Annotated in this window: 58 protein-coding genes and 15 tRNA genes; 19 read left to right on the forward strand and 54 right to left on the reverse strand. The window is 40.5% G+C overall.

What is annotated here, in order from left to right:
• On the forward strand, positions 1 to 383 hold a 383-nt coding region (locus PE36_RS14765), incomplete at its 5' end, for a peptidylprolyl isomerase (RefSeq protein WP_006032845.1).
• Between the two features lie 129 nt (positions 384 to 512).
• A complete protein-coding gene (lpxH, locus tag PE36_RS14770; protein WP_006032846.1) occupies positions 513 to 1,250 on the forward strand; it encodes a UDP-2,3-diacylglucosamine diphosphatase in 738 nt (245 codons plus the stop codon).
• A gap of 96 nt (positions 1,251 to 1,346) precedes the next feature.
• On the opposite strand, the gene purF is transcribed toward lpxH, so the two are convergent.
• From purF to fabB, 10 genes are all read right to left on the reverse strand, one after another.
• Positions 1,347 to 2,861: an amidophosphoribosyltransferase gene (gene purF / locus PE36_RS14775; RefSeq protein WP_006032847.1), complete on the reverse strand. Its 1,515-nt coding sequence runs from the start codon at positions 2,859 to 2,861 to the stop codon at positions 1,347 to 1,349.
• A 59-nt stretch (positions 2,862 to 2,920) separates the two neighbouring features.
• Complete coding sequence (locus PE36_RS14780; RefSeq protein ID WP_006032848.1) at positions 2,921 to 3,430, reverse strand: CvpA family protein; 510 nt, start codon at positions 3,428 to 3,430, stop codon at positions 2,921 to 2,923.
• 102 nt (positions 3,431 to 3,532) lie between these two features.
• Positions 3,533 to 4,144, reverse strand: coding sequence for an SPOR domain-containing protein (locus PE36_RS14785; protein WP_006032849.1), 612 nt, complete (start codon positions 4,142 to 4,144; stop codon positions 3,533 to 3,535).
• A 6-nt stretch (positions 4,145 to 4,150) separates the two neighbouring features.
• On the reverse strand, positions 4,151 to 5,476 hold the full coding sequence (folC, locus tag PE36_RS14790; RefSeq protein WP_006032850.1) for a bifunctional tetrahydrofolate synthase/dihydrofolate synthase: 1,326 nt from the start codon (positions 5,474 to 5,476) through the stop codon (positions 4,151 to 4,153).
• 23 nt (positions 5,477 to 5,499) lie between these two features.
• A complete protein-coding gene (accD, locus tag PE36_RS14795; RefSeq protein WP_006032851.1) occupies positions 5,500 to 6,456 on the reverse strand; it encodes an acetyl-CoA carboxylase, carboxyltransferase subunit beta in 957 nt (318 codons plus the stop codon).
• Between the two features lie 346 nt (positions 6,457 to 6,802).
• Positions 6,803 to 7,594 (reverse strand): tRNA pseudouridine(38-40) synthase TruA, encoded by a 792-nt coding sequence (gene truA / locus PE36_RS14800; protein WP_006032852.1) that lies wholly within the window; start codon positions 7,592 to 7,594, stop codon positions 6,803 to 6,805.
• 152 nt (positions 7,595 to 7,746) lie between these two features.
• Complete coding sequence (locus PE36_RS14805; RefSeq protein ID WP_006032853.1) at positions 7,747 to 10,050, reverse strand: FimV/HubP family polar landmark protein; 2,304 nt, start codon at positions 10,048 to 10,050, stop codon at positions 7,747 to 7,749.
• A 296-nt stretch (positions 10,051 to 10,346) separates the two neighbouring features.
• Positions 10,347 to 11,363 carry an aspartate-semialdehyde dehydrogenase gene (locus PE36_RS14810; protein WP_006032854.1) on the reverse strand — a complete coding sequence of 339 codons (1,017 nt, stop codon included), beginning with the start codon at positions 11,361 to 11,363 and terminating at the stop codon, positions 10,347 to 10,349.
• A 17-nt stretch (positions 11,364 to 11,380) separates the two neighbouring features.
• Positions 11,381 to 12,499: a 4-phosphoerythronate dehydrogenase gene (locus PE36_RS14815; RefSeq protein ID WP_006032855.1), complete on the reverse strand. Its 1,119-nt coding sequence runs from the start codon at positions 12,497 to 12,499 to the stop codon at positions 11,381 to 11,383.
• Between the two features lie 161 nt (positions 12,500 to 12,660).
• Positions 12,661 to 13,878: a beta-ketoacyl-ACP synthase I gene (fabB, locus tag PE36_RS14820; protein ID WP_006032856.1), complete on the reverse strand. Its 1,218-nt coding sequence runs from the start codon at positions 13,876 to 13,878 to the stop codon at positions 12,661 to 12,663.
• 452 nt (positions 13,879 to 14,330) lie between these two features.
• On the opposite strand from fabB, the gene PE36_RS14825 reads away from it, so the two are divergent.
• Both PE36_RS14825 and PE36_RS14830 read left to right on the forward strand, forming a co-directional pair.
• Positions 14,331 to 15,230, forward strand: a complete 900-nt coding sequence (locus PE36_RS14825; protein WP_043994586.1) for a PhnD/SsuA/transferrin family substrate-binding protein — start codon at positions 14,331 to 14,333, stop codon at positions 15,228 to 15,230.
• Positions 15,227 to 17,059: a response regulator gene (locus tag PE36_RS14830; RefSeq protein WP_006032859.1), complete on the forward strand. Its 1,833-nt coding sequence runs from the start codon at positions 15,227 to 15,229 to the stop codon at positions 17,057 to 17,059. Before PE36_RS14825 ends, PE36_RS14830 begins: the two co-directional genes overlap by 4 nt.
• A 20-nt stretch (positions 17,060 to 17,079) precedes the next feature.
• Here PE36_RS14830 and nagZ read toward each other — a convergent pair whose 3' ends face one another.
• From nagZ to seqA, 10 genes are all read right to left on the reverse strand, one after another.
• A complete protein-coding gene (nagZ, locus tag PE36_RS14835) occupies positions 17,080 to 18,093 on the reverse strand; it encodes a beta-N-acetylhexosaminidase (protein WP_006032860.1) in 1,014 nt (337 codons plus the stop codon).
• Positions 18,081 to 18,968 carry a phosphotransferase gene (locus tag PE36_RS14840; RefSeq protein WP_006032861.1) on the reverse strand — a complete coding sequence of 296 codons (888 nt, stop codon included), beginning with the start codon at positions 18,966 to 18,968 and terminating at the stop codon, positions 18,081 to 18,083. Before PE36_RS14840 ends, nagZ begins: the two co-directional genes overlap by 13 nt.
• Before the next feature lie 10 nt (positions 18,969 to 18,978).
• Positions 18,979 to 19,485, reverse strand: coding sequence for a hypothetical protein (locus PE36_RS14845; RefSeq protein WP_043994588.1), 507 nt, complete (start codon positions 19,483 to 19,485; stop codon positions 18,979 to 18,981).
• Between the two features lie 130 nt (positions 19,486 to 19,615).
• Positions 19,616 to 19,969 (reverse strand): HIT domain-containing protein, encoded by a 354-nt coding sequence (locus tag PE36_RS14850; protein ID WP_006032863.1) that lies wholly within the window; start codon positions 19,967 to 19,969, stop codon positions 19,616 to 19,618.
• Between the two features lie 218 nt (positions 19,970 to 20,187).
• Positions 20,188 to 21,060: a 6-carboxytetrahydropterin synthase gene (locus PE36_RS14855; protein ID WP_006032864.1), complete on the reverse strand. Its 873-nt coding sequence runs from the start codon at positions 21,058 to 21,060 to the stop codon at positions 20,188 to 20,190.
• 66 nt (positions 21,061 to 21,126) lie between these two features.
• Complete coding sequence (locus PE36_RS14860) at positions 21,127 to 21,519, reverse strand: DUF2750 domain-containing protein (protein ID WP_006032865.1); 393 nt, start codon at positions 21,517 to 21,519, stop codon at positions 21,127 to 21,129.
• Between the two features lie 143 nt (positions 21,520 to 21,662).
• On the reverse strand, positions 21,663 to 22,604 hold the full coding sequence (locus tag PE36_RS14865) for a pyridoxal-phosphate dependent enzyme (RefSeq protein WP_006032866.1): 942 nt from the start codon (positions 22,602 to 22,604) through the stop codon (positions 21,663 to 21,665).
• A 40-nt stretch (positions 22,605 to 22,644) separates the two neighbouring features.
• Positions 22,645 to 23,439: an ABC transporter ATP-binding protein gene (locus PE36_RS14870; RefSeq protein ID WP_006032867.1), complete on the reverse strand. Its 795-nt coding sequence runs from the start codon at positions 23,437 to 23,439 to the stop codon at positions 22,645 to 22,647.
• A 27-nt stretch (positions 23,440 to 23,466) separates the two neighbouring features.
• Positions 23,467 to 24,486, reverse strand: a complete 1,020-nt coding sequence (btuC, locus tag PE36_RS14875) for a vitamin B12 ABC transporter permease BtuC (protein ID WP_006032868.1) — start codon at positions 24,484 to 24,486, stop codon at positions 23,467 to 23,469.
• 98 nt (positions 24,487 to 24,584) lie between these two features.
• The gene (seqA, locus tag PE36_RS14880; protein ID WP_006032869.1) at positions 24,585 to 25,205 is read right to left on the reverse strand and encodes a replication initiation negative regulator SeqA; all 621 of its coding nucleotides are present in this window, start codon (positions 25,203 to 25,205) and stop codon (positions 24,585 to 24,587) included.
• Between the two features lie 170 nt (positions 25,206 to 25,375).
• On the opposite strand from seqA, the gene PE36_RS14885 reads away from it, so the two are divergent.
• Genes PE36_RS14885 through fldA form a run of 4 tightly spaced genes read left to right on the forward strand, consistent with a single transcriptional unit; the run spans position 25,376 to position 27,274 of the window.
• Positions 25,376 to 26,143: an alpha/beta fold hydrolase gene (locus tag PE36_RS14885; protein ID WP_006032870.1), complete on the forward strand. Its 768-nt coding sequence runs from the start codon at positions 25,376 to 25,378 to the stop codon at positions 26,141 to 26,143.
• 47 nt (positions 26,144 to 26,190) lie between these two features.
• Positions 26,191 to 26,406 carry a DUF2788 domain-containing protein gene (locus PE36_RS14890; protein WP_043994589.1) on the forward strand — a complete coding sequence of 72 codons (216 nt, stop codon included), beginning with the start codon at positions 26,191 to 26,193 and terminating at the stop codon, positions 26,404 to 26,406.
• A 35-nt stretch (positions 26,407 to 26,441) separates the two neighbouring features.
• Positions 26,442 to 26,714 (forward strand): LexA regulated protein, encoded by a 273-nt coding sequence (ybfE, locus tag PE36_RS14895; protein ID WP_006032872.1) that lies wholly within the window; start codon positions 26,442 to 26,444, stop codon positions 26,712 to 26,714.
• 32 nt (positions 26,715 to 26,746) lie between these two features.
• On the forward strand, positions 26,747 to 27,274 hold the full coding sequence (fldA, locus tag PE36_RS14900; RefSeq protein WP_006032873.1) for a flavodoxin FldA: 528 nt from the start codon (positions 26,747 to 26,749) through the stop codon (positions 27,272 to 27,274).
• A 165-nt stretch (positions 27,275 to 27,439) separates the two neighbouring features.
• On the opposite strand, the gene PE36_RS14905 is transcribed toward fldA, so the two are convergent.
• A complete protein-coding gene (locus tag PE36_RS14905) occupies positions 27,440 to 27,928 on the reverse strand; it encodes a DUF4442 domain-containing protein (protein WP_006032874.1) in 489 nt (162 codons plus the stop codon).
• A gap of 180 nt (positions 27,929 to 28,108) precedes the next feature.
• Here PE36_RS14905 and fur point away from each other — a divergent pair, with 180 nt between their 5' ends.
• A complete protein-coding gene (gene fur / locus PE36_RS14910) occupies positions 28,109 to 28,534 on the forward strand; it encodes a ferric iron uptake transcriptional regulator (protein WP_006032875.1) in 426 nt (141 codons plus the stop codon).
• A gap of 129 nt (positions 28,535 to 28,663) precedes the next feature.
• On the opposite strand, the gene glnS is transcribed toward fur, so the two are convergent.
• Positions 28,664 to 30,310 (reverse strand): glutamine--tRNA ligase, encoded by a 1,647-nt coding sequence (gene glnS / locus PE36_RS14915; RefSeq protein ID WP_006032876.1) that lies wholly within the window; start codon positions 30,308 to 30,310, stop codon positions 28,664 to 28,666.
• Positions 30,311 to 30,530: 220 nt separating this feature from the next.
• On the opposite strand from glnS, the gene PE36_RS14920 reads away from it, so the two are divergent.
• Positions 30,531 to 30,911: a type IV pilin protein gene (locus PE36_RS14920; RefSeq protein WP_006032877.1), complete on the forward strand. Its 381-nt coding sequence runs from the start codon at positions 30,531 to 30,533 to the stop codon at positions 30,909 to 30,911.
• A 65-nt stretch (positions 30,912 to 30,976) separates the two neighbouring features.
• On the opposite strand, the gene rfaH is transcribed toward PE36_RS14920, so the two are convergent.
• A complete protein-coding gene (gene rfaH, locus PE36_RS14925; protein WP_006032878.1) occupies positions 30,977 to 31,501 on the reverse strand; it encodes a transcription/translation regulatory transformer protein RfaH in 525 nt (174 codons plus the stop codon).
• Positions 31,502 to 31,822: 321 nt separating this feature from the next.
• Between rfaH and PE36_RS14930 the strand changes: the two genes are divergently transcribed.
• The 3 genes from PE36_RS14930 to PE36_RS14940 all read left to right on the forward strand — a co-directional run bounded on the left by PE36_RS14930 (position 31,823) and on the right by PE36_RS14940 (position 34,605).
• Positions 31,823 to 33,271, forward strand: coding sequence for a peptide MFS transporter (locus PE36_RS14930; RefSeq protein WP_006032879.1), 1,449 nt, complete (start codon positions 31,823 to 31,825; stop codon positions 33,269 to 33,271).
• Positions 33,272 to 33,386: 115 nt separating this feature from the next.
• The gene (locus tag PE36_RS14935; protein WP_006032880.1) at positions 33,387 to 33,932 is read left to right on the forward strand and encodes a septation protein A; all 546 of its coding nucleotides are present in this window, start codon (positions 33,387 to 33,389) and stop codon (positions 33,930 to 33,932) included.
• Positions 33,933 to 34,215: 283 nt separating this feature from the next.
• Positions 34,216 to 34,605 carry a ComEA family DNA-binding protein gene (locus PE36_RS14940; RefSeq protein WP_006032881.1) on the forward strand — a complete coding sequence of 130 codons (390 nt, stop codon included), beginning with the start codon at positions 34,216 to 34,218 and terminating at the stop codon, positions 34,603 to 34,605.
• Between the two features lie 95 nt (positions 34,606 to 34,700).
• Here PE36_RS14940 and nadA read toward each other — a convergent pair whose 3' ends face one another.
• From nadA to ruvC, 26 genes are all read right to left on the reverse strand, one after another.
• Complete coding sequence (gene nadA, locus PE36_RS14945) at positions 34,701 to 35,708, reverse strand: quinolinate synthase NadA (protein WP_006032882.1); 1,008 nt, start codon at positions 35,706 to 35,708, stop codon at positions 34,701 to 34,703.
• Between the two features lie 184 nt (positions 35,709 to 35,892).
• A tRNA-Met gene (locus PE36_RS14950) sits at positions 35,893 to 35,969 on the reverse strand.
• Positions 35,970 to 36,021: 52 nt separating this feature from the next.
• Positions 36,022 to 36,097: transfer RNA gene (locus PE36_RS14955), tRNA-Lys, on the reverse strand.
• A 65-nt stretch (positions 36,098 to 36,162) separates the two neighbouring features.
• Positions 36,163 to 36,238 (reverse strand) — tRNA-Val (locus tag PE36_RS14960).
• 40 nt (positions 36,239 to 36,278) lie between these two features.
• Positions 36,279 to 36,355: transfer RNA gene (locus PE36_RS14965), tRNA-Met, on the reverse strand.
• A 36-nt stretch (positions 36,356 to 36,391) separates the two neighbouring features.
• Positions 36,392 to 36,467 (reverse strand) — tRNA-Lys (locus tag PE36_RS14970).
• 67 nt (positions 36,468 to 36,534) lie between these two features.
• Positions 36,535 to 36,610, reverse strand: a tRNA-Val gene (locus tag PE36_RS14975).
• A 40-nt stretch (positions 36,611 to 36,650) separates the two neighbouring features.
• Positions 36,651 to 36,727: transfer RNA gene (locus PE36_RS14980), tRNA-Met, on the reverse strand.
• Between the two features lie 51 nt (positions 36,728 to 36,778).
• Positions 36,779 to 36,854 (reverse strand) — tRNA-Lys (locus tag PE36_RS14985).
• Positions 36,855 to 36,920: 66 nt separating this feature from the next.
• Positions 36,921 to 36,996, reverse strand: a tRNA-Val gene (locus PE36_RS14990).
• Between the two features lie 40 nt (positions 36,997 to 37,036).
• Positions 37,037 to 37,113, reverse strand: a tRNA-Met gene (locus tag PE36_RS14995).
• A 36-nt stretch (positions 37,114 to 37,149) separates the two neighbouring features.
• Positions 37,150 to 37,225 (reverse strand) — tRNA-Lys (locus PE36_RS15000).
• A gap of 67 nt (positions 37,226 to 37,292) precedes the next feature.
• Positions 37,293 to 37,368, reverse strand: a tRNA-Val gene (locus tag PE36_RS15005).
• 32 nt (positions 37,369 to 37,400) lie between these two features.
• Positions 37,401 to 37,477 (reverse strand) — tRNA-Met (locus PE36_RS15010).
• Positions 37,478 to 37,522: 45 nt separating this feature from the next.
• A tRNA-Val gene (locus tag PE36_RS15015) sits at positions 37,523 to 37,598 on the reverse strand.
• A gap of 29 nt (positions 37,599 to 37,627) precedes the next feature.
• A tRNA-Met gene (locus PE36_RS15020) sits at positions 37,628 to 37,704 on the reverse strand.
• Between the two features lie 228 nt (positions 37,705 to 37,932).
• On the reverse strand, positions 37,933 to 38,718 hold the full coding sequence (ybgF, locus tag PE36_RS15025; protein ID WP_043994590.1) for a tol-pal system protein YbgF: 786 nt from the start codon (positions 38,716 to 38,718) through the stop codon (positions 37,933 to 37,935).
• 13 nt (positions 38,719 to 38,731) lie between these two features.
• Positions 38,732 to 39,316: a peptidoglycan-associated lipoprotein Pal gene (pal, locus tag PE36_RS15030; protein ID WP_043994591.1), complete on the reverse strand. Its 585-nt coding sequence runs from the start codon at positions 39,314 to 39,316 to the stop codon at positions 38,732 to 38,734.
• Positions 39,317 to 39,336: 20 nt separating this feature from the next.
• Positions 39,337 to 40,707, reverse strand: coding sequence for a Tol-Pal system beta propeller repeat protein TolB (gene tolB, locus PE36_RS15035; protein WP_052298092.1), 1,371 nt, complete (start codon positions 40,705 to 40,707; stop codon positions 39,337 to 39,339).
• Between the two features lies 1 nt (position 40,708).
• A complete protein-coding gene (tolA, locus tag PE36_RS15040; RefSeq protein WP_006032886.1) occupies positions 40,709 to 41,809 on the reverse strand; it encodes a cell envelope integrity protein TolA in 1,101 nt (366 codons plus the stop codon).
• A 70-nt stretch (positions 41,810 to 41,879) separates the two neighbouring features.
• The gene (gene tolR, locus PE36_RS15045) at positions 41,880 to 42,305 is read right to left on the reverse strand and encodes a protein TolR (protein WP_006032887.1); all 426 of its coding nucleotides are present in this window, start codon (positions 42,303 to 42,305) and stop codon (positions 41,880 to 41,882) included.
• Positions 42,306 to 42,308: 3 nt separating this feature from the next.
• Entirely contained in the window at positions 42,309 to 43,001 is a 693-nt protein-coding gene (gene tolQ / locus PE36_RS15050) for a protein TolQ (RefSeq protein WP_006032888.1), read from the reverse strand.
• Positions 42,988 to 43,407 (reverse strand): tol-pal system-associated acyl-CoA thioesterase, encoded by a 420-nt coding sequence (gene ybgC, locus PE36_RS15055; protein WP_006032889.1) that lies wholly within the window; start codon positions 43,405 to 43,407, stop codon positions 42,988 to 42,990. The genes tolQ and ybgC overlap by 14 nt, the downstream gene beginning before the upstream one ends.
• A gap of 143 nt (positions 43,408 to 43,550) precedes the next feature.
• Positions 43,551 to 44,558, reverse strand: a complete 1,008-nt coding sequence (ruvB, locus tag PE36_RS15060; protein WP_006032890.1) for a Holliday junction branch migration DNA helicase RuvB — start codon at positions 44,556 to 44,558, stop codon at positions 43,551 to 43,553.
• Positions 44,559 to 44,575: 17 nt separating this feature from the next.
• Positions 44,576 to 45,196, reverse strand: coding sequence for a Holliday junction branch migration protein RuvA (ruvA, locus tag PE36_RS15065; protein ID WP_006032891.1), 621 nt, complete (start codon positions 45,194 to 45,196; stop codon positions 44,576 to 44,578).
• Between the two features lie 90 nt (positions 45,197 to 45,286).
• Positions 45,287 to 45,808: a crossover junction endodeoxyribonuclease RuvC gene (gene ruvC, locus PE36_RS15070; protein ID WP_006032892.1), complete on the reverse strand. Its 522-nt coding sequence runs from the start codon at positions 45,806 to 45,808 to the stop codon at positions 45,287 to 45,289.
• A 257-nt stretch (positions 45,809 to 46,065) separates the two neighbouring features.
• Here ruvC and PE36_RS15075 point away from each other — a divergent pair, with 257 nt between their 5' ends.
• The 5 genes from PE36_RS15075 (at position 46,066) to PE36_RS15095 (ending at position 49,339) form a co-directional block, all read left to right on the forward strand.
• Positions 46,066 to 46,293 (forward strand): glutaredoxin family protein, encoded by a 228-nt coding sequence (locus PE36_RS15075; RefSeq protein WP_006032893.1) that lies wholly within the window; start codon positions 46,066 to 46,068, stop codon positions 46,291 to 46,293.
• Between the two features lie 92 nt (positions 46,294 to 46,385).
• Positions 46,386 to 46,793 (forward strand): cytochrome b562, encoded by a 408-nt coding sequence (locus PE36_RS15080; RefSeq protein ID WP_006032894.1) that lies wholly within the window; start codon positions 46,386 to 46,388, stop codon positions 46,791 to 46,793.
• An 83-nt stretch (positions 46,794 to 46,876) separates the two neighbouring features.
• Complete coding sequence (locus PE36_RS15085; RefSeq protein ID WP_006032895.1) at positions 46,877 to 47,269, forward strand: DUF2750 domain-containing protein; 393 nt, start codon at positions 46,877 to 46,879, stop codon at positions 47,267 to 47,269.
• Positions 47,270 to 47,479: 210 nt separating this feature from the next.
• Positions 47,480 to 48,418, forward strand: a complete 939-nt coding sequence (locus PE36_RS15090) for an alpha/beta fold hydrolase (RefSeq protein ID WP_006032896.1) — start codon at positions 47,480 to 47,482, stop codon at positions 48,416 to 48,418.
• Between the two features lie 126 nt (positions 48,419 to 48,544).
• Complete coding sequence (locus PE36_RS15095) at positions 48,545 to 49,339, forward strand: ribonuclease H family protein (RefSeq protein ID WP_006032898.1); 795 nt, start codon at positions 48,545 to 48,547, stop codon at positions 49,337 to 49,339.
• Between the two features lie 15 nt (positions 49,340 to 49,354).
• On the opposite strand, the gene PE36_RS15100 is transcribed toward PE36_RS15095, so the two are convergent.
• On the reverse strand, positions 49,355 to 49,663 hold the full coding sequence (locus PE36_RS15100) for a hypothetical protein (protein WP_006032899.1): 309 nt from the start codon (positions 49,661 to 49,663) through the stop codon (positions 49,355 to 49,357).
• A gap of 139 nt (positions 49,664 to 49,802) precedes the next feature.
• Between PE36_RS15100 and PE36_RS15105 the strand changes: the two genes are divergently transcribed.
• Positions 49,803 to 50,720 (forward strand): M15 family metallopeptidase, encoded by a 918-nt coding sequence (locus PE36_RS15105; RefSeq protein ID WP_006032900.1) that lies wholly within the window; start codon positions 49,803 to 49,805, stop codon positions 50,718 to 50,720.
• 55 nt (positions 50,721 to 50,775) lie between these two features.
• On the opposite strand, the gene PE36_RS15110 is transcribed toward PE36_RS15105, so the two are convergent.
• From PE36_RS15110 to PE36_RS15125, 4 genes are all read right to left on the reverse strand, one after another.
• The gene (locus tag PE36_RS15110; RefSeq protein WP_006032901.1) at positions 50,776 to 51,189 is read right to left on the reverse strand and encodes a phosphate-starvation-inducible protein PsiE; all 414 of its coding nucleotides are present in this window, start codon (positions 51,187 to 51,189) and stop codon (positions 50,776 to 50,778) included.
• Positions 51,190 to 51,456: 267 nt separating this feature from the next.
• Positions 51,457 to 52,164: a DUF3108 domain-containing protein gene (locus tag PE36_RS15115; RefSeq protein WP_006032902.1), complete on the reverse strand. Its 708-nt coding sequence runs from the start codon at positions 52,162 to 52,164 to the stop codon at positions 51,457 to 51,459.
• A 6-nt stretch (positions 52,165 to 52,170) separates the two neighbouring features.
• Positions 52,171 to 53,319 carry a hypothetical protein gene (locus PE36_RS15120; protein WP_006032903.1) on the reverse strand — a complete coding sequence of 383 codons (1,149 nt, stop codon included), beginning with the start codon at positions 53,317 to 53,319 and terminating at the stop codon, positions 52,171 to 52,173.
• 135 nt (positions 53,320 to 53,454) lie between these two features.
• Positions 53,455 to 54,803 (reverse strand): fructose-specific PTS transporter subunit EIIC (locus PE36_RS15125; protein ID WP_006032904.1); only part of this gene is annotated, 1,349 nt, incomplete at its 5' end.

The raw sequence follows: 54,803 nt of genomic DNA on the forward strand, positions 1-54,803 counted from the left end.
CTATCTTTCACCGTGTAATCGATGGCTTCATGGTTCAAGGCGGCGGCATGCTTCCTGGTATGGAAGAGAAAAGTTCAAATGCATGTATCGAAAATGAAGCAGACAATGGTCTGTCGAATAAATTAGGTACATTAGCAATGGCACGTACTTCTGATCCGCATTCAGCAAGTTCACAGTTCTTCATCAACATCAAAGACAACAACTTCCTAGACTTCACAAGCAAGACGTCACAAGGTTGGGGTTACTGCGTATTTGCTGAAGTTGTTGAAGGTATGGACGTGATTGAAAAAATCAAAAAAGTAGCGACTGGCAACAAACTTGGCCACGGTGATGTACCATTAGAAGACATCATCATTACTAAAGTAACTGTAGAAGAAGCTTAATCGCTCACTCAGTTTCTGAAAAATAAATACACTGCTTAGGTAGTGTATTTTTGTATATCAATGGCATTAAATAAGGCAGTAATTATTTAATGCCATTGATATTACTTCCAACAAGGATGATACCAGCACATGACTACTTTGTTTATTTCAGATCTGCACCTTGATGAACGCCGTCCGCAAATTACCCAGTTATTTTTACACTTTCTTGCGACCGAAGCGCGCGAAGCTGACGCACTCTACATTTTGGGCGACCTATTTGAATTTTGGTCAGGTGATGATATTCGCAATACCCTTAACAATAGTGTTAAAAATGGACTTAAAGCCTTAACCGACAGTGGCATCAAATGCTTTTTAGTAAAAGGTAATCGTGATTTTCTGATAAGTAAGCGTTTTGCTAAAGAAACCGGGGTAACGATACTTGGAGATTACACGTCAATTGACCTTGATGGCCAAAAAGTATTGATCGCACATGGTGATACCTTCTGTACGCTTGATGAAAAATACCAAGCATTTCGTACCGCAGTAAATATCCCATGGCGTCAAAAATTATTCACCTGTTTGCCGATCTTCGTACGCGAAGCGATTGCCGATAAAATACGCGGAAAAAGCCAACAAGGTAATCAACAAAAAAGCATGACAATCATGGACGTGACAGAGTCTGAAGTGGTCAACAAGATGCAAGAATATCACTGTGATATTCTAATTCACGGTCATACTCACAAACCAAATATCCATGATGTTCAATTGACAGCTGATAAACTCGGAAAGCGGATCGTACTCGGTGATTGGTTTGACCAAGGCAGTGTGCTTATTTGGCGTGACGGTCAATATGACCTCCAGCAACGTGCATTTTTAAAAGACGCGTAAAAAAGATAACATCGCTCTTATGAATTACAGATCAAAAAAAGGAGCATTACGCTCCTTTTTAAATCACGGTACTAAGTTGTTTAACTCACACTAAGCTTACTCGCCTTCGTTATGAATTTCTAAATTAGCAATTTCTTCTTTTTCTTTGACTATTTTAGCACCATCGTTACGAACATCGTTAAGACGCTGTAAATAAGCAGCATCAATATCACCCGTCACGTATTCACCGCTAAACACTGAGGTTTCGAACTTTTCAATCTCAGGATTGCATTTTGAAACAGCCGCGATTAAATCATCTAGATCTTGGAAAATAAGTGCATCTGCACCGATCATCGTGGCAATCTCATCGACGCTTCGACCATGAGCGATTAGCTCGTCAGTACTAGGCATATCAATACCGTAAACGTTCGGATAGCGCACTTCTGGTGCAGCTGACGCTAAATAAACATTTTTAGCACCCGCTTCACGAGCCATTTCGATAATCTGCTCGGATGTAGTACCACGTACAATTGAGTCATCGACTAATAGTACATTTTTACCAACAAATTCTGATGAAATGGCATTTAATTTACGGCGTACAGATTTACGACGTAACGTTTGTCCTGGCATGATAAACGTACGGCCAATATAACGGTTCTTAACAAAACCTTGGCGGTATGGTAATTCCAGCACTTTTGCAATTTCTAAGGCACTATCACATGACGTTTCAGGAATTGGGATCACCACATCAATGTCAATATCAGCCCATTCGCGCTTAATTTTTTGACCGAGTTTCTCGCCCATTGCAAGACGTGATTCGTAAACCGATACCTTATCAATGGTTGAGTCTGGACGTGCAAAATAAACAAATTCAAAAATACATGGGTTATGCTTTGCATCTTTAGCACAGTGCGCACTAAATAGCTCACCTTCGTCAGTAATATAAACCGCTTCACCTGGTTCAATATCACGTACAAAATTAAAACCGACTGCATCAAGTGCAACAGATTCAGAAGCAACCATATATTCTTTTTGTGTGCCTTCGTTACGCATACCTAATACTAACGGACGAATACCATTAGGATCACGAAAAGCAACCAGACCATGATTAATAATCAGTGATACCACAGCATAAGCACCGCGTGCTTGCTTGTGTACAGCTGTAATTGCAGTAAAAATATCTTCTGCAGTCAAATGTAAACTTGGGCATTTATCTAATTCATGCGCCATAACATTAAGTAATACTTCTGAATCAGACGTGGTATTAATGTGACGACGGGCTTTATGAAATTGATCTTCTTTTAATTGGGCGGCGTTGGTTAGATTTCCGTTATGAGCAAGGGAAATACCGAACGGAGAGTTAACATAGAAAGGTTGAGCCTCTGCAGCGCTCGAGCTTCCTGCTGTAGGGTATCGAACATGACCGATACCAATATTACCTTTCAAACGCTGCATATGTTTAGCTTCGAATACATCGCTCACTAAACCATTTGCTTTGCGCTGCCTAAAGTTTCCATCACTTAAGGTTACAATCCCTGCAGCATCCTGTCCACGATGCTGTAATACTGTTAATGCGTCATAGATAGACTGATTAACAGGGGTTGTAGAAACAATGCCAACAATTCCACACATAACCTAAATTCCTCGTTTACTGTGCTTTCGATAAAATGCTATTTATAACGTTTCACTTGTCATAAACCCTGCATGTTGTCCCATGCAGAAGCTTGATGTTCAAAAAACCATTTAATGAGTGGTTTTAACTCAGCTATTAGTGGCGAGCCCTGCCACCAAGCCGTTTCCGGGAAACTGGTGAATAACTGTAAAAATAACAGTAACACGCACACCACTAATACTCCTCGGGCAATACCAAAGCATACACCGAGTAATCTATCCGTACCTGACAAGCCCGTTTTATCGACTAGCTGACCAAGTATGTAATTTAACAAAGCCCCTAACATAAGGGTCGAAATAAATAATAGCGCTATCGCCACGCCATTTTTAACTAACTGTTCACTGAACGCGGCACTAAACGCATCGAAATTTTCTAAGTAAGCAGCGATATCTTGATAATAAAAACGAGATATAAAGAAAGCACAAAACCAAGTGCAAAGAGAGAACGCTTCCTTGACAAAACCACGTACTAAACTTATCACTGAAGATAAACCAACAACACCTAAGATAAGGTAATCAATCCATGCCATGTTTTGTTCCACTCATTTGAAATTCGCGCCATTGTAACAAGTTAGATCCGAGATTGATAATAGTTAAAAACAAAAAAACCGACATAAATGTCGGCTTTTTAATTACTTGTCTCGTGGGTCAAATTTTTCAATGACACCTTTCAAACCAGTGATTTTTTGTAATTTTGGCAATAAACGCTTTAACTCATTTTTGTCAACATTAGGCCCCACATAGAGTCTGTTTAACTGACCCGCCTTTTTATAACGTGGGAGTCGGTAGGCATCAAATCCAGCCTTCCTGATTTTTTTAACTAAATCATCGACGGCGGCTGAATTTTTAAACGTACCCAAACGAAGACTCCAACTATTACCGACTGGTGGTATCACCTTTACGGTTTTAACTGGCTTAACTAATGGGGCGAGCTTCTGCGTTTTAGCGATAACCCTTGGTGTTGAAACCCTTTTTTCAACTTTATCTACTGAGGTTAAGTTGACTGTCGGCGCTGGTTCAACGAGTAACTCAGTATCGACTACTTCATTATCGAATGAATTATGTTCTAACGAATCAAAGTTAACGGGATCCGCCAGTTCAACAAGCGCTGGGCGCAAAGGAATACTCGCGGTATTCTCACGATACGTTATCTTCTGACCATCCAGTAAGTCAGGTAAAAAGATAATACCAATCGCCACTAAAATGATAGTGCCGACTAAGCGATGTTGAAATGTCGATGCCACGTTTATTTAACCACTTATATGTTGGATAATTTCCGCTACCGTGAAAAATGAGCCGAAACCAATAATAATATCATTACAATCAGCGCTTTGGTTTGCTGATTGCCAAGCTTTCGCTATTGTATCATGACTCATAGGCTGCTGCCTAAGGCTATCACGGCTTTTACTATTCTGTTGCATTGCTGCAACTAATCCCTGCTCAATTTGCTGACAGGGTGCAGCTCGTTCCCCCTGCAATGCCGCTAGGTGCCAACAATCGATAACGTCAGTTAACGCTGCCAAGCTTGCCGCAATATCTTTATCTTTAAGCATACCGACCACAGCAATGATCTTCACTGGTGAGCTAGCCTGTTGTTTTAAACGTGTAAGCTGCGAGGCTAAATAACGTGCTGACTCAGGATTGTGTGCGACATCTAAAAACTGTTGCGGTGATGTGCCTAATTGCTGCATACGACCCGGTAATCTCGCACTGGCAACACCACTGTGGATCGCAGTATCAGGCACTGTTAACCCTAATGCTTGAATAGCGGCGATCGCCGTTGCTGCATTTTGCAATGGCAACTGCGGGATCTCTAGTGCAGTAAATGTTAATGCGCTAGCATCTTGCTGCTCGGTTGGATTTGATTGCCAGTCCCAGGTGTCTGCGTGCTGCGTATAATAATAATCACGATTAACGGCAATCAGATCTGCACCAACTTCCTCAGCATACGCTGCAATTGTCGATGGTGGGTTGATAACGCCACAAATGGCTTTTTTACCAGCGCGAAAAATACCGGCTTTTTCCCGTGCAATCACCGCTTTATCTGTGCCTAACCAATCGGCATGGTCAATATCGATTGTGGTCACAACGGCAACATCAGCAGATACAATGTTCGATGCATCTAAACGGCCACCCAACCCCACTTCGAGGATAACCACATCGAGTGCCGCATCTTGAAATAACTTCAAGGATGACAATGTCGTAAATTCAAAATACGTTAATGTAGTATCGCCACGCCCCGCTTCGATAAACGCAAAGGAGTCAGCGTGAGCTTGCGCGGTGAGCATTTTACCATTAACGCGAACACGCTCTCGATAATCTTGAATATGTGGAGAACTTGTTACCCCGACATTGAAGCCTGCATCAAGTAAAATACGTTCTAAGAAGGCGCAAGTAGAGCCTTTGCCGTTTGTGCCAGCAACCGTAATCACTTTAGCAGCAAATGTCGTTAATGCGAGATCTGCAGCAACACGCCCTATTCGACCTAATCCCATTTCAATATTAACAGGATGAATACTTTCTAAATAGCAAAGCCAGTCTGCGAGAGACTGGCTTTTATTAATACTGTTCAACATCGGTAATAGTTACTCGTCAGTGTTTACTCGTTAATGTTTTGAGCGTCACTTGGCGTCTTAATTTCATCGGCTGCTGGCACAATAACAGGTGTCGTTTCTGTACTTGCTGCTGCAGTCTTGATGTGATCAGACGTTTCCAAGTTCATCATCTTCGCTAATAAGCCTGCAAGTTTATCACGCATTTCACGACGATCAACAATCATATCGATCGCGCCTTTCTCTAGCAAGAATTCGCTACGTTGGAAACCTTCTGGTAATTTTTCGCGTACGGTTTGCTCAATAACACGTGGGCCAGCAAAACCAATCAGCGCTTTTGGCTCAGCAATGTTAACGTCACCTAGCATGGCTAAACTTGCAGATACGCCACCCATTGTTGGGTCTGTCAGCACCGAAATATAAGGTAAACCTTTGGCTGATAGCTTCGCTAACGCTGCACTCGTCTTCGCCATTTGCATTAATGAGAATAATGCTTCCTGCATACGCGCACCGCCACTGGCAGAAAAACAAATTAACGCACGGTTTTCAGCCATACATACATTGATTGCAGCAACAAAACGAGCACCAACAACGGTTGCCATCGAACCGCCCATAAATGAGAATTCAAATGCACAAACAGCAACGGGAATACCTTTAACCGTCCCTTTTTCTACGACCAATGCATCTTTTTCGCCAGTTGTTTTTTGCGCGTTAGATAAACGATCTTTATATTTTTTGGTATCGCGGAATTTCAACTTATCACTTGGCTCAAATTCAGCACCAATTTCAATTCGGCCATCTTTATCAAGCAATTTATTGAGGCGTTCACGTGCATTCACGCGCATATGATGATCGCATTTAGGGCAAACGCCTAGATTACGCTCAAGTTCTGCATGGTATAAAACCTGATCACAAGAGGAACACTTGGTCCACACACCTTCAGGAATATTACGGCGCGCAGTTGCGCTCTTGCTTTTTGGTAGTATTTTTTCAATCCAGCTCATGAACCCTACTTATAATTTGTTCTAATTAATTGAAGTATATGATGTTAAATGCGTTGTTAATACGATGATGAGAAAAATTTCAAAATCAATTAACAAAAATTAATGCGTTAAGTCGATGTTCATCAAACTCAACAATACTTCACATTTATCGTGTAATACAATTAAATCACAAATTATCCAATAAGTTTATATAAAACTGGTCATACCCTTGTGACTTCCCATCCAAATTTAATAAAAAGTCACCTCCCAGAATCAATATTAGCGATTTAAAATCGCTTTATTCTGCACGCTGGTAATGATTGGTGCTTTAAATTAAAATCAATTTAATTGCAATTAAAGCAATCAGTTAAAATTGTTCTGGTAAAAACAGTGGCCCTACAGCAGGTCTCGGAAGGTTAAACTGACTTGGGTAATCAACTTCGACCATGTACAGACCTTCCGCTTTACTTGTTGCAGCGGCAACAGAACGATCTTTACCGGCTAATAACTCAGCAATCCAAGATACTGGTTTGTTACCTTTACCGACTTCCATTAATGAACCGGCTAAATTTCTCACCATATGATGTAAAAATGCATTCGCCTTCACATCAATAATAATGTACGAATTTTGGCGAATCACATTAATATGGTGCATGGTTTTAATCGGACTTTTGGCTTGACAATGTTTCGCACGGAAAGAGGTGAAATCATGTTCGCCCACTAATTGCTGCGCCGCTTCATGCATCAATTCAACATCAATATCACCGTAGTAATGACTAACACCAGCACTCAAAATTGCAGGGCGTAACTGGCTGTTATAGATAATATAACGATAACGTCGAGCGGTAGCGCTAAAACGTGCGTGAAACTCTTCATCGACTTCTAGTGCCCAACGAACAGCAATATCGTCAGGTAGATTAGCATTCACACCCAGCGTCCAAGCAACGTCTTGACGTACAGCGTCAGTATCAAAATGCACAACTTGACCGGTACCATGAACACCAGAGTCGGTACGTCCAGCGCAATGAACTCTCACGGGGTGGTTCGCTACGCGTGACAATGCATCTTCCAATTTTTCTTGTACACTGATCACGTCTTTTTGTCGTTGCCAACCGTAATACTTACTACCGTCATATTCTATACCGAGTGCAATTCGCATTTTTATTCCAACTTAAACTTTCATTAATTTCTTAAAACAAAAAGCGGTGACTCTCGTCACCGCTTTACTAAATATTACACAATAATTGTATTCGCCGATTATACCGCTTCAAGTTACAACTTGAAAGTAGCTAGCGCTCGATAGTCAAATACTCATAGTCGGCTCAGCAGCTTATTCACTTCCGCTTGCTGAACAGTATCACCAGCACCGGCTAATGGCTCTAAAATTGATTTCGCGCCTTCTTTATCTTCAATTTCAAGATAAGCACGGGCAAGATCTAATTGCGCACTAAAGCGATTAGTCTCATCATCAATAGCAACAGTATTACTATCAAGCAGTGTATTGCTGTACTCATCAAGCCCTACGTCTAGTTTTACTTGATCGTAAGGTTCATTTTCAATATTGGTGGGTTGTTGAGAAGCTTCATTTAACAATTTATCAATATCAATAAACTCTTCAGCTTGTGCAGCTGCAACATCAATAGGCGCTTGCTCACTTGGTGCTTCGCTAAATGCGTTAGGGCTGTACTCCGCCAACATCGCTTCAATATCATCTACTGGTTTATCGTTAGAAGCAGGTGGGTTTGCTACTTCAGGCGCTTTATTCGCAGTGCCGTCAAGTTCAGCGAGCATTTCATCGACAGTCTGGCCATGCGCTTGAGGCAGTTCATCGTTATCTGCCGCTATATCCTTCGCAGGCACATCAACCCCAGCACTTGCCAAAATACTATCGATATCATCAACTTCAACATCAAGGTTATTGTCATTGTTCGATAATTCTGTGTCTGTGGGCGTTGCGATATTGGTGTCGAATCCCGTTTCAGCCAATAGACTATCGATGTCATCCATATCGACTATTTGCTGGTCATCTAGATTAGCCGAGACACTCTCAGCGTTGGATTGCCCGATAGCATCCAGCCCTGCATCAGCTAAAAGACTATCGATATCATCCATCGCAACAGCTTCGTTCTGCGCCGGAACCTGCGGCTCATTATTTGAAATATCCTCAACTTCCGCTTGAGCGACTGCTTCTAGCTCAGCTTCTGCGAGGATGCTATCAATATCGTCCATGTTCACAAATTCATCATTTACTACAGACGGTGATTCAGGAGCTTGTGCTTTACTTAACTTAAATTGCTCTAACATTGAATCAACTTCAGCTAAGTCTTCATCTAACGTTTGGGGCTTAGTGGTCGGTTGTTCTGGGATCAGACTTGGTTCGTCAAGCTCTTCACGCCAGCTTAAATCGGGTGTTATACTGTCATTTTCAAAGCTGGTACTTTCATCATCTAATGTTAAGTCAATATCACTAAAATCGTTATCGTTCAAATTTAACTCTGGCATCACAGGCGCTTGTTCAATCACTTCTGCCACAATCGGCGCTGCTGATTGGGTGACAATAGGCTCAGCCGGTGAGTTATCATGCGCCTCGGTAAATGAAGTCGCTTCCTGTTCCATTTGTAAATTGAAATTTGGTTCCGCCAACGTATTTATCTCGTTATTGGGTTTATCTTCTGCTACTCGCGCCTCTTCAGGCATAGCACTATCAACAGCCGAGTCAGTAGAATAGTTGTCGGCATTAAGATAATCACTGAGCTCGTCAACCGTGTTGTCTGTATCAAACATCACATTATCTTCAATATTATGCTTCTGGTCATGTCTATTTTTTAACCATAAAGCTAACCAAATAAGAGATAACAACGAGAATAACCCCGATACGCTGCCGATTAACCACCAGTTATTTTGGGATTCAGCTTCCAGAACCGCTTGTTGTTTCGCCTCTTCAATCGTCGCTTGTTGCTCACTAATCTGTGCGTTTTGTTGCTCAATTAAGGCTTTCAAATCTGCTTTTAATTGATTATCCATCGCCATTTGTTCTTTCAGTTCAGCGAGTTCCATACGGATACTTTCAAGCTGTAACTTAAGGCGACGATTAGTTTCACTTGATAATAGGAGGTGTTCATTACTTTCTGATAACTCACCTTGCAGTAAAGCCAGTTTATCTCGGTCGTGTTTATTTTTAGGGATAGCCTTCGAATTTGAGGTTGCAGGCTTACTTGCGGCAGTCGATTTAGCTTTCGAGTCTGATTTCTTTGTCAGCTGGCGCTTTAGCCTCGAACCGTCTGTGGCTTGTATTTCAGCTGCACTTGGGATCTTCAGTATGCTGCCATCAATCATCTTGTTGATGTCACCGTCTAAAAATGCATGTGGGTTAAGCGCTAAGATTGCAGCCATGGTTTTATATAAACTCAAGCTGTTATTGGGCCTTGTCGCCGTTGCAACAGACCATAATGTATCGGCTTTGACAACAGGGCCATAGCGTCCAGGAGATGACGGAGTATGAACTTCAGGACCTTTTAATTGAAGCACAAATCCATTTGAATTAGCTGCAATACTCGCCATAGGAATCAGCAGAAATAAAACAACCCATTTTAACTTAGATAAACCCGATATCATTGCTAACCCTTACTATGAAACAACACCAACACACTTAAAATTAATATAACATATCCGAAATCCCAGTATACACATGAATTCACTGGTATCTTCATATATACCCAAGTTACTTCAAGATGCTATATCAGAGACGAGCAGGTATAACTATTCTAATGGTTAATTTTAATAAAAAAAATTTGTGAATTGAAACTATGATACAAATCAGAAAAATAAACTACAAATAAAAAAATAGCACCCAATATTGGGTGCTAAACATGCAATTTAAATAAATTCCTAGCCAAAGGCTAAACTTACTCTTACAGGTAATCGCGAATTAATAACTCTGCAATTTGCACACTGTTCGTTGCAGCACCCTTACGGATGTTATCGCCTACAACCCACATGTTAATACCACTCGCATGTGAGATATCTTCACGAATACGACCAACAAACACGTCATCATGACCCGCAGAGTCAGAAACTGGTGTTGGATAGTCTTCTTCATTTTCAATCAGTTTAACACCAGGTGCATTACGCATCAATGAACGCACTTCTTCAGCACTGATCGGTGTACGCGTTTCTAAATGGATCGCTTCTGAGTGACCATAGAATACCGGTACACGTACCGCGGTTGGATTAACCATAATGCTGTCGTCAGCAAAAATCTTTTGCGTTTCCCACACCATTTTCATTTCTTCTTTGGTATAGCCATTATCCGTGAACACATCAATTTGTGGGATCACGTTAAATGCAATTTGCTTTGGATATACTTTAGTTTCAACTTCACGTCCATTTAATAGACTGGCAGTTTGACCTGCTAGTTCATCAATTGCGCTTTTACCTGAACCCGATACCGCTTGATATGTTGCTACGTTAATACGTGAAATACCCACTTCATCATGGATAGGTTTCAATGCAACTAACATTTGAATTGTAGAGCAGTTTGGATTCGCGATAATGCCACGGTTTGTATATTGCGCAATTGCTTCTGGGTTTACTTCTGGCACAACCAGAGGAATATCATCGTCATAACGGAAGTGTGAGGTGTTATCAATAACGACGACACCCGCATCAGCTGCAATTGGTGCCCATTTTTCTGACACAGAACCACCCGCAGAGAACAAACCAATTTTAACTTGGGTCCAATCGAATTCTTCAACATCTAATACTGTAACTTGTTTATTATTGAAGGTGATTTTACCACCGGCACTACGGCTACTTGCTAATGGATAAATATTACCGATTGGAAATTTACGTTCTTGTAAAATTTCCAACATCATTTTCCCTACAGCACCTGTTGCGCCTAATACTGCAACATCATATAGTTGACTCATCAACGACTCCTAAAAAATTATTTGGCAAACCCAAGTTGATACAACGACTCTACCGCATAATGTGACTCATTTACTAGCCTCAATGAGGAAAACTCCCTTCTTTCTAAGTAATTTTTACGCATTTCATCAAAACTACCGGCTTTCATTATGTTTTTTCTAAAAATAGCGTCATCTCGGCGCACATCGTATACCAAATGAACCAAATTTTTAACGAATGTTTGATCTGCACTTTGGTTAATATCAATGCGACTGATCGCTGGCACAGGTAGAATATCACTAATACTCCGATCAGCTTGCAGGCCTAAAAACTTAGCGTAGGCCTGATAAATCATTTCCGTACCACGGGCTTTTCCTTCAAGGCTATAGCCCGCAATATGCGGTGTAGCAATAACCACGTGCGGGATAAGCTCAAGTAATGGCGTGGGTTCATTTTCCCATACGTCCAATACCAAGGTCATCCCATGTCCTGCTTGTTTTAATGCCAATAACGCCTGATTATCAATCACATCACCACGACCGCTATTAACCAGGATCGCGTCTTGCGCAATATTCGCCAGTAATTCGGCGGTTAATAAATGCTTGGTTTGATTACGGCCTGTTTTAACTAAGGGCACGTGTAAGCAAATGATATCCGCTTGTAATGCTTGCTCTAAACTAACAAACCCCGTCAGGTCTTCTTTTTCAACGCGAGGTGGATCGCATAACATCACCTGTCCACCTAAAGCCGTTAGTCTGCTGACCGTTTGCGAACCTGTATTACCAACACCAATAACCGCAATAGATTTATCTGCTAAGGCGAAACTTTGCTGCTCAGCTAATACTAATAATGCGCTGCAAACATAGTCGCCAACGGATGCGGCATTACACCCTGGCGCATTGGTATATTCAATGTTTCGTTGCTGTAAGCAAACTTGGTCTAAATGGTCGATACCAATCGTGGCGGTCCCCACGAACGCTAATTTATTGGCTTGAGCAAGTAATTCGTCGTTCACTTGCGTGACAGAACGTACCATCAAGGCATCTACATCGTGTAAATCCTCTGCTTGAATTGTACGGCCAGATAAAGGCACTACTTCACCAAACTGAGAAAACAGTTCGGTTGCATAAGGCATATTCTCATCAACTAGGATCTTCATTTAAGTATTCTCTTAATAATACGACTAGCGTCATTTTGCGCGTTGTGAAGATAAAAAAAAAGCCCATTTATCAATAATCTGATAAATGGGCTTACAGTGTCTTCATCACGGTAGTATGTACCGTCACTGAAACCTTGTTATTTAAGCGCTTTAATGCACAATTATTTAGTAAATTTACTAAATACTAGCGTCGCATTCGTCCCGCCGAAACCAAAGCTGTTCGACATTACGTTCGTTAGTTCGGCATCAATTGCCTGACCTGAAACGATGTCTAGACCGTCTGCTTTTTCATCAAGGTCTTCAATGTTGGCACTTGCTGCGATAAAGCTATTTTCCATCATGATCAATGAATAAATAGCTTCATGTACGCCTGCCGCACCTAATGCATGGCCAGTCAGTGATTTTGTTGCACTGATTTTTGGTGACTTATGACCAAATACCGCTTGAATCGCTTCAAGTTCTTTTGTATCACCTACAGGTGTCGATGTACCGTGTGTATTTAGGTAATCAATTTCACCGTCTACTGTTTCTAATGCTTGTTTCATACAACGAATAGCACCTTCACCCGATGGCGCGACCATGTCGTAGCCATCTGATGTTGCACCGTAACCGGTGATTTCAGCATAGATAGTTGCGCCACGAGCAAGTGCATGCTCAAGTTCTTCTACGACAACCATACCGCCGCCACCAGAGATCACAAAACCATCGCGGTTTTTGTCATAGGTACGTGATGCTTGTTGTGGTGTGTCGTTATACTTGGTTGATAATGCGCCCATCGCATCGAACTCTAATGCTAATGTCCAGTCAATCTCTTCACCGCCACCAGCAAATACCACATCTTGTTTACCCAATTGGATTTGCTCTACGGCATGGCCAATACAATGCGCACTTGTCGCACATGCCGACGTAATTGAATAGCTTGGGCCTTTAATTTTGAATGGTGTAGCAAGACAAGCAGAAATTGTGCTCGACATAGTACGAGTCACCATATACGGACCCACACGCTTCACGCTTTTATTACGAGCGATATCAACAGAATCAACAACGTTCTTTGATGATGCACCACCTGAACCAGCAATTAGGCCAGTACGTACGTTAGATACTTGCTCTGCTGTTAAACCTGAATCATCAATCGCTTCTTGCATAGCAATATAACTAAAAGCGGCTGCATCACCCATGAAACGCATTGCTTTACGATCAATGATTTCCTTAGGATCAAGATTAACAGAACCGCAGACGTGGCTACGCAAGTTTTGTTCAGCGAATTGTGGTGAAAATTCGATACCACTGTTGCCTGCTTTCAGTGACTCACATACTTCTGCTTTGTTGTTACCGATACTTGATACAATACCGATACCTGTTATAACCGCTCTTTTCATGATATTCCCTAATATAAAATTATTACGTTATTCTTACTTATTTTTTAACGTCATCTGGTCTGCTTTCCCTATAATCGGATAAGATTATGACCGTTTTATTAATTTTTCGCCTAAGGATTAATTATTTTTAATCCAAAAATATCACCTTCCCCTAACAGAAGCCCGACTAGACTCGTTGTCCTATCTAACTTCATTATAGCAAAGTGGCAATTAACCAGTATCCCATTGCTATCAATGATTGTCACCGCCTAAAGATTGCGTGTGATCAAATCATCTGCAATTGTTGTAACTTTTGCTGCTAAAACAACCATGATAGCTTTTTGCATGGTGCTAACAAGATGCAAAGTTGGCAATTTAAGTCAATGTAAACAATCATTAATAATCACACTTTATTAATGCTTTTTGTGAACCCCATAACATCAATTTAATAAATAGTGTCTAAGGAGTCGGATATGACTAGGCAACGATTTGCTCATTTACAGAGCGTGCGTGTTATACACTTTCGCCAACTACTATTGTTGATTACGCTACTGTTTAGTTTTCCGAGCAGCGCCGAGATCAATCTTATTTTTGGTCTATATACATCCGATAAACCAACCACTATGGTCACTAAATTTCGTCCGTTTATTAATACGCTCGAAGCGCAGTTGACACATAAGCTACAACAGCCAGTTCATATTAGAATGCATATATCGAGTAATTATAATGATGGAGTCGAAGCCCTTACCAGTGGCAAAGTTGATTTTTCTCGTCTCGGCCCAGCCTCATATATCACCGCTAAAAATGCCAACGCCGACTTACAACTGCTTGCTATTGAAGCTAAAAAAGGTAAAAAGCGCTTTGATGGTGTGATTGCTGTCCAAACTGATAGCCCGATAACAAAGCCTGAGCAATTAGCTGGTAAGCGATTCGCATTTGGCTCTGAACAATCCACAATTGGCCGCTACTTGTCACAAACTTACCTTGCAGACCATCATATATTCGCCACAGATTTAGCCAAGTTTGACTATTTAGGCAGACACGATGCAGTCGGCGCCGCTGTCGCTGCGGGACGCTATGATGCAGGCGCATTAAAAGAAAGTACATTTAATAAATTACGTAATAAAGGCGTACTACTACGTGAAATAGCACGTTTTCCCAATGTGACTAAACCTTGGGTGGCAAAAGCAGGATTAGACGATGAAATTTTTCAAGCTTTATCTGCATTGTTAATCGCAAGTAATGAATCCAATGCATTATACAAAAACTCACTGAGTAAAAATGGCTTTCTAGCAGGTGATGATAGTGACTATGACATCATACGTAAGTCAATGAAAGATAATCGATTTTTCTCAGTTAACACGATTAAATGACCAAGTTAGATAAATATCTACCGCTCTGGTCCAAGATCCTATTTGCCACCTTGTGTATTACCATCGTCACAAGTTTGGCGGCAGGAGAATTGGCTCGGCGCTTTGAATATAATTACCTAACCAATAACCTAACCTTACAAATACAACAAACATTTAATATCTTATCTGCAACAACTATTGATAGTCTGATCACAGAAGATATCCCGTTACTTGAAACCATCGTGTTACAAATATCATCGAATTATCCCGATATCGAGTTTTTCGCAATTTATAATGAGCTGCAGACAGTGTTAGTCACTTGGGGGACGCTACCAGCAGAAGATAGCCTGCAGCACCAAGTATTTCAACAGCCTGTTATTTTTGGTGGTGAAACCTTTGGCTATATGAAAATAGCAGTCAGCACTGCGCGTTTACAAGCTGATATAACTAAACACGTAAATTTAATTCGCCTACTCATTGCGTTAATACTATTATGCTTAGCGCTCGCGATCTCGTTATTTCTGCACTCCTCAGTACTAAAACCAATAACCAATATCAACAAGCGACTATTACACTTATCACAACTCCATCATACCGATGAACAAATTATATTAGTATCAACCAACGAATTAGACCGTTTAAATGAATCAGTCGACCTTATTCAAGCGTTTACCCATAAGCAAAAACAACGTGAGCAACAATTACACGCAGCAAAAGAACAGGCCATTAATGCGAATACCACCAAATCGACTTTTCTCGCGACCATGAGCCATGAAATAAGAAATCCAATGCATGCTATCTTGGGGGCATTGTCGCTAATCGACAAAAGTGAAATGAATACAGAACAGCAGCATTTTATCGATACTAGCCTAAAGTCAGCGCATATATTACTTGGTTTATTAAACAACATCCTCGATATGTCCAAAATCGAAGCTGGAAAATTACAGCTCGAACATCGCCCTTTTAATATTCAAGAGATCTTGCAAGGTGTCACGAGTGTCCTTGAACCACTCGCGCAGCAAAAACACATCATCTTAAATCATGCCAGCAATATAGAAGCGCCTTTATGGTTGCTCGGTGACGATAATCGCTTAACGCAAATACTCATCAATCTGGCCAATAATGCCATTAAATTCACTCAGCAAGGTCAAGTCAATGTGATGATGAACGTGGTAAAAGAGCCAAACTATACGCAAGTCTGTTTCACCATCAAAGATAGCGGAATTGGTATCTCGGAACATAAGCTAAGCCACATTTTTGATGACTTCGTTCAATCTGATAGCTCTTTTTCACGAGAATACGGAGGCTCTGGCTTAGGTCTTGCTATCTCAAAACAGCTGATTACCTTAATGAAAGGAACCATCACAGTCACCAGCCAATTAAATAAGGGCAGTGAGTTTAGGGTTAAACTAAAACTAGAAAATACCATGGCACCAGTTACTGAGCAACCGGCATCACAAGCTCAAGTCGTCAGAGAAGGCCCTCCCGCTCGCCTGCTTCTCGTTGAAGACAATAAGGCCAATCAATTTATTACCAAAACTATTTTACAACGTGCGGGTTATATTGTGGATGTTGCAGGTAATGGGTTACTTGCTATTGCAGCCTGTGAGAATCAGCATTATCAATTAATATTAATGGATTTACAAATGCCCGAAATGGATGGCTTTGACGCAACGAAAGGGATACGTCAAATGTCTAATATTAATATAAACACACCGATTATCGCAATGACCGCCAACGCCACGACCGAAGACCGAGAGAATACCCTTGCTGTTGGTATGAATGACTTTTTAATGAAGCCTGCAAGTGAAGACCAATTAATGAAAAAAATACATCATTGGTTAAATTGAATATTAACGCAATCTAACCCTTAATTAAATTGCTGATTAAACTTGGCTACCGACGTCGCCGTATCTTGCCATAAGCGGCTATTTTTAAGCTCCGCTAATGAAAAATTACTGGTATGCTTAAGGCCAAAATCATCCGTGGTTAAATTATTATCTAAACCATCGAGTAATGCTTCAACACCCTTGCGATCATTACATGCCAGCAATAAATTACAGCCAGCCCACATCGCCTGCTCCGCACGCGCTAAATAATTACCCGCAACACTGGCACCGTGCATAGATAAATCATCAGAAAAAATAGCACCTTTAAAGTCCAGCTGTTGTCTTAGCACTGTTTGTAGCCAGTATTGAGAGAAACCAGCAGCCTTACTATCGACTTGCTGATAAATAACATGGGCAGGCATAATGGCATCAAGTTGCGCATTAGCAATGAGGGATTTAAATGGCAATAGATCCGTTGCTGTTATGTCAGCTAAGCTGCGTTCATCAATCGGCAGGGCAATATGTGAATCGGCTAACACACTGCCATGACCAGGAAAATGCTTACCCGTGGTTTTCATACCGGCTTTATGCATCCCAATACAAAGCTGTGTGGACAGGTCTGTTACCCAGCTTGGGTCGGCATGGAATGAGCGATCGCCGATGACTTGACTCCCACGCTCTAAATCAAGCACAGGTGCGAAGCTTAAATCAATATCAAACGCTAATAGCTCAGCGGCTAACATCCAACCACATTGCTGGGTAAACTGTTTCGCTGTCTCACGATCATCCGCATATAATTCCGCTATTTTTCCCATTGCCGGGATCCGGGTAAACTGCTCACGAAAACGTTGCACGCGGCCACCTTCGTGATCAACCGAGATCACAATCGGTGCATTAGCGGCTTTACGAATTGATTTAATTAATGCGGTTAACTGAGCATGATCACCATAGTTCCGACTAAACAGGATCAACCCGCCTGTTAATGGGTGCGCTAAGATCTCTTTATCTTCAGTCGTTAATTCATAACCGTTAACATCTACTATTACTGGTCCCACTGCAATTCCTTACTCAATCGGTTAATTTTATCTGTTATGGCATATTCAGATTGCTGCCATAATCTTAAATAGGTGGCATCTTTATCTTGCTGATACATGACAATACACCACAACAAAGTCATCATTTCCACGACAACAGCCATCACATCTAATTGCTCGAATGTCACTTTCGCGGCGGGATAATACTGATTGTAATACCTTATAAACAGCGCCTGCTGAGCGTCTTGCCACTCGAATGTCTGAAACAAGGTGGCAATATCAAAATCACAATGACCCGCCGCGGCAAATTCCCAATCCAACAAATATAACTTAGCCTGCTCATCTTCAATAAAATTCAATGGGTTCATATCATGATGACAAAAACCCAATCTATTCGCAGGTAAATGTTGCTCAATTAAATCAATAACAAGTGTCAACTGCTGTGCGAGTTGCACCGTTTTAAATTCAGTATTAAGTGTCTGATAATAATGCTGGAGGCGCTCGACCATATCAAGGTGATGGCTAGGCATAGGTTGCTGGTGAAGCATGGCGACTAATTGGGCTAATTTTTCAATATTTTCATCTCGAACTTGCGCGGTTTGATCCCAATGCTCACCAGTAACCCAATCACAAATCATCCCCTGTTTATGCTTAACAATAACATTCGGCGCTAAACCAATATTTGCGGCTTGAATTTGCGCGGCGTATTCGAGCTCAACATCATTATCCATACCAAGATAAGTCGCGGAAAACTGGCGGACAAAGTAGCGGTTGTTCAGACCATGTTGTTGAAACTGCAATCGATAATTATGATTGCTTAAACCACCTGGTACCGGCGTTAAAGAAAATGATTCGGGGCTAAATTGCACGACAAATTCAGGTACTTTTTTCATCATATATGTAGAGTCATAATAAGATCACCCGGCTAACTTGCGCTTCAATCGTGTTGAAACGGTTATTAATCAATTTAATCATTAACGTATGCTTATTGATGGTGTTTTCAACTTTCACAATATTAATCACTAATGAATAACTACTTTCTATACTTTCTATAAAATCAGTATTGTTGCTACGCAGACGTTGTTGCTCAGTGATAATATGAATATCAAACCAGTTGAGTTGCGCCAGTGTTTCAGCACTGGCACGTTGTAGTTCTTGATGAGTAATTGGGAGCGTAACCGCACTATTAGGATAAGTAATATAAAGGCGTTGACCATGCTCAAAAGTACCTTGCACAAAGAAAGCTTGCTGCAATAATACCCAGTTTAGCTCTCGCACTTGTGTGGTTAACGGGTGTTCTTGTATCGTCTCCAGCTGGATTGTCATCACTTGTTGATACGGTGTTGCTGGTGATGTACAAGCAGTAACGAATAATGCACTCAGCAGAGACATTAATGTGAGAATCCATTTCATGTACACTCCCCCCAACGTTACAGATAGTGAATAAGATGACCGATACAAAATGTCATGAGATAAGCGGTCATCTTGATGCTGTGTGACGAACTGTCAATAAACAGACTTTATTTTCTCATTGTATTGCGTACTATTTTATAGTAACCATAGCACCGAGCTGTTCGCCACCAACAAGGTGCATATGTAAGTGGTAAACCTCTTGTCCACCATGCTTGTTGCAATTAACGATAAGACGGTAGCCATTTTCAGCGATACCTTCCTGCTCGGCAATTTTTCGTGCCACAGTAAACAAACGCCCTAGTACTAACTCGTCGGCTTCGCATACGTCATTCGTCGTAGGGATCAGCTTATTAGGGATAATTAATACATGTGTTGATGCTTTTGGATTAATATCACGAAATGCAGTCACTAACTCATCTTGGTAGAGAATATCGGCTGGGATGTCTTTATTAATGATCTTGCGAAAAATCGTTTCTTCTGCCATTTTTAACTCCATTTCAAAATTAATTTATTCAATAATAAGTACTTCAATAATAAGTGAAAACAAATACAAATACACCTGTTATCCGCGATCGCTCATTATCTATGCCTGATTCAGTGATAAGCACAACAAAAAAGCCCGCTAACCGCTACAATATGAGTGTAGTGGCTAACGGGCTTATTAATTAATTTAACTGTAAATGACGTCTCCGCTAAGGACGATTAAGCAGAAGCAATCGCGCCTTTACCCACACCTTCATAAGCAAATACAGTCAGTGAGTCATTGCAGTCTTTTGCTAATGTATCGGCAATATACTGAGCAATATTCTCAACCGTTGTTTCGGTCGGCATAATTTCGACAATTGATTTACTAATCGCAAGTTGGAACTCACCTTGTGGAGCTTGATATTTAAAGCAGTAATGTTCAGGCGTTAATGCCGCCATACCGGCACGTGAAAGTGATAATTCAGATGCTGATACCATGTCGCAATGCTCAGCAAGGTAGATGTCTCTCCAACGCTCAGCCCAGCTAAATTCGAGGGCTGTATCACGCTCATCATTACGCAAAATTTCAATCGTCGAGCGATGACCATGGGCAATACGCTGGCAATTACCTAAATGTTTACGTAAACCATGACTGTAACAGTAATCTGCACCATCAATTTTTTCTTCACGTAATTTCACATCTAATTTTTTAACGTTATTTGGTAGACGTAACATTAACTGCTCAGTTAAATACGTTTCTAAACTTGCTAAAGTAATTTGCTCTGCTGGGATAAGTGCAAACGCTTGGTCAGGGCAAGCTAAGTGAATTGATTCACTGTGCTCACGCCAAGCATCAACATAGGTAAACGCACCATCACTCATCACATCACAAAATTTAGCATGTGCAGGTACGATCAATTTATGATCAACGAGTTCATCAACCGTCGACTTAATTAACTTTTTAACAATACCAAAATCAAGGATCATGCTTTGTTCATTTAAGTCACCATGCAGAACAATATCCACTAACCAACTCTGGCCAATAATGCCACGTGAATAATCCAATACTGAAGAATCAATAACAGTAAGATCTTTGACGAATAATTTCATCTAAATTATGTCCTTTATACTAACTAAAATGGGTAAAGCTGTTGGCTTGGTACTATTTTATCAATGCTATTTTTGAGCGTCGTATTCATCTTTAAATGAAGCGATAAGCTCTTCACTATCAACAACAACGACTTCTTGGTCTGCTTTTGGAAATACTGAGATAACAACGCCATCTGCAGCAAGACCTGGTAACCAGTTGTTACGCCAAGCACCCATTTCAATTTTAAGCGGCTGACACGCAGACCAATCGCCTTGGATCCATTCACTTGCAAACTCGGCATGTGGCCAAACTGGAATGCTTCGCTCACCATCCGCTTCGCTAACAACAAAACCGTTTTCATCTGCTAGTGTCCATACTTCTTCAGACTTAACCGCACGAAATACGAAATAGTTGAAACGCGCTTCTGGTGATTTTTCAACTGCTTCAGCAGTTTGCTTGTCATGAATTTTAAATGTCATATTCTTCTCTCAAGAAACCGCCGTTTGCAGTTTCAAATAATGTTTATAATAAAGCAGCAGCGGATTGTACGCTGCACAATAATAAATACCAATAATAAATACTAATAATAAGAGTAAATAATAAAAGTTAAACCGGCGTGAGCTTATTTTGCCAATGCCTGCTTGCGCAAATAACGCGGTATCATGGTTTCATTACCCTGCAATCCACCTTGGTGTATATACAGAATGGGGCGTTTATCGGTACTTTCAAGCCCTGCTGCTATATTGGTATTCTCGGCAATAAACTCCCGCTGTAAGCATAACCAAGCAAGCGGATCGTAGAGTAAATCAAACTCGATATTGGTAGTTTGTTTTAACTCCGTCCAAATGTGATAAAAAGGCAGGTAAAGTTTACCAAAGTGATACTTTTTCTCTGTTGCGATAATCGTTGGATGTAAAGACTCGTCCGCGCACAATTCCAAGAACTGTTGTTTTAAATAACCATCGCCACCAACACACGCACAGGTTTGCACTTCAAAGGGTAAATGTTTTTGTAAAAATAAGGCGGTAGTGCCGGTGCCAGCAGGTAATACCACGCGAATGTCCGAGTACGATTTTGATTCCGCCCACGCCATAATTTCATCGGCAAGTATTTTCAATCCCGTTTCAGCATACTGACAACGACCACCTTCAGGAATGAACACCGCGTGTTGACCTTGCTCAACCAAACTCGGTAATACTTGCTGGTGTATATGCTCAATGACAGTAAGTTCAGAATCAACCACGATGATCTTAGCGCCCTGCTCTAACGCTGCACGATAATTACCTTGGGGGTTATCAATGAGGTACTGTGGTAAGTGATCAACATAATAATGCAGCTGACATTGCTTTAATTTAGCTAATACAGACAAGGAATACAGCGAGTTAGCTTGAGCAGAGCCATGACCGACCAGGATATCGACCTGGGATAAATCTTGTTGTAAAAAGTGATAAAACTTTCTGGCTTTATTACCGGTAAAAGCCACGTCCAATAAATCATCGCGCTTAACGTAAACTTGATGGCCTAAAAATTCGATCTCATCTACAGGGGTATTACGTAGTTGCATAGACTGTTCCTAGTTTTATTACGTAGCGTTAAGAGTCTAACTAAACTGATACAGGCAGCGCTGCAGATACAATAAATTGGCGGCCATTAACCGCCAACAACTCGGTATCGACATCATAGACTTGTTTAATGGTATCAACCGTTAATACTTGAGCTGCATCACCTTGCCCAACCACACGCCCCGCCTTTAACAATAACACTTCAGAGGCATGATTAAGGGCAAGGTTAAGATCATGGATAGAGGCGATCACCGTAATACCTGACTCAGAAAGTTCTGTTAATATTTGCAGTACTTCAATTTGATGTTTTAAATCAAGTCCTGTCAATGGCTCGTCTAACAAACACAAAATTGATTGTGGATTGAGTAGCGGTGATACTTGTACCAAGGTACGGGCAATCAATACGCGTTGCCATTCACCACCGGATAATTGATCGCAATTACGCTCAACTAACTTAGCGATATCCAAACGCGATAATAACTGATTAATCACCTGACAAGCTTGATCATCTTCCAAGCTTATACCCAATGGATGTAAGCCTAACGCAATGAATTGGTATACCGGAATAGCAAACGGGGGCGGTGATGCTTGTGGTAGCCAAGCACGCTGAAGCGCTAATTCGGCAATAGGGTAATCAGTGACGCTACGTTCCGCCAGTCGATATTCGCCATCGCAAGCTTGCGTATGACCGGCAAGCAATGCTAATAACGTGCTTTTACCACTGCCGTTAGGCCCCAATAAAAACAAACAACCACCGTCATCAATTGAGATGTTGATATCAAATAAACGTTGTTGATAGTTAACGTCGACAAGCGTTAATATTGCCGGTTTCTTCATCGTATTTTTTATCCATACTAATGTGCATTAAGCTACTTGCTTACGTAATAGCAAATAGATAAAAAAGGGGGCGCCGAGACTGGCAGTAATGGCCCCAACAGGTAACTCAGCGGTAGCAAATGCACTGCGGGCAATCAGGTCTGCCAATAATAAAAAACTCGCCCCAAGTAATGCCGAAGCAGGCACCAGAAAACGTAATTGACTGGTCACTAATATGCGGAGTATATGCGGAATAACTAAACCGATAAAACTAATTACCCCCGCCATTGAAACAGATATCCCCGTTAATACAGCAACGCATAAAATAAGCTGAATACGTAATTTAGGCACATCAATACCCGACTGGAAAGCGCCCTGTTCACCAAACTGTAAAAGATTTAGTGCATCAATACGGCCCATTATCCATATAAAACTCAAACTTAAGGGGATCACAGCAATATAAATCAGGTCAGCGCCATAAGCTAAATTCCCCATCATCCAGTACAGCATTTGACGCATGCTACTGTCATCGGAAAAATACAACAGCCAGGTCATAATGGCACCAGAAAAGATGCCGATCGCCACGCCAAGTAATAATATTTTTGTCGTGGGTAAGTTATTTTTGGTTACTTGATACAGTAAATACGTGACTAAACTGGCCCCAATAAAAGCCGATAATGGCAAAATATAATGCTGTAGACCGGCCCACTGTGGGAATAAGGTATCAAGAAAAACAATCGATAACACCGCAAACAAACTGGCAAACGATGAGATGCCGATCACACCAGGCTCGGCAAGTGAATTAGCCAGCAAGACTTGTAAAATACAACCCGCAACGGCTAACGCGGCACCGACCAAAATAGCGGTAATAATACGTGGAAAACGTAATTCAAATAATACTTGTTGTTGCAAAGGCGATAAACCATTAACAAGATCATCGACACCAATACTAAAATTACCCGACGCGAGTGAAATAAAAGTAACGGCAACAAGGAAAATAGATAACAAGATAAGGGTAGTTCGACTTTTTTGCGTACTAGCACGCTGTAATTTAAGTAGGTCGATCATAATTTAAGTGGGGGATCTAAAAGAAACAGACAAGGCACTTCAAATAATGTCAGCATAACGCTTAAGCACATTTCAAATACCTTGTCAGCAGGCTGTAATTAAATAGATTGGCTTACAGCATCAATTAACGCATGGGTATAGCCCATTTCAGCCATCAGTTGCGTAATTATATTACGTTTGCGTCCCGTATTGGTATTAGTAATAACCCAATATGGCGTATGCTCAATATGACGCGGCTTAGTGGTATTACCAGCACTTAACAATTCACTTTCAGATTTTGCAAAGTAAATACGTTTACGGCCTTTAATATCAGTCGCACTATCGAACTCTTTCGGGTTTTCAGCATAAAGCACAGATAAAATCTGAATAAACTTAGTCACCGAAACCGTCGTTTCTTTAAATTTCTTATTTTTAATAAGCTTAGCGATACTGGTTGGCAATGTAGAATGGCTAACTACCTCTACTTCTGTATCGACCACAATAGGTGCAGATACAGGTGTAGGTTCTACTATTACCGGTGATTTAGTTACCGTTTGCTTAGTCTCACTGTTGGTGTCCACTACATGCTGCTGCAATGCTTCAACATTCGTCAAATCTGCAGAAACATCTGTTGATACATCAAGTAAGCGACGTAAAATATCTGATGCACTTTCGCCAATATCTTTCGTTTGACTAGCAATATAACGATATAGGTCGTCTTCAAGCTCAATCGTTTTCATATTTAACTAGTAAATCCTTGCTTATAAATTTGGTTTAATTATACCTTGAGAATAGATTTCTCTCTATGCTTATAAGCAAAATATTACCTCTGTGATGCATTTATCGACAATTCATACACGACATTAAGCTAATTATTGCGGTAGAATCAGCCACAATAACGGAGAGATATATGTTACTTAATCACAAAATATACGGTCAGGGTGTTCCTGTTATCGTTATCCATGGTTTATTTGGCAGCGCCACTAACTTAGGCATGTTAATTAAACAACTAAAAACTGACTATCAAGTCATCGCAGTTGATGTCAGAAACCATGGCTTATCTATGCGCCATGATAGTATGCATTATGATGATATGGCAAATGATATTATTCAGTTGATGGATCATTTAACAATTGAACAAGCCCACATCGTCGGCCATTCGATGGGCGGTAAAATTGCGATGCGTACTGCACTAAACTTCCCGACTCGCGTGACGAGTTTGGCGGTAGCCGATATAGCACCAGTGAATTACCCACCTCGACATAATAATGTCTTTGCCGGTTTAAAAAATATACCGTTAGCAGACATCAGCAGCCGCAGTGAAGCGCAAGCAAAACTGGCTGAGCATGTTGAAGAAGCTGGTGTGCAACAATTCCTGCTCAAAGGCTTATATAAAAATAGCCAAGGCCAGTTTGATTTTTACTATGCGTTAGACACAATTATTGCCCAATACGACGCTATTTCTGATTGGCCAGAAGTGAATAAACAGTATGATAAACCAGTGTTATTTATCAAGGGGATGAATTCAGATTATATTACTAATGCGCATAAATCGGCGATCGCCAAATACTTCCCACAGGCAAAAGCAAAATTAGTACAAGGTACTGGACACTGGTTACATGCCGAAAAACCGGTGATATTTAATAAAATAATAGTCGACTTTTTATTTAGTCATTAGTCACATTGTGATATATTTGCCCATTCGTACTTTAGGTGAAAATTGATATGTTGTATGAATACATTGACTTAATAGAAACTGTAGGCATTAAGCTATTCTTTGTCGTGCTGTTTTTCTTGATCGGCATGGCAATTCACGACGTACTAAAAAAAGGTAACGTACCTCGATTCGGACGTATATCGGTTTGGTTTGTACTTTGTTTTGGTATGGCTGGTTTTGTGTTTAAAGAAATATTGATCACTGTCTGGGAAACCCAGATTTAATTACTAATACGATTAACTGCAATGGCGAAAAAAACGTGGCAAAGGAAAGTTTAGATAGAACCACGATTGACCTTTTTGCTGAAGAGAAGCGTGCAGGTAGACCTAAAACCAACCCACTCTCACGCAAAGAGCAGTTGAAACATAATAAACGTAATCAATTGAGCCGAGATAAGGCTAATGGATTAAAACGTATTGAATTAAAAGTCGAACAAGACTTATTTGATATGTTAAATATGAAAGCAAAAAGTGCTAATATGACACGCAGTGAATATATACAACAATTATTGCACACTCATGTAGCAAGATAAGTTTAAATTAAAACTATTAGGATAATTTAAGAATGGCTAGCGTAGGCTTATTTTTTGGTAGTGACACTGGTAACACTGAAGTAGTTGCTAAGATGATCCAGAAACAACTGGGTAAACAGCTTGTTGATGTTAAAGATATTGCAAAATCAACAACTGCAGATATTAACGAATTCAGCCTATTAATATTAGGTATTCCGACTTGGTATTATGGCGAATCTCAATGTGATTGGGATGATTTCATGCCGTCACTAGAAGAAATTGATTTTTCTGACAAACTAGTTGCAATCTTTGGTTGCGGTGACCAAGAAGATTACGCTGAGTACTTCCTCGATGCAATGGGCACACTACGTGACGTTGTTGAAGCAAAAGGTGGGACAATAATCGGTGAATGGTCAACTGAAGGTTATGATTTCGAAGCCTCGAAAGCGCTCACTGATGACAATCACTTTGTTGGTTTAGGTATCGACGAAGACCGTCAACCAGAATTAACAGCAGAACGTGTTGAAGCTTGGGTAAAACAGATCCACAGCGAAATGTGCCTTGCTGAACTAGAAGACTAATCTTTTAGTTTATACCCAAACCTCATCAAGGTCTGCGCTCAGCAAATCACTATAGTTTGAGTATATTAAGATAAAGGTAAAACGACGTGCTAACACGTTATTTACCTTTATCTTCTATCTCCCTATACTTATTTCTTATACTGACATCCTCACCCTAGTACCTCATTACGCGACTGCAGTTTCGAGTATACAATACTTCTCTTTTTTACGAATATAGAGAGTACGCTTAATCTTTGCGACTTCGGTACCATTGGTGTCTTTAATTAACACCTCAAACTGTGGAAATATTTTGTTGCCCGTTTTTGTTGCTTCAACAATATCGGCTATCTGCTGAGCACTCAATTCAAACTCGGCCAACAGTCGCTTCTTACCTGGCGCAAGATATTCGATCTCTGCAGCCTTATCCCACACCACATACTCTTTACCTAGAATGCCCATAAACATCAACGGATAAATAGGGTCCGTCATCGAAAACATGCTGCCGCCATATTGGGTACGATTGGCGTTTTTATTCCACCAACGAAATTTCAATGATACTTTACAACGTAAATAATCCGCTGATAACTCCTCAATCCGGATGCCTGCGCCACGAAAAGGTGGCCATAGGTTGAGACCAGATTGAATAACTTTAGAATATTTAAAAAAATGTTGCATTTAACCCTCACAAAACGACATCTGGTCATACCAGACTTAACAAATTGCAGGTTAACACTTAAATTTCTGTAATTATATCCCGCTTTAACAAATATGAGGTTTATTGTTTTTGCGTCTCGTCATATAATGATTAAGAATATAAAGAAAAAATACTTTTCTCTATTTTAAAATGAGAACGTTATGACTGATAGAAAAAGCGCATTAAAAAAAGCAGGGTTAAAAATAACGCTGCCACGAATTAAAATTTTAGAATTATTACAACTCCCTAGCAGTCAGCATACTAGTGCCGAAGACTTATACAAACAATTGCTGAGTAAAGGCGAAGAAATTGGTCTAGCGACAGTATATCGAGTACTTAACCAGTTTGATGATGCCGGAATTGTGACACGCCATTATTTTGAAGGCGGTAAATCTGTTTTTGAATTGGCAACTCAAGAACACCACGACCATCTTGTATGTCTTGATTGTGGCCACGTAATTGAATTCCATGATGACTTGATCGAAGATCGTCAACGTGACGTTGCGGCCGACAATGGAATGACATTACAAGCCCACAGTTTATACCTGTATGGCCGTACGTTAGATGGCAAGTGTAACCATAAATAACCACATACTAAACACCAGATAAATAAAAAGGAGCCTATGGCTCCTTTTTTATGCGTCTTTTTACGTTGCTATAACCCCAAGAAACAAAATATTATGTCTTGGGGTTAAATTGCTAACTTATAAACATGCTTAGCCGCGTAAAGATACTGTACGGTTAAACACAAGTTTATCCGCAGTTGAATCTTTACTGTCGGCACAGAAGTAACCTTCACGTTCAAACTGGTATGCGCTTTCGGCTTTCGCTGCAACAAGACCCGGTTCAACTTTAGCTGTTTTAATCACAACTAATGATTGTTCATTCAATGCTTCTTCTAATGTTTCAACGCTTGTAGGATCTACTATTTTAAATAGGCGATCATAAACACGTATTTCCGCATCAACAGCGTCAGCAGCTGATACCCAATGAATAACGCCTTTCGCTTTACGACCATCACTTGGGTTCTTGCCCAGTGTTTCATCATCGTAAGTACAGTGAATTTCAATGATATTACCCGCGTCATCTTTGACAACGTCATCGGCTCTAACAATGTATGCATTACGTAAGCGAACTTCTTTGCCTAATACTAAACGTTTATATTTCTTGTTCGCTTCTTCACGGAAATCCGCACGATCAATAAATAGTTCACGGCTAAATGGCAGAGTACGGGTACCCATATCTAGTTTAGGATGTGCTGGTGCAATTAATTGCTCAGTTTGATCTTCTGGATAATTAGTAATGACTAATTTAACCGGATCAAGAACCGCCATTGCACGTGGTGCTGAATCTTCAAGATCTTCACGGATACAGGCTTCTAACATACCCATTTCGATCGTATTGATTTGCTTCGTTACGCCGATACGTTTGCAAAATTCACGAATTGACGCAGCGGTATAACCACGACGACGTAAACCAGCAATTGTTGGCATACGAGGATCATCCCAACCAGTTACATGGTTTTCTGTCACTAGTGCGTTAAGCTTACGCTTAGACATCATCGTATATTCAATATTTAAACGTGAGAATTCATACTGACGCGGACGACAATCGATTGAGATATTGTCTAATACCCAATCGTAAACACGACGGTTATCTTGGAATTCTAATGTACAGATAGAATGTGAAATACCTTCTATCGCATCAGAAATACAATGGGTGAAATCGTACATTGGGTAAATGCACCATTTATCGCCAGTCTGGTGATGATGAGCACGTTTAATACGGTAGATAATAGGATCACGCATACACATAAATGATGAAGTCATGTCAATTTTTGCACGTAAACAACATTCACCATCAGCAAAACCAGCATCACGCATTTTATTGAATAGCGCTAAATTTTCTTCAATGCTCGTGTCACGGTATGGGCTGTTTTTTCCTGGCTTATTCAAGGTTCCACGATATTCACGGGTTTCTTCTGCATTTAAGAAACAAACGTACGCTTTACCGGCTTGAATAAGTTCAACTGCATACTCGAATAACTTATCGAAGTAATTTGATGAATAGCGAACTTCGCCATCCCAGTTAAACCCTAACCACTTTACGTCTTCTTGAATTGCATGAACGTAATCAATGTCTTCTTTCTCTGGATTAGTATCATCAAAACGCAGATTACACTGTCCCTGGTAATCGTCAGCAATACCAAAGTTCAAACAAATAGACTTGGCATGACCAATATGCAAAAAGCCATTCGGCTCTGGCGGAAAACGCGTATGCACATTAGTGTGTTTGCCGGAATTTAAATCTTCATCAATAATCTGACGAATAAAGTTCGTTGGGCGTACTTCGGCCTGACTCATTCCTTACCTCAAACAGTAAATTTTTAATAAAATAGTGGGTGATGATCTAACAAAAAGGCGCCAGACACAACAACTAAATGCTAATGCGGGCCAGTTAACCTTGTTCCACCACCATTAACCTTCACCTGAACCTAATCACCATCACAACACTGTTTAAAACATCATCAACAGACGATTGATTACCTAGACTCAAGCCAACTTAATAATAACGGGAAACATAATGCTAAAATTGTTTAGGCCATCAGGGTTTACGCTCATTGAATTACTAATCACACTCGCCATCGTGGCTATTTTAGCGGGTATAGGGGTTCCCAATTACCAAAACTACACGTTAGCAACACATCGAGATCAAGCCAAAATTAAGTTAACAGCAATTAGCTTATTAGAAACAGATCATTTTAGTCGGCAGCAACAATACCTTGAGTTGAATAATTTAGCAGTTGAGCTCCGCAGCAGTAAATACCAGTACAGTATTGTCATTGCAGCAAACAATCAGTACCGAGTAACCGCAACAGCGATAAATGAGCAACGCAATGATAGTGAGTGTCGAGAATTGAGTTTAGATCATAATTTAACGCGGTTACCAGCCATCTGCTGGTAACAAAAAATAAGCGTTGTAACTTAAAACCGATGTGGTGAAAAGAAACCTTAATTTAGGCCAAATACTTAATATTCGCTGTCTGACTTACTTTTTATCTCACCGTTAGCGACACTCATTGTTGTGGAGTGATTGATCAAATTAATCAATAACATCGAACGTTCTAGTCCATCTTTACATTGATAAATAGCCTCAATGCCTTTAAAAGCGCCATCTTGAATAATCACTGTTTCACCTTCGCTAAATACGGTCACTTCGTTTGCCGACTTATCTCGGCATCGTTGTGTTGCTCTTAACTCCGTAACCAATGCAGCAGGCACTTTCGTGTAATTTGCCCCACATTTAACAAAATCAATGACGCCACGGGTAGAGCGAATACTATTAAAATTTGCCGTATTCTTATCTATTGCAACAAATAAATAATTGGGGAAAATAGCAATCTCTTGGCAAATTAACTTGTTGCGCAGTTTCTTCTCAACGGTCATCGTGGGGTAAAAACTTTCAATCCCTTGATTTTTTAGGTTTATTAATGCCCTAGGTTCTTCTTTTCCTTTACAGTAAAGTAAGTACCAATCTTTTTTATCATCCGCCATTTTGACTTGATTATCCTAATCATGATCTCACTTTTAATTTTACGTCAACTTTGATGAAATTAAAGCCTAAATGAAAATTACTTTTAAATGTATATATATCAACCATAAAGACTCATAAAAACAACACTTATATAACATTGCGGCTGCAACAATAGAACAACAACTCGAATTAGGGTGATACAGCTCTTAAAATTGATATCCACGCTTGTCAGTCTCTACCAAAAGGGATATAAAAGAATGAATCAACTGATAAAAGATTAATTATCAGCATGAAATTATAAATATAAAAAACAAATACAAAAATACAACACAGGCGATATTATGAATCCTAATAATTCAGATACATTTATGGGTCATCCAAAAGGACTATTCCTTTTATTTAGTACAGAAATGATGGAACGCTTTAGCTATTATGGCATGCGTGCAATTCTTGTTCTTTTTCTAGTCTCAGTAACGCAAGACCAACAAGCTGCCGCATTATTAACCGATCCTAACTACCAAGGTGGTATTCCAGGTTTAGGTTGGACTCAAGCAGATGCTCTTTCTCTTTATGGTACCTATACCGGCTTAGTTTATATCACCCCACTGATTGGTGGCTGGTTAGCTGATAACTTCCTAGGACAACGCAAGAGTGTCATAATTGGCGGCGTGCTAATGGCAATTGGTCAATTCCTTTTGTTTGCACCATTAGAAGTATTAGCATTCAGCACGACAGCAAGTCTTTACTTAGGTCTTGCTTTCCTAATCGCTGGTAACGGTTTGTTCAAACCAAACATCTCAACGATGGTTGGTGATCTATATGAAGAAGGTGATAACCGTCGTGATGGCGCGTTCACTATCTTCTATATGGGTATTAACATTGGTGCTTTCCTATCCGGTATCCTGGTCGGCGCGGTCGTGGTTTACACAGGCGACTACAAATATGGTTTCTTAATGTCTGGTATCGCCATGGTACTAAGCGTGGTATTACAAAAATTATTTGCGAATAAATACCTTGGTAGTATTGGTATCGAAGCGGCGGCAAAAAAAGAACGCGCCGCCAATAAAGGTAAAAAACAAACACTGACAGCGATTGAAGTTGATCGTATTAAAGTTATCTTAATTTTAGGTCTATTTGTTATCATTTTCTGGGCTGGCTTCGAACAAGCCGGTGGTCTAATGAACCTTTACGCAAATGATTATACCGACCGTATGATTGGTAGTTTTGAAGTACCTGTTGCTTGGTTCCAATCACTCAATCCATTCTTCATTATTACCTGTGCACCGATCGTAAGCATGATTTGGATTAAAATGGGTCCTAAAGAGCCGACATCACCAGTTAAATTTGCAATGGCACTATTGATGTTAGCAATTGGTTTTGTATTCATGATCTTTGCAACACTCGAGCAAGGTGGTGACTTAACCGTTAAAACCAGCATGTACTGGTTAGTCGGTGCGTACTTCTTCCATACTATGGGTGAATTATGTCTTTCTCCAATCGGTCTATCTATGATCACTAAGTTAGCACCACTACGCTTAGCATCACTGATGATGGGCGCATGGTTTGGCTTTAACGCGATTGCGAATAAAGTGGCAGGCATGATTGGTGCACAAATCGGTGAAGCAGGCCCAATGGCTATCTTTGGTGGTATTGCCATAGCCGCGGTGATTTCATCACTGATCCTATTTGCATCAGCACATAAACTAATTTACTGGATGCACGGTGCAGAAGGTAAAGTGATTACTAAAGACGATACAACTAATCAAAAACCAGTTACAGCAACAGCTTAATACTGACAACTGATTTAAAGACATGTAAAAACAGCCTCATCATGAGGCTGTTTTTTTATATCTGCGATTTTCATGATAAACTAGATGACATCGTTAGCCGTGAGTCAAAAAGTTTATGAAACAATTTAGTGAATTTCTTCCCCTGATCGTATTTTTCATTATTTATAAAATGTACGATATTTATTCCGCGACAGCAGCATTAATCGCAGTAACAGCATGCACATTAATCTTTAGCTGGTTTAAATACCGTAAAGTTGAAAAAATGCAATTAATCACCTTTGCAATGGTCTCTGTATTTGGTGGCATTACCTTATTCACTCAGGATTCAAGCTTCATAAAATGGAAAGTAACGATTATTTACTGTCTATTTTCAATTGTTTTATTGGTTAGCCAATATGCCTTCAAACACAATCTGATTAAAAAAATGCTTGGTAAAGAAATGGTTTTACCTGAGTTTGTTTGGTCGCGTGTCAACACCGCGTGGGCAATATTCTTCCTCGCCCTTGCTGGCTTAAATCATTATATCGCGTTTAACATGTCAGAAGAGCTATGGGTTGATTTTAAAGTATTCGGGGTACTTGGTATCATGTTAGCTTTCACAGTATTAACTGTGGTTTATCTCTATCGCTACATGCCAAAAGAAAACAGTGATAATAAATAAGGCTCAGTAATCACTGGCTATCCCCCTATTTGAGTACTGCATTTGATTACACTATCATTGCACGATGATTAGTTCATTGAATGTAGTACTTCACCTAAACTCCCCCCCTTCTGGTAACACCTAATACTTTCTTAATACTCAAAATTTGAGCATTCATGAAATTCCTTACTCAAAGATGTGATAGCTCCCACAACGAGGCTATTGTTGATAACAAAAAGACTCATTATTACTACAGTTTGATTCTGAAAGAATAACTCATTGTTATCACGATAAAGGAATTAAAATGCTAAAAAAAATGAATCGCTTAGCCCTGTATATTGCCGTTACCGCACCGTTACTTTTATTATCACATGCAAATGCAGAACAAGCCGCCATATCAGAACTGACATCAATAAACCTTGATGTTATTGCGACAACCGAAACAACCGCATTTGATCTCAGCCACTCCGCTACATCAGCAGATGCGCTATTAATGCCATTAAATATTAATACCGCCACTCAATTAGAGCTTACCGCCTTACCAGGTATTGGCACCTATAAAGCAGCCCAAATAATACAATGGCGTGAACATAATGGTGAATTCGTCACAACGACAGATTTAGTTAACGTAAAGGGAATAGGAAAAGGGACTATCACTAAGTTGGCAGGGAGAATTACTGTAACCGACTTATAGTCGTCGCTATAAAATTGGCTCCGAGCGATGCATAGCGATAAAAAAAGCCTGAAGCAAAGGCATTCAGGCTTAATTAATTTATTAACGTTAAACGCTTAGTTTGATACGTTAAAATTCAACATACGTTCTAATGGAATAAGTGCTTTAAGACGAATTTCTTCATCAACAAAAATTTCATGCCCTTCATCATTAACCAATGAATCTTCAATCGTTTGCAGGCCATTCATACCCATCCAAGGACACATAGCACAACTGCGACAACTTGCGCCATTACCACCGGTTGGAGCCGGAATCATTTCTTTATCAGGACACGCTTGTTGCATCTTAAAGAAGATACCTTTATCCGTAGCAACAATCAGTTTTTGTTGTGGTAGTTCTTTTGCCGCTTTAATCAATTGACTCGTTGAACCAACTGCATCGGCAAGCTCGATTACATCGGCAGGTGACTCTGGGTGAACCAAAACAGCAGCGTCAGGGTTTTCTTCTTTTAAGCGTTTTAATGCTGATGCTTTAAATTCATCATGGACGATACAAGCACCCTGCCAGCGAACCATTTTCGCGCCAGTTTGTTTTTCAATCCAAGCACCTAAATGGCGATCTGGACCCCAAATTAATTTTTGACCGTCACTATCCAGGTGTTCGACCACATCCAGTGCAATACTTGATGTTACAATCCAGTCAGCGCGAGCTTTAACGGCGGCCGATGTATTTGCATATACCACAACGGTATGATCAGGATGCGCATCACAGAATGCTGAGAACTCTTCAACAGGACAGCCTAGATCCAATGAACAAGTTGCATCTAATGCTGGCATGATAATGCGTTTGCTTGGCGCTAAGATCTTTGCCGTTTCACCCATGAAACGAACACCGGCAATGATTAGCGTTTTAGCGGGATGATTATTGCCAAAACGAGCCATTTCCAAAGAATCTGCAACACAACCGCCTGTCTCTTCAGCAAGTGCTTGAATTTCAGGATCTGTATAATAGTGGGCAATTAATACTGCATCTTTTTCTTTTAAAAGCTGTTTAATACGGGCTTTATATTCCAGTTTTTCTTGTGCCGATAATGGAACTGGTTTTTTTGGGAATGGGTATTCCATTTCTACTACATTGGGGATCATAGCTAATTACTCAGTGCTCAAAAAATATATCTTCGCGCATTATACATGGCATTGTCATGAAAACGTAATTTAGCGTCATTTTTTTTCGACGCAAACAAAAAAGCCTCGCTATTAGCGAGGCTTTTTTGTTTATTCTTACAATAGTTTTATCTATCGTTTTAACTGGTTGCGGGAGCAGGATTTGAACCTACGACCTTCGGGTTATGAGCCCGACGAGCTACCAGACTGCTCCATCCCGCGACAATTTTGTTGTTCACTGTTTATCTAATAGTAAGAAATAACAGTAAGAAAGTGGTGGGCTGTGAAGGATTTGAACCTTCGACCAATTGATTAAAAGTCAACTGCTCTACCAACTGAGCTAACAGCCCCAAATTCTTTCTTTATAAAGTCTGATTACTTATCTTATAAAAGATATAATCAAACTGAACATTAGTGGTGGGTCCTACTGGGCTTGAACCAGTGACCCTCGCCTTGTAAGGGCGATGCTCTCCCAACTGAGCTAAGGACCCACGATATTTATTTAGCGATAGTTGTATCTATCGTTATAACTGGTTGCGGGAGCAGGATTTGAACCTACGACCTTCGGGTTATGAGCCCGACGAGCTACCAGACTGCTCCATCCCGCGACAATGCTGTGTGTTCTGTATCAGAACTAAAGAAAGTGGTGGGCTGTGAAGGATTTGAACCTTCGACCAATTGATTAAAAGTCAACTGCTCTACCAACTGAGCTAACAGCCCCCGTATTCTTTCTTTATAAAGTCTGATTACTTATCTTATAAAATATGTAACCAAACTTAATAACTTGTGGTGGGTCCTACTGGGCTTGAACCAGTGACCCTCGCCTTGTAAGGGCGATGCTCTCCCAACTGAGCTAAGGACCCACGTTATTTATTTAGCGATAGTTTTATCTATCGTTATAACTGGTTGCGGGAGCAGGATTTGAACCTACGACCTTCGGGTTATGAGCCCGACGAGCTACCAGACTGCTCCATCCCGCGACAATTTTGTTTTCACTGCTTATCTAATAGTAAGAAATAACAGTAAGAAAGTGGTGGGCTGTGAAGGATTTGAACCTTCGACCAATTGATTAAAAGTCAACTGCTCTACCAACTGAGCTAACAGCCCCCGTATTCTTTCTTTATAAAGTCTGATTACTTATCTTATAAAGAATATAATCAAACTGAATATTAGTGGTGGGTCCTACTGGGCTTGAACCAGTGACCCTCGCCTTGTAAGGGCGATGCTCTCCCAACTGAGCTAAGGACCCACGATATTTATTTAGCGATAGTTGTATCTATCGTTATAACTGGTTGCGGGAGCAGGATTTGAACCTACGACCTTCGGGTTATGAGCCCGACGAGCTACCAGACTGCTCCATCCCGCGACAATGCTGTGTGTTCTTTATCAGAACTAAAGAAAGTGGTGGGCTGTGAAGGATTTGAACCTTCGACCAATTGATTAAAAGTCAACTGCTCTACCAACTGAGCTAACAGCCCCCGTATTCTTTCTTTATAAAGTCTCGTTACTTATATTACAAAATAACTAACCAAACTTAATAACTTGTGGTGGGTCCTACTGGGCTTGAACCAGTGACCCTCGCCTTGTAAGGGCGATGCTCTCCCAACTGAGCTAAGGACCCACAAATTTTGCTATATTACATAGCGAACAAATTGGTTGCGGGAGCCGGATTTGAACCAACGACCTTCGGGTTATGAGCCCGACGAGCTACCAGACTGCTCCATCCCGCGACAATATGTTTTCATTTAGTTTACGTTAGGGTACGTAATTAAATGTGGTGGGTCCTACTGGGCTTGAACCAGTGACCCTCGCCTTGTAAGGGCGATGCTCTCCCAACTGAGCTAAGGACCCACATATACCAAATTAATTGGTAATAGAAGTGGTTGCGGGAGCAGGATTTGAACCTACGACCTTCGGGTTATGAGCCCGACGAGCTACCAGACTGCTCCATCCCGCGACAATTCTATAATCAAGAAGTATCTAATTTAACTTATCAACATAACATGTTGTTTCGCTAACGCCCTTCTCGATGGCGGCTATAATACTTTTTTCCGAAAACTCTGCAAGTAAAATCTGCTTAGAATCACAATTCAATGATAAAACTCTGAATTCCGTTCAGTTTAACGCCAATAAGATGACAAATAACACAAACCAATAGCGCGTTAATGTTGATCTATCTAAAACATTACTTTAGTGCTGCCAGCTCTTGCTTCGCAAGCTTAGCGACTGAATCATTAGGGTAATCTTTGATCACCAATTCAAAATAACGTTTCGCTTCACTATTCGAACCGGTTAACTTAGCAAGCTGGCCAAGTTTCTGTAATGAGTCTGCACGTTTATTGGATGCGGGATACTGAGTCACGATCTTTTCAAATTCAACTTTCGCTTCATCATTCTTATTATCTTTACGTAACAATAGCCCTAACCAATAATGTGCATTCGCGGCTAGCTCAGATTCTGGATACGTTGAAATAAAACTTTGTAGCGCAGGAATAGCTTCATCATACTTACGCTCATTTTTGATTAACTTTATGGCGTAATTATAAGAATCTTTACCGGTTAAATTTACTGGCTGATTTGCTGCATTCAAAATGCTAGCATCAGTTGCAACTGGCGTTACCGGTTTTGCGATAAGCGTCGTACGTATACGCTCAATATCATTGAGAATATCACGTTGTCGCTGTGTGATTTTGCTCTGTTCTAGATTGCTTTCTTCTATTGCCCCCTGCAAGTTCATTAATTCAATCGATAATTGATCAAGTCTTTGCTGAGTTTCTAATTGCGATCGGGTACGAGCTTGGAGGATATTCTCTATACGGGTAAGGCGTTGTTCAACGGAACGAGTTGCTTTGTTCGTTACCACCGGCTGAGTACTTGCTGTTACATCAAGTACTGTAGCGGGTGCAGCATGTCCTAAACCACTATAAAGAACGGCCATAATCATGGCCGTTTTAGTATTAATTCGAATCAAGGTGACTAATCCTTTAGTAAACTAGTACTGCACGTCGATTTTGAGTGAATGCAGCATCAGTGTGAGAAGTATTTACAGGTTTCTCTTCACCATAACTAACTGTTGAGATCTGGCTTGAAGAAACACCTAGATTGTTTAGGTATTTAACCACTGCGTTAGCACGACGTTCGCCTAGTGCGATGTTATAACCTGGCGTACCACGTTCATCAGCATGACCTTCAATTAAAACTTTAACCGCAGGGTTATCAATTAAGAAGTTAGCGTGATCTTGTAATAATTCACCGTATTCTGCAGTAACTGCTTGTTGATCAAAACCAAAGTAAACAACATGGCGTTTACGTAGTTCATCCATCACCTGTTTTTTAACTTCTTCTACTGTTAAATTTTCAACTGAATCAATGCTTACGTCAGTACCACTACCAACAATAACATTCGAACCTGAACCAGTATTACCATTAGCAGTTGTATCACTTACTGTTTGTTGTGCAGAGCTTTCAACGCCATCATTTGTAGTTGAATCTGTTGTTGAGCTACATGCTGCCAATGTCAGCATTGGTAACGCAATTACTAAACTTTTTAAGATTTTATTTAGTTGCATTTTCATTTTCCTATCAATAATTAATTCTTTTTAGATGTCAAGAAAGGTGACCAAGCTGGTGCTTTTACTTCTCCATCACTTGCCGGCAACACCGCTTTAAAACGTCCATCCATTGAGACTAGCGACAATACCTGTTTTCCCTTAACAACCGTACTGTAAATCACCATACTGCCATTTGGCGCAATGCTTGGTGATTTATCAAGACGACCGTTAGTCAGTTTTTGAACATATCCATCTGACAAATCCTGCTTGGTTACACTATACTTGCCTTTTTGCAAACTAACCATAACTAAATTCTTGCCATCTGGACTAATTGAAGGGTTTAAGTTTGCATTTCCCTCAAACGTAAGTCGTTTAATTTTCTTACTTTCTAAATTAATCTGATAGATCTGCGGACGGCCACCGCGTTCAGAGGTAAATACGATCGACTTACCATCAGGTGCCCAGGTTGCTTCGGTATCAATACCGCGATTTTTAGTCAAGCGGTCGAGTTTTTTGGTCTTCAAATCGTAAACATATACATCTGCTTGACCTGATTTAGACAGTATCATCGACAACTTCGAGCCATCAGGTGAAAATACCGGAAAAATATTACTGCCTTTATACGGTTCGATTAGCTCACGTTTTTGTGTCACCAGATCATAAATCCAGATCTCATGTTTTTTGTCTTCCATACTCATGTAAGCAAGCTTTTTACCCGTCGGATCCCATGACGGTGACATAACAGGCTCTGTTGAGCGGAATAATACATGCTGATTCATACCATCGTAATCAGAGATTAATAACTTAAATGGGTATTTGTCATCATAATTAATAGCAACATAAGCAATCCGCGTTAAAAAAGCCCCCCGAGTACCCGTTAAGTTCTCAAAAATATAGTCGCTTAATCGATGTGAAATATGGCGAGGGCGGCGGGTCGAAAAATTACCTTTCAAATTCAGTTTAATATGATCATTATTTATAACTAACTGTTCATCAATTTTTTGTGGCGTTTGATTTTTAAAACCAGATAACACATTAATGAGTTGAAAATGGATCTGTAAACGACCATCTTGTAGTGGTTTTATGGTACCAATTACAATCGCTTCGACACCGGTTTCTTTCCATGCTGCATAATTGACTGCACTTTCCGTTGCTGGTGTTTGTGGCATTAAGCTGCGTTCTAATGGTGAAAAACGACCGCTATTACGTAAATCGTCTGCGATAACACTGGCGAAATCAGTCATGTCTTTTGGTTTAGGCTGGACGCCTAACCACTTAAACGGTACCACAGCGACAGGTCTCGCACTGTTGGTGCCTTCGGTAATGACAATTTCTAATGCCGCATGCGCAATTTGTATTTGCATGAGACACACAATAAAGAAAGATAAAAATCGTTTAATTATACTCATATTAAATCTCTGGTCTAAAAATCAAATTAATATTTTTAAGTTTGCTCGCAACGTCAGGGTCTGTCGACATCGGCAAGCTCCCAACCTTATTCACTGCGTTAACGCCAGCTCGACAAACAATGCTATCACCTTTGCCACTGGTTACACTTAATACCAGACCGGAATCGGACAAACGAATATTAAGCGCACATGACTTACCTTTCATCGCATCACTGGTTAACATATTACGTTGGATAGAGCTTTGTATTCGAGCTTGGTATTTATCAACTTCACTAAGTACTTCCTGCTGACGTACTGCATCAAGTTGCTGGATCTCACTTTCAAGTTCTGATGCAAACTCGGCTTCAATTTGTTCTTGCATCAAGCGTTCCTGCCTGTCACGTTCAACTTTAGCTAAACGTTGACGTTCTTTTTCGGCGGTTTTACGTTTTTGCTCAGCAACACGTTTCTTTTCAGCTTCCTGACGCTTACGTTCTTGCTTCGCTTCTTCTGCCTTTTTACGCTTATTTTCGGCAACAACAGCAGCTTGGCGCTTACGCTCTTTTTCTTCTGCTGCTTTACGTTTTTTATCAGCAGCGGCAGCGGCTTGTTCAGACTTTTTACGCTCTAACTCTTTCTTCGCACGTTGCTGTTCGGCTTTCTTGGTTGCTGCTTCGGCTTTTTTACGTTCTTCAACCTTCTTCAAGCGGTGCTGTTCAGCTTTAACCGCAGCGGCTTCGGCAAGTTTACGTTCAACTTCTTTTTCTGCACGCTTAGTTTCAGCACGTATTGCCGCTTGTTCCGCTTTCAATTGCTGATCTTTGGCTTTTGCAATAGCAGCTTCTTTCTGCCTGCGTTCTTGATTAAGCTTTTTAATACGATCTTCAGCTTGCTGTAAACGTTGTTGTTCTTTTCGGCGTTTTTCTTGTTCCGTACGCTTGATTCGTTCAGCATGCTGCTTTACAGCTTGCTCACTCACAACCACAGCTTGGATCGTTTTCACTTTTGGCTGTGGTTTTAATGGTGTAGATGTTGCACTTAAACCAAGTAGCACGAGTAGAACGACATGTAATCCAACCGAAATAATAATAGCGACTGAGTACTTAGACTGATTATCCTTCATCTTTATTTATATCCTACCCTTAACTCTTAACTACTCTTAACTACTTTTAATTATTTTTAATGTAACTACGCTACTCTACTGGATCTGTCATTAAACCAACAGAAGGTGCACCAGCCTGTTGTAGCACAACCATTAAACGGATCACTTGTGCATACGCCACAGAGCCATCACCCTTTACGATAACGGGTGTATCAGGTTGTAATCTTAAATGGGCTGCAACTAACGTCGCTAAATCATCGGGCGACATTGGCGACTTATCACCGTCACCCACATCAAGGTAATATAAACCGTCTTTATCAACAGAAGCGACTATAGGTGGTTTACTGTCTTGTGATAACGCCTCGGCTTGAGCTTGTGGTAGATCCACAAGCACACCTTGAGTTACTAACGGGGCTGTCACCATAAAAATAATAAGTAACACCAACATCACATCGATATACGGTACTACATTAATTTCCGCTACAGGTCGTCTGCGCTTACGTCGATAAGGCTGCATCGCTTAATCCTGTGTTTTTTTAGCCAAGGTCTGGCGATGTAAAATACTGGAAAATTCTTCCATGAAATTAGCGTAATTATTTTCAATTCTCATCACTTGATCAGAAAATCGGTTATAGGCAATAACGGCTGGGATCGCGGCGAATAGCCCCATCGCGGTGGCAATCAAGGCTTCGGCAATACCCGGTGCAACCATCGCTAAAGTAGCTTGCTGGACAGCACCTAACGCAATAAATGAGCTCATGATGCCCCATACCGTACCAAACAGGCCGATATAAGGACTAATTGAGCCAATTGTCGCTAGATTATTTAAGTGGACTTCAAGCTCGTCAACTTCACGGGATAATGCAACGCGCATCGTACGGTAACTGCCATCCATGATCGCATCGGTATTGTCTTGATCGGCATTATGAATACGCACATATTCTTTAAAACCAGCGTGGAAAATTAACTCCATACCCTGAATATTATTCTTCCGCGCGTCGCTTTCTTTATACAATTTAGATAAGTCGATACCAGACCAAAATCTATCTTCAAATCGTTTCGACGCTTCATTTGCTTGCGTCAATGCTTTTGAGCGGTGAAAAATCATTGCCCATGATGCTACGGACATGGAAAGCAGTATTAACATCACTGCTTTAACCAATATGCTAGCTTCCCAAAAAAGTTCAAAAAATGAAATATCAGCAGCTTCCACTGGTTAGTTTCCTTATAATTTCTGTCGGCATCGCACAGGGTTTCTTATGAGACAATTGAATGCACGCCACTTTAACTGTTAATTCTGACAATAATTTACCACTTTCATGATAAATACTCTGAGAAAAGACCAAAGATGCGCGTTTAAGTTCCTTAATATGTGATTTTATAATTAATAAATCATCAAGGTATGCAGGATAACGGTAATCGATGTCTATTTTACGCACCACAAATGCAAGATCTTGTTGCAGTAATAACGCTTGTGAAAAGCCTTTATCGCGTAACATTTCCGTTCTTGCGCGCTCTGCGTAGTTCAAATAATTACTGTGGTATACCACGCCACCAGCATCGGTATCTTCAAAATAAACGCGAGCCATAAACTCACTTTGTATTATTTCATTTTGCATTATTTTAAAGCCTACATCTCTAACGCTAAAACTCGAACTTATAACGCATAAATTTAAGCATTTAGCGTTACAAGCTTATTAATATACCTGACAAAAATAAGATATGAAATTGATTTAATATGAAGATTACGTTTCTGTGGCTATTATTTCTCTGGATAGTCAAAGCCCAAATGCAGATAAGCACGTGCTGTCGCGATACGCCCACGCGGTGTACGCTGTAAGAAACCTTGCTGAATAAGGTACGGTTCAAGTACATCTTCGATGGTTTCACGTTCTTCACCAATCGCAGCAGCAACATTATCGAGTCCAACGGGTCCACCCGAGAAAGTATCAATAATGGCGATTAACAATTTACGGTCCATGTAATCAAACCCGCAAGTATCCACATCAAGCATGCTTAACGCCGCTGACGAGATCTCGGCATCTATATCGCCATCGTGTTTTACCTCGGCATAATCACGTACACGACGTAATAAGCGATTGGCAATACGTGGGGTACCGCGTGCACGTCTGGCTATTTCTAACGCACCGGCACGATCCATATTCAATCCTAAACACGTTGCCGAGCGTAATACGATATCTTGTAAATCTTCAACTTTATAAAACTCTAAGCGTTGGACAATACCAAAACGGTCGCGTAATGGCGATGTTAATGAACCCGCACGCGTCGTGGCACCAATGAGAGTAAAAGGCGGTAAATCAAGTTTAATCGAACGTGCAGACGGACCTTCACCAATCATAATATCTAATTGGTAATCTTCCATTGCTGGATATAAAATTTCTTCAATTGACGGGTTCAAGCGATGTATTTCGTCAATAAATAATACGTCATTCGGTTCAAGGTTAGTCAGTAGAGCGGCAAGATCGCCTGCTTTCTCTAATACCGGTCCCGATGTGGTTTTAATGCTTACGCCCATTTCATTAGCGACAATATTCGCTAACGTGGTTTTACCTAATCCAGGCGGACCAAAAATCAATAAATGATCCAGCGCATCATCACGTCGCTTACTGGCTTCAATAAATATTTCCATTTGACTACGTACGTGGTCCTGCCCTTGATAATCAGACAGCATTTTTGGTCGAATAGCACGGTCTATGACTTCTTCTTCGCGGACGGTACCGCTAGAAATTAATCGATCAGCTTCAATCACTAAAGTAACTTCCTAAATTAGTTCTGTAAGGTGGCACGTAATGACAGACGAATGATCTCTTCACAACTCATACTTGGCTGTGCAACTTGCTTGATCATCTTCGCGACTTGCGCAGGTTTATACCCTAAACCAATCAAGGCTTCTTCCGCTTCTTCAATCGCATTCGATGCCGTATTACCATAACCTTGTAATTGGGCTTTATCCGCTTCTGGGGTAAATAAGTCTTGCGTCACCCAGTTTTTCAGGCGGTCACGCATTTCCACTAACAAACGTTCGGCGGTTTTTTTACCTACACCCGGTAACTTAATTAAGCTGTTGATATCATCGTGTTCAACACAGTGTGCAAACTGGTTTGCCGTCATACCAGATAGAATAGCTAATCCCAGTTTAGGGCCAACACCATTCACTTTAATCAACTCTCGGAACATTAAACGTTCCATTTTATTATTAAAGCCGTAAAGTAATTGTGCATCTTCTCGAACCACAAAGTGGGTGTAAACGATCACTTCTTTATCCACATCGCCAAGCTCATAGAAGCAGCTCATTGGCAGTTTAATTTCATAACCGACACCATTCACGTCAAGTAAAATTTCGGGCGGTTGCTTTTCTAATAAAGTGCCACGTAAACGTCCAATCACAATTATTTTCCAACATTTTTTAATACGAATATAATGTTGAGTAGCATAATAAAATACTGGTTAAATATCCAGATCAATTTCTTTTTTCGGTTATTTGTAACGCCCGCGAGCTATGCCTTTAACTTTACCCGCCATATTAATCAAGGTACGTAAACTCTGAGCATGACATAATGCCACGGCGAGTCCATCGGCAGCATCAGCTTGCGGCGTTCCTGGCAACTTAAGTAAATTCACCACCATTTGCTGGACTTGTTCTTTATCTGCGCCTCCGTTACCGACGACGGCTTGCTTGATCTGACGAGCGGTATATTCTCCAACCTCAAGATCATTAGATACCGCGGCAACGATAGCGGCACCACGGGCTTGACCCAATTTCAATGCTGACGCCGCATTTTTGCCCATGAACACATCTTCAATGGCAAATTTATCCGGTTGGAATTGGATAATAATTTCACACACCCCAGCATGAATTTGCTTTAAACGCTCGGGTAATGTATCACCCGAGGTACGAATACAACCACTGCCCAAATATTGGAATTTACCGTGTATATGCTGGATCACGCCATATCCAGTGATCCGCGATCCGGGATCAATACCAAGAATAATACTCATATTTTATTATCTTCAATTGTCATGTTTATAATTACAGTATACCTGCACCTAAGCTTGAAACCTAAACCCACTACCTAATCCATATTCCATTAAAATAACGCGTATAAATTAAACAGTTAAAACCGCACGCCTTGATCTAATTATTCCACCATGGTGTAAAGAAGTGTATTTCAAATCATTTGCTCATATTGATACATTGTGAATAACCGTTAGCTTGCTATAATGCGCGTTTTTACGGTGAACCTTGTGGGGCTAAAATGAAAAGAGTCGTATTATATACGCAGAAGAAGTGTCCAAATTGCGATACGGCAAAGCGCTACTTAGATGAAAAAAAAATACCTTACCGTTTATGCAGTGTGAATGAACCACGCGGCAGTAAAGAATTAGCAGCTATCGGTGGCCGTGGGGTACCAACCCTTAAGATTGGCGACCAAATACTGCGTGGTTTCTCAATTAAATCATTCGAAAATATGTATCGCGGTTAATCTCGCGCACAGACCTGACTGTTATTACGCTCGTTGTTATACTTTCGATGTGATTAACAACAGCATTTAATCATTACCTATGGATATAAATCATGAAGAATCGTATTGCTCAACTAGGACTTATCATCAGTTTACTGTTTTCTACCTTGGTAAACAGCGCAGACATCGACAGTATCGATCTTAAAGTCACCATGAAAGAGATGCGATTAGCGTACACTCAAGCAATGAAAGCAACATCAGCGGATGAATTTTCTACTCGCATTGATAAAATGAGTAAAATGCTTGCCGTAGCACAAAGCTATAACTTTTCACCTGACCGTGCAGAGATGTCAAATCAAGGTTTAGATAAAGTAGAATCAATACTGAACAGCCTTCAACAAGCCGATATCACCGACGAAAATCTCGCTGTTGCGCAAGCTAAATTAGAAGATGTTGATAGCTTAAGAAAAGAATATCACAAGAAAAGTAAGCCTAGCATTTGGCAGCTCATCTTTGGTTAATCAATGAAGTCTTTGGTTAATACATAATTACATGTCGGTAATGAGTATTGCCGTCATATTAGTAAAAATTAGGAACAGATTACATGTCAAACACGCTCGACGAGAACCAAATAGCAACAATTCAAGCTTACGATGAAGAGAAGCGCCTTAGCTATTTATTAAAAGAAGTAACAAACGAACGCAAAATCTGGATCCTAACGGATGAACACGGTTGTGTAATGCTAAATAACGATGACGAAGATTGTGTGCCAGTATGGCCTAACGCAGAGTTTGCACAATCTTGGGCGACTGGCGAATGGGAACACTGTAAAACAGAATCTATTTCATTAGCTAAATGGCAAAGCCGTTGGACATCAGGTTTAATGGATGATGACTTAGCTATCGTTGTCTTCCCTAATCTTGATGATGAAGGGCTTATCATGTTCCCTGACGAATTTGATATGGCACTGCAGAAACAAGCGAAAAAGAAGCGCTAATCGCCAAATAATTTATCTAAAATCCTGCCTGTTATCAGATGATTCGGCAGGCTTTTTATTTTCACGTTTACTTCCCGTCCTGCCACTTAACCCTTCATAACAACCACTAAAAAAGTAGTGCTGCCAACATCACTAAGTTAACGAAATGTTATTTTATTTATCTTCAATCTCATGTATGGTTTCCCTATCCTGTGCAATCGGCCTAACGATATGATTTCAAACAAGCTAAAATTATTTATTGTCTGTATATGTTTCTCATTATTAAGCGGTTGCTCACTGGTTCGATGGAAAATAGACAATGATGAGAGCAGCCTTAAATCAGTTGGTTTTACACAACTCGATATTAGCTTAGCTGAAGGTGGGACACTGAGTTATTGGCGTGGTGGCCAAGGCCAACCCTTATTATTAATCCATGGCTTTGGTGGCAGTGCCGTCACGACTTGGAAAGATGAAATGCTTGCCTTAAGTGCAGATTATGATGTTATTGCACCGGATCTTGCTTGGTTCGGTGATTCTTTTAGTGCTGGCGAAGCCAACCTAACCACAGAAACAAATGCCATTGTCCAACTCATTGATGAATTAAAACTTAATAATATCAACATCGCTGGTATCTCATATGGTGGATTTGTCACTTTCAATATACTCAACAGCGCTAACCAAAATGATCGTATTAATAAAGCCATTATTATTGCCAGTCCTGGGCCCTACTTCAGTGATGATGATCTAGCCGCATTAACCAAACGCTTTGCAGTCGATAATCCAGAGGATTTCTTTATACCGAAGAACAGCGATGAATTACGCCGTTTATTTGAGGGTATTTTCGTCGAGCCTAAAATGATGCCAGACTTTATTGCTGACCAAATTTATCAAACTTATTTTGCCGCTTGGCATAAACAAAAAATTGCCATGATCCAATCTTTATCCGCAGACCGCGATACCCTATTAACAGCGCCTGTGACTACCACACCGACACTCCTAATTTGGGGGGAACAAGATCGTGTTTTCCCCGTTGAACACGGTATTTACCTCAGTCAAAAAATACAAGCTCCCCTGGTCGTCATTCCAAACACAGGCCATGGCGTCACAAATGAACAACCCGAGATGGTCGTACGTTTAATTAAAACCTTTATCGAAAGCGAAAAGCTATAACGGCTGTTTACCGCGATATAACACTATAGCGCCTGATTTATGTACAAGACTATGGTTATCATTGGTGTTTTGTAGGTAAGACATTTATTATTTAATCATTAAACTTTAAGAGTATTAAATTAAGTTATGAGTAAAAAACATTACGTAGTATGGAAAGGTGTGAAGACTGGGGTATTTGATAACTGGTCTGAAACTAAAGCACAAATTGATGGCCGCAGTGATGCGCAATATATGGGTTTCCCATCAAAAGAAGAAGCTGACCAAGCATTCGCCTCAACCTATACTCGCGCATTAATGAAACGCTCATTAGCCAAAGAAGGTCCAACTGGTTCAGGTGTTAAACCAAAAGCAACACGTCCTGCCGGTGCATCTAAGTCAATCCTATCGACACCGCCACAAGTTGCCGATCTCAACATTTATTGTGATGGTGCTTGCTCTCCTAATCCGGGTAAATCGGGTACAGGTATGGCCGTTTATGAAAAAGATAAACTGGCACAATTATGGTACGGCTTGTACGAAGCGAACGGAACCAACAACTCAGCGGAATTAAATGGTTTATTAGTCGCTTTCCGCTTTGCAGCCTCACACATAGAACAAGGTAAAACGGTGCAAGTGCTATCTGACTCTAGATACTCTATTGATTGCATCACTAAGTGGGCAAAAGGTTGGAAAAATAAAGGTTGGAAACGTGGCAAGAATGAAGAAATTAAAAATCTGGCGATTATTCAACAATGCTTTAGTTTGTACGAGCAATTAAAATCTAATTTAATTATTAATCACGTAAAAGGTCATGCGAATATTGAAGGCAATGAGCTATCAGACCGTATGGCGGTATTAGCTCGTAGCCAACAAGAACCTAAGTTAGTGCAATATACGGCCAGTATTAACGTTGCCGACATTCTAGCAATGCCATCAGGCTAGCAACGCCAATCTCGCTTACATAATAGGCGAACAACCTTTCAGCAGCAGCGCCACATTCGCACTCGATTTAGCTTGGGCATAATAAGTGTCCGTCGTTGTTGCTGCACTTTGAGTCATAGTGCCAATATCAGCAGAAATAAGCGGTGCAAGCACAGTTAACGCCGATGCCGACTGCCGATCCGCTTCATATGCCAAAAATGCTTTACTGATTTCGGTACACGAAAAAGCATCGGCGCCTTGTTGCGCCATATTATAAGCCTGAGATGATGTTTCACAACCAGTGAGTAGACCTGTGAATAATGCGATTGCTATTATTTTATGCATCGAACGTCCTTATGTAGATAAATATATGCGCCAATCTTCAGCGTTTAAATCAATATGTCTCATCCAGTATAGCTGAGAAAATTAACATACGTCGCAGCAGCACACACTGTATAAAATAATTATTTGAGAATGAAAATATATGTCAACACATTGGTTTAAAACATTAATCCCAACTCTAATCTGTAATACTCTATTATCGGTTTCAGCTGCAAATATTACTGAACTATCAAAGCAAGACTGCCGGGCAATGACAAATGCGGGTGTTATGTCCCCAAGCGCCCCCGTACAGTGTGATCGTTTAAGAAAAATCCAATTTAACTATATTGATTTTCAAAACAAACAACACAATAACGGTTCAATTATCGTCATGGACGCGGTATCACCTTACATCGCGGCCATTTTTGAGCGTTTATATCAATTGCAGTTTCCAATCAATAAAGCACAACCAATACGCCTCTATCAAGGTAATGACGACCTCTCAATGGCGGATAATAATACCTCGGCATTTAACTATCGACCTATCGCAGGTAAGCGTTCACTATCCATTCATGCCTATGGTTTAGCCATTGATATTAACCCAAAACAGAATCCGTTCGTTGAATTTGGTGAGCAAGGTAGTGCAAGCTTCAAGCCTGTGGATGGGGCTAAATACGCGAACAGAATGCAATTTAGATATGGTAAAGAGCAACGCCAAGGTTTTGCCGAAGATGTCGTTGCCACCTTTGCTGATAATGGCTTTTTATATTGGGGTGGTTTTTGGAATACACCGATTGATTACCAGCACTTTCAAGTCAGCCGTAATATGGCCAACTTAATGTCGGCAATGCCAGCGGATCATGCCAGTCAGTTTTTTGATAATTATGTACTCTGGTATCAATCATGTAAGGCCAGTTACCCTACAGCTTATGCGCAGCATAAAGTGAACGACTATGTACATTATTTAGAGACCAAGCTAAATAGCAAGTCAGTCAGTAAAACCTTTACTCGATCACCAGAAAAAGTAATAGCGGCAATACAACAACCGCTACAAACTTCAGCTATTTGTGTCAGAGATTAAACTGTGCAATAAATTAAGCAGTGTAAGAAATTAAAGTCTCCGACTGAGGCTGTTATTATTCCTCACCTAATTGTTTGTAAGGCCAATAGAAATGACCTGCACGGATAATAACGGTCGATATTGCTAATACTAATGCTGCAACCGATAGCCAAACGACATCCACACTCTGTAGTTCTTTCATACCTAACGTTACATAACGGGCAATAGCCATTATCGCGATGTAAATCGGATAACGAACCGGGATCTTACCGTTAACGACAAACTGCTGGATCATGGCGAGTACTTCGAGGTAGATAAACATTAACAAGATATCCGTTAATTTTACCGTTTGTTCTTCATAGACATGAAAAAAGTCATTTGCCATCGCGTAAATTGTTGCAATAGTTATGAAAACAAGCAACACAGCTTCGATATAGCTAAATATTTTTAAGAAAATGTGACTAAACTTTTTTGGTAAATGTGATGGCATACTTGCTCCGCAATATAAATATAATTCTCATTTTAAATAATGAGTTACCTGACAATATACAATAATTTGGTAACTATTGTATATTCCAACAGCCATATTATCCGATTAACAACAAGCTTGATTACATCTCGTCGAAGTTCCGTAATCACCATACGAGATGGCTTACCTTACTTTCGACGTCGTGAAGGATTCCGATTATCTGTAGCCAGCTCCTCTAAAGTGAAGAGAAATAAAACCCTGAACGTAAAAGCGCTCGGGTTTTATCCTTTAAGCGCAAACTTCAGTATAGGTTTTGAGCTCAGTTGTTCCCCTCAGTATCCAACCTTCAATGTTTGTCGCTTTGATCATTAAATAGTCCAAAGAAGGGGCAAACCAAAAAATAGCATTACTATCTTGTATTTCAACTACTTTAATCGCCTCTATATCGCCAAAGTAGCGAGTAGATAGAGTCTCCTTGCCTACAACCTGATATTCAAATAGTTCCATTTCATCTGTTGCTTGTCGTAAGGTATAGAAATGTGTTTTACCTTGTCTTACATTCATTTGGAGCTGCATGGTGATGGTATCCATGTCTTGTAATGGGTATTGCTTACTGTGATATTGTGTTATTTCACCATTCAGTAAGACGTTGCTATCTAAACCATTGGCACTCATGTTTACGCGCATTTCTCTATTTCTAAAACCAGTCATAACTTGATAAAATTCAGTGGTAAAATAGCGGTTTGTTTGTGCTTCATAGCGTGAACGAGATGTTTGATAGAAGGTAGTACTAATACCGAGTATGCTCATATTACTATGCGTTAAAAAAGACAAGTCAGCGCCTTGTTGTGTGATCTGTCGTTGCAGCTCTCCAGTATGAAATCCATTGAGATAGAGGTCATAAATAATTTCTTGTTCACAAACGACGTTATCCTCCGCTCGAACAAAAAAACTGATTAATCCACTGCTGAAAATGAACAAGACTACTTTTAGCATATTAGCCTAAAATACTTCATTAATGTTTAAATAAAATTCAGCACCGTCATCACCAAAGCCAATATCTGCACGTAAATTAACTCTATCTTTAATATTAAATCTAAAACCAGTACCGTAACTGATTAAGGTATCGTCAAATAACCCAGATATGTTATTCGCGACAGAACCCACGCCAGTCCAAAAGACCATACCAACACGCCAATAAATAGGGATGCGATATTCAACTTGGCTAAATACCATGTTGTTATCTACGTACCGGCCTTCGATATAACCTCTTAGCTTTTCGTCACCACCGAGGTTAGCAAGTTGCACAAAGGGCGTATCATCACTATTAAACTCACCTTTTACTTGCCATGCGAGTGTTCCTGTCAGATTTTGGAATTGATGATATTGGCTATAGTAGACTTGGTATTGCTCATATGTTTCAGATTGTGAGTTGCTGTACATCTGGTTAAATTGAAAACCTAGATTAATGCCTTTAAAAGCATTATCAACGTTATCTCTGGAATCGTAATCAATCTTAATTGAGCCACCCATACTGCTGTCTTTAACGAGTAAGTCTGTATTATTCGTCGTATTAACATCAATATCACTGGGATTAATATAGGCACCTATAACACCAAAGCCGAGGTAAATATTGCTGGCTACTTTACGTAACCATATAACATTCGCAGAGAACTCTTCTGAGTTATAACTTGTGACATTCTCAGATTGACCAGATAAACCATAAAAATAGCTTACATCATTGGCAATATTGGCATGAATAAATAATCTATTTTTATCTGATTCAAAGAAGTTTTTATTTTTTAGGCTCACGCCATAAGAGTTATTTTCTGAGTAATAACTATTAAGAGAAAGAGATGAAGGCTGGCTTAATTTAGTGTCTGATAAATTATATAAACCCACATACAAGGCACCAATACCAAGGCCTTTTTCGGGTGTGTAATAGGCTGTCGGGATAATACTGGAATTTAACCCTTGTTCTTTTTCATATGTTTGGCTGGCACCTAATGAATTTAAAATATCATCCAGAGACTGCGTCGCGATATTCTCAGGCCAGTCAAATAGCGGCAGGGTTGCTAAACTTTGTTCTGTCGCGACGGCTGAAAAACTGGTTAGCGCAGCTATGAATAATATACGTTTATAATTTAACAAAGAGAGAGCCGCCAATTGTAATAATACTATGCGGCGTTTATTCGCTACATGCAGATTGATATGGCTTTATGTTATCACTGTCTATTAAAGTGATAAAGCCTCATCAGAGTGAGGCTTTATCATAAAACGTTCTCGTTACGCTGTTACCTGTTGTTCTTCTGATTGTTTAAGTACCGCATAACTCACGCCCGTCACCAGTGTACCCGCAACAATCGCGACTAAATACATCAATACAGGTGTAATGGCGTTTGGAATTAACAGTACAAATAAACCGCCATGTGGTGCCATTAGTTCAGCGCCAAACAACATAGATAGCGCGCCCGTTAATGCTCCACCAGCAATACAGCTCGGGATCACACGCATTGGATCGCGCGCTGCAAACGGAATTGCACCTTCAGAGATAAAGCATAAACCTAAGACGAATGATGCTTTACCCGCTTCTTGCTCGCTATTATTAAACTTACGTTTCGCAAGCAATGTCGCCAGCCCCATACCTAACGCAGGTACCATACCCGCAGCCATGACTGCTGCCATTGGCGCATAGGTTTGCGATGCTAACAGACCAACACCAAAGGTATATGCGGTTTTGTTGACTGGACCCCCAAGGTCGAAACACATCATGCCGCCAAGAATGATACCCAGCAATACTGCGTTAGCCGAGCCCATATTATTCAAGAATTCAGTTAATGCATTCATTGCCGCAGAAACCGGACCACCGACCACATAAATCATCACTAGACCAGTGATCAATGACGCTAAAAGTGGAATAATTAAGATCGGTTTCAATGCTTCCATCGACTGTGGCAACTGGACTTTTTCGGCAATTAACTTAGCGGTGTAACCCGCAAGGAAACCTGCAACAATACCACCTAAGAAACCCGCGCCAGTTGAACTTGCTAACATACCGCCAATCAAACCAGGCGCAAGGCCTGGGCGATCCGCAATCGAGAAAGCAATAAAGCCCGCAAGTACCGGGATCATTAACGCAAAGGCCGAACCACCACCAATAGTCATTAACGCGGCCGCTAATGTACCCTCTTCTTTAAATGCTTCGATACCAAATACAAATGACAACGCGATAGCCAAACCACCCGCAACGACTAACGGCAGCATGTGTGAAACACCTGTCATCAAGTGTTTATAAGCGCCGGTTTTTTCCGAGCCTGCTTGTTCACTTGTCGACGTTTTACCATGACGATAAACTTGCGCGTCATTAAAGGCATTATCCATTGTCTGTGTGGTTTTCTTCAATGCTAAACCGGTACTGGTTTTATATACTTTCTTACCATCAAAACGGGCTAAATCGATATCAATATCTGCAGCAATAATAACAATATCCGCAGCGGCAATTTCAGCACTACTCAATTGATTTTTAGCGCCAACAGAACCACGCGTTTCGACTTTAATGGTATGCCCTAAGCGTTTACCTTCTTGCTCTAACGCTTCCGCTGCCATAAAGGTATGTGCAACGCCGGTGGACAAGC

The sequence above is a fragment of the Moritella sp. PE36 genome (assembly GCF_000170855.1).
GTDB lineage: Bacteria > Pseudomonadota > Gammaproteobacteria > Enterobacterales > Moritellaceae > Moritella.

What these genes read in the sequence shown, in the direction of transcription:
- PE36_RS14840 (WP_006032861.1), bottom strand. Translation starts at nt 18,968, where the DNA reads ATGATGAAAAAAGTACCTGAATTTGTCGTGCAATTTAGCCCCGAATCA.
- btuC (WP_006032868.1), bottom strand. Translation starts at nt 24,486, where the DNA reads ATGATCGACCTACTTAAATTACAGCGTGCTAGTACGCAAAAAAGTCGA.
- PE36_RS15105 (WP_006032900.1), top strand. Translation starts at nt 49,803, where the DNA reads ATGTCAACACATTGGTTTAAAACATTAATCCCAACTCTAATCTGTAAT.
- ruvC (WP_006032892.1), bottom strand. Translation starts at nt 45,808, where the DNA reads ATGAGTATTATTCTTGGTATTGATCCCGGATCGCGGATCACTGGATAT.
- PE36_RS14815 (WP_006032855.1), bottom strand. Translation starts at nt 12,499, where the DNA reads ATGAAGATCCTAGTTGATGAGAATATGCCTTATGCAACCGAACTGTTT.
- tolA (WP_006032886.1), bottom strand. Translation starts at nt 41,809, where the DNA reads ATGAAGGATAATCAGTCTAAGTACTCAGTCGCTATTATTATTTCGGTT.
- PE36_RS15110 (WP_006032901.1), bottom strand. Translation starts at nt 51,189, where the DNA reads ATGCCATCACATTTACCAAAAAAGTTTAGTCACATTTTCTTAAAAATA.
- PE36_RS14905 (WP_006032874.1), bottom strand. Translation starts at nt 27,928, where the DNA reads ATGCAACATTTTTTTAAATATTCTAAAGTTATTCAATCTGGTCTCAAC.
- PE36_RS15075 (WP_006032893.1), top strand. Translation starts at nt 46,066, where the DNA reads ATGAAAAGAGTCGTATTATATACGCAGAAGAAGTGTCCAAATTGCGAT.
- PE36_RS15090 (WP_006032896.1), top strand. Translation starts at nt 47,480, where the DNA reads ATGATTTCAAACAAGCTAAAATTATTTATTGTCTGTATATGTTTCTCA.
- glnS (WP_006032876.1), bottom strand. Translation starts at nt 30,310, where the DNA reads ATGAGTCAGGCCGAAGTACGCCCAACGAACTTTATTCGTCAGATTATT.
- PE36_RS14930 (WP_006032879.1), top strand. Translation starts at nt 31,823, where the DNA reads ATGAATCCTAATAATTCAGATACATTTATGGGTCATCCAAAAGGACTA.
- PE36_RS15095 (WP_006032898.1), top strand. Translation starts at nt 48,545, where the DNA reads ATGAGTAAAAAACATTACGTAGTATGGAAAGGTGTGAAGACTGGGGTA.
- PE36_RS14940 (WP_006032881.1), top strand. Translation starts at nt 34,216, where the DNA reads ATGCTAAAAAAAATGAATCGCTTAGCCCTGTATATTGCCGTTACCGCA.
- PE36_RS14870 (WP_006032867.1), bottom strand. Translation starts at nt 23,439, where the DNA reads ATGAAGAAACCGGCAATATTAACGCTTGTCGACGTTAACTATCAACAA.
- accD (WP_006032851.1), bottom strand. Translation starts at nt 6,456, where the DNA reads ATGAGCTGGATTGAAAAAATACTACCAAAAAGCAAGAGCGCAACTGCG.
- PE36_RS14825 (WP_043994586.1), top strand. Translation starts at nt 14,331, where the DNA reads ATGACTAGGCAACGATTTGCTCATTTACAGAGCGTGCGTGTTATACAC.
- PE36_RS14845 (WP_043994588.1), bottom strand. Translation starts at nt 19,485, where the DNA reads ATGAAATGGATTCTCACATTAATGTCTCTGCTGAGTGCATTATTCGTT.
- PE36_RS15085 (WP_006032895.1), top strand. Translation starts at nt 46,877, where the DNA reads ATGTCAAACACGCTCGACGAGAACCAAATAGCAACAATTCAAGCTTAC.
- PE36_RS15100 (WP_006032899.1), bottom strand. Translation starts at nt 49,663, where the DNA reads ATGCATAAAATAATAGCAATCGCATTATTCACAGGTCTACTCACTGGT.
- PE36_RS14890 (WP_043994589.1), top strand. Translation starts at nt 26,191, where the DNA reads ATGTTGTATGAATACATTGACTTAATAGAAACTGTAGGCATTAAGCTA.
- PE36_RS14885 (WP_006032870.1), top strand. Translation starts at nt 25,376, where the DNA reads ATGTTACTTAATCACAAAATATACGGTCAGGGTGTTCCTGTTATCGTT.
- PE36_RS15080 (WP_006032894.1), top strand. Translation starts at nt 46,386, where the DNA reads ATGAAGAATCGTATTGCTCAACTAGGACTTATCATCAGTTTACTGTTT.
- PE36_RS14810 (WP_006032854.1), bottom strand. Translation starts at nt 11,363, where the DNA reads ATGAGTCAACTATATGATGTTGCAGTATTAGGCGCAACAGGTGCTGTA.
- PE36_RS14920 (WP_006032877.1), top strand. Translation starts at nt 30,531, where the DNA reads ATGCTAAAATTGTTTAGGCCATCAGGGTTTACGCTCATTGAATTACTA.
- folC (WP_006032850.1), bottom strand. Translation starts at nt 5,476, where the DNA reads ATGTTGAACAGTATTAATAAAAGCCAGTCTCTCGCAGACTGGCTTTGC.
- rfaH (WP_006032878.1), bottom strand. Translation starts at nt 31,501, where the DNA reads ATGGCGGATGATAAAAAAGATTGGTACTTACTTTACTGTAAAGGAAAA.
- PE36_RS14935 (WP_006032880.1), top strand. Translation starts at nt 33,387, where the DNA reads ATGAAACAATTTAGTGAATTTCTTCCCCTGATCGTATTTTTCATTATT.
- truA (WP_006032852.1), bottom strand. Translation starts at nt 7,594, where the DNA reads ATGCGAATTGCACTCGGTATAGAATATGACGGTAGTAAGTATTACGGT.
- nadA (WP_006032882.1), bottom strand. Translation starts at nt 35,708, where the DNA reads ATGGAATACCCATTCCCAAAAAAACCAGTTCCATTATCGGCACAAGAA.
- seqA (WP_006032869.1), bottom strand. Translation starts at nt 25,205, where the DNA reads ATGAAAACGATTGAGCTTGAAGACGACCTATATCGTTATATTGCTAGT.
- ybgC (WP_006032889.1), bottom strand. Translation starts at nt 43,407, where the DNA reads ATGCAAAATGAAATAATACAAAGTGAGTTTATGGCTCGCGTTTATTTT.
- PE36_RS14780 (WP_006032848.1), bottom strand. Translation starts at nt 3,430, where the DNA reads ATGGCATGGATTGATTACCTTATCTTAGGTGTTGTTGGTTTATCTTCA.
- PE36_RS14805 (WP_006032853.1), bottom strand. Translation starts at nt 10,050, where the DNA reads ATGATATCGGGTTTATCTAAGTTAAAATGGGTTGTTTTATTTCTGCTG.
- purF (WP_006032847.1), bottom strand. Translation starts at nt 2,861, where the DNA reads ATGTGTGGAATTGTTGGCATTGTTTCTACAACCCCTGTTAATCAGTCT.
- tolB (WP_052298092.1), bottom strand. Translation starts at nt 40,707, where the DNA reads ATGAGTATAATTAAACGATTTTTATCTTTCTTTATTGTGTGTCTCATG.
- fur (WP_006032875.1), top strand. Translation starts at nt 28,109, where the DNA reads ATGACTGATAGAAAAAGCGCATTAAAAAAAGCAGGGTTAAAAATAACG.
- pal (WP_043994591.1), bottom strand. Translation starts at nt 39,316, where the DNA reads ATGCAACTAAATAAAATCTTAAAAAGTTTAGTAATTGCGTTACCAATG.
- PE36_RS15115 (WP_006032902.1), bottom strand. Translation starts at nt 52,164, where the DNA reads ATGCTAAAAGTAGTCTTGTTCATTTTCAGCAGTGGATTAATCAGTTTT.
- PE36_RS14860 (WP_006032865.1), bottom strand. Translation starts at nt 21,519, where the DNA reads ATGACATTTAAAATTCATGACAAGCAAACTGCTGAAGCAGTTGAAAAA.
- fldA (WP_006032873.1), top strand. Translation starts at nt 26,747, where the DNA reads ATGGCTAGCGTAGGCTTATTTTTTGGTAGTGACACTGGTAACACTGAA.
- PE36_RS14830 (WP_006032859.1), top strand. Translation starts at nt 15,227, where the DNA reads ATGACCAAGTTAGATAAATATCTACCGCTCTGGTCCAAGATCCTATTT.
- fabB (WP_006032856.1), bottom strand. Translation starts at nt 13,878, where the DNA reads ATGAAAAGAGCGGTTATAACAGGTATCGGTATTGTATCAAGTATCGGT.
- PE36_RS14850 (WP_006032863.1), bottom strand. Translation starts at nt 19,969, where the DNA reads ATGGCAGAAGAAACGATTTTTCGCAAGATCATTAATAAAGACATCCCA.
- PE36_RS14865 (WP_006032866.1), bottom strand. Translation starts at nt 22,604, where the DNA reads ATGCAACTACGTAATACCCCTGTAGATGAGATCGAATTTTTAGGCCAT.
- lpxH (WP_006032846.1), top strand. Translation starts at nt 513, where the DNA reads ATGACTACTTTGTTTATTTCAGATCTGCACCTTGATGAACGCCGTCCG.
- tolR (WP_006032887.1), bottom strand. Translation starts at nt 42,305, where the DNA reads ATGCAGCCTTATCGACGTAAGCGCAGACGACCTGTAGCGGAAATTAAT.
- PE36_RS14855 (WP_006032864.1), bottom strand. Translation starts at nt 21,060, where the DNA reads ATGAAATTATTCGTCAAAGATCTTACTGTTATTGATTCTTCAGTATTG.